At 34.6% G+C, this 57,671-nt stretch carries 46 protein-coding genes and 1 tRNA gene; 35 read left to right on the top strand and 12 right to left on the bottom strand.

The features are described 5' to 3' along the window. Positions 1-7 precede the first annotated feature (7 nt). Entirely contained in the window at positions 8-388 is a 381-nt protein-coding gene (locus GOQ24_RS14260; RefSeq protein ID WP_155090907.1) for an SPOR domain-containing protein, read from the bottom strand. Positions 389-605: 217 nt separating this feature from the next. Between GOQ24_RS14260 and GOQ24_RS14255 the strand changes: the two genes are divergently transcribed. The 27 genes from GOQ24_RS14255 to tsaB all read left to right on the top strand — a co-directional run bounded on the left by GOQ24_RS14255 (position 606) and on the right by tsaB (position 35,009). Then, complete coding sequence (locus GOQ24_RS14255; protein ID WP_155090906.1) at positions 606-1,889, top strand: c-type cytochrome; 1,284 nt, start codon at positions 606-608, stop codon at positions 1,887-1,889. 38 nt (positions 1,890-1,927) lie between these two features. Beyond that, complete coding sequence (locus GOQ24_RS14250) at positions 1,928-4,990, top strand: TAT-variant-translocated molybdopterin oxidoreductase (RefSeq protein ID WP_155090905.1); 3,063 nt, start codon at positions 1,928-1,930, stop codon at positions 4,988-4,990. Between the two features lie 39 nt (positions 4,991-5,029). Further along, on the top strand, positions 5,030-6,439 hold the full coding sequence (gene nrfD, locus GOQ24_RS14245; protein WP_155090904.1) for an NrfD/PsrC family molybdoenzyme membrane anchor subunit: 1,410 nt from the start codon (positions 5,030-5,032) through the stop codon (positions 6,437-6,439). A gap of 6 nt (positions 6,440-6,445) precedes the next feature. Then, positions 6,446-6,967, top strand: coding sequence for a DUF3341 domain-containing protein (locus tag GOQ24_RS14240; protein WP_155090903.1), 522 nt, complete (start codon positions 6,446-6,448; stop codon positions 6,965-6,967). A gap of 7 nt (positions 6,968-6,974) precedes the next feature. Continuing rightward, complete coding sequence (locus GOQ24_RS14235; RefSeq protein WP_155090902.1) at positions 6,975-7,523, top strand: c-type cytochrome; 549 nt, start codon at positions 6,975-6,977, stop codon at positions 7,521-7,523. Between the two features lie 31 nt (positions 7,524-7,554). Next, positions 7,555-8,865, top strand: a complete 1,311-nt coding sequence (locus GOQ24_RS14230) for a quinol:cytochrome C oxidoreductase (protein ID WP_155090901.1) — start codon at positions 7,555-7,557, stop codon at positions 8,863-8,865. Positions 8,866-8,882: 17 nt separating this feature from the next. After that, complete coding sequence (locus tag GOQ24_RS14225; protein ID WP_155090900.1) at positions 8,883-10,025, top strand: cytochrome c oxidase subunit II; 1,143 nt, start codon at positions 8,883-8,885, stop codon at positions 10,023-10,025. A 33-nt stretch (positions 10,026-10,058) separates the two neighbouring features. Next, positions 10,059-11,855 (top strand): cbb3-type cytochrome c oxidase subunit I, encoded by a 1,797-nt coding sequence (locus GOQ24_RS14220; protein WP_155090899.1) that lies wholly within the window; start codon positions 10,059-10,061, stop codon positions 11,853-11,855. 132 nt (positions 11,856-11,987) lie between these two features. Further along, the gene (gene ruvB / locus GOQ24_RS14215) at positions 11,988-13,013 is read left to right on the top strand and encodes a Holliday junction branch migration DNA helicase RuvB (protein ID WP_155090898.1); all 1,026 of its coding nucleotides are present in this window, start codon (positions 11,988-11,990) and stop codon (positions 13,011-13,013) included. A gap of 5 nt (positions 13,014-13,018) precedes the next feature. Next, positions 13,019-13,945, top strand: coding sequence for a tRNA epoxyqueuosine(34) reductase QueG (gene queG, locus GOQ24_RS14210; RefSeq protein ID WP_155090897.1), 927 nt, complete (start codon positions 13,019-13,021; stop codon positions 13,943-13,945). A gap of 63 nt (positions 13,946-14,008) precedes the next feature. Beyond that, positions 14,009-16,288: an NADP-dependent malic enzyme gene (locus tag GOQ24_RS14205; protein WP_155090896.1), complete on the top strand. Its 2,280-nt coding sequence runs from the start codon at positions 14,009-14,011 to the stop codon at positions 16,286-16,288. Between the two features lie 88 nt (positions 16,289-16,376). Then, positions 16,377-16,958, top strand: a complete 582-nt coding sequence (gene ruvA, locus GOQ24_RS14200; protein ID WP_155090895.1) for a Holliday junction branch migration protein RuvA — start codon at positions 16,377-16,379, stop codon at positions 16,956-16,958. 42 nt (positions 16,959-17,000) lie between these two features. Next, positions 17,001-24,557, top strand: coding sequence for a cell surface protein SprA (gene sprA, locus GOQ24_RS14195; RefSeq protein WP_155090894.1), 7,557 nt, complete (start codon positions 17,001-17,003; stop codon positions 24,555-24,557). A gap of 275 nt (positions 24,558-24,832) precedes the next feature. Continuing rightward, positions 24,833-25,213 (top strand): glycine cleavage system protein GcvH, encoded by a 381-nt coding sequence (gene gcvH, locus GOQ24_RS14190; protein ID WP_155090893.1) that lies wholly within the window; start codon positions 24,833-24,835, stop codon positions 25,211-25,213. Then, positions 25,203-25,577, top strand: coding sequence for a VanZ family protein (locus GOQ24_RS16835; RefSeq protein WP_155090892.1), 375 nt, complete (start codon positions 25,203-25,205; stop codon positions 25,575-25,577). The genes gcvH and GOQ24_RS16835 overlap by 11 nt, the downstream gene beginning before the upstream one ends. Positions 25,578-25,631: 54 nt before the next feature. Next, positions 25,632-26,378 carry a deoxyribose-phosphate aldolase gene (gene deoC, locus GOQ24_RS14180; RefSeq protein ID WP_155090891.1) on the top strand — a complete coding sequence of 249 codons (747 nt, stop codon included), beginning with the start codon at positions 25,632-25,634 and terminating at the stop codon, positions 26,376-26,378. Between the two features lie 104 nt (positions 26,379-26,482). Further along, positions 26,483-27,385 carry a heme o synthase gene (gene cyoE, locus GOQ24_RS14175; RefSeq protein ID WP_373425580.1) on the top strand — a complete coding sequence of 301 codons (903 nt, stop codon included), beginning with the start codon at positions 26,483-26,485 and terminating at the stop codon, positions 27,383-27,385. Between the two features lie 2 nt (positions 27,386-27,387). Further along, positions 27,388-27,969 (top strand): heme-copper oxidase subunit III, encoded by a 582-nt coding sequence (locus GOQ24_RS14170; protein ID WP_155090889.1) that lies wholly within the window; start codon positions 27,388-27,390, stop codon positions 27,967-27,969. Between the two features lie 44 nt (positions 27,970-28,013). Next, a complete protein-coding gene (locus GOQ24_RS14165; protein WP_155090888.1) occupies positions 28,014-29,018 on the top strand; it encodes a cytochrome c oxidase subunit 3 in 1,005 nt (334 codons plus the stop codon). 21 nt (positions 29,019-29,039) lie between these two features. Next, positions 29,040-29,396, top strand: coding sequence for a cytochrome C oxidase subunit IV family protein (locus GOQ24_RS14160; RefSeq protein ID WP_155090887.1), 357 nt, complete (start codon positions 29,040-29,042; stop codon positions 29,394-29,396). Between the two features lie 83 nt (positions 29,397-29,479). Further along, a complete protein-coding gene (locus GOQ24_RS14155) occupies positions 29,480-30,136 on the top strand; it encodes a hypothetical protein (RefSeq protein ID WP_230381475.1) in 657 nt (218 codons plus the stop codon). A 1-nt stretch (position 30,137) separates the two neighbouring features. Continuing rightward, positions 30,138-30,761, top strand: coding sequence for an SCO family protein (locus GOQ24_RS14150; RefSeq protein WP_155090886.1), 624 nt, complete (start codon positions 30,138-30,140; stop codon positions 30,759-30,761). Beyond that, complete coding sequence (locus GOQ24_RS14145; RefSeq protein WP_155090885.1) at positions 30,761-31,312, top strand: DUF420 domain-containing protein; 552 nt, start codon at positions 30,761-30,763, stop codon at positions 31,310-31,312. Before GOQ24_RS14150 ends, GOQ24_RS14145 begins: the two co-directional genes overlap by 1 nt. 19 nt (positions 31,313-31,331) lie before the next feature. After that, positions 31,332-31,556: a hypothetical protein gene (locus tag GOQ24_RS14140; protein ID WP_155090884.1), complete on the top strand. Its 225-nt coding sequence runs from the start codon at positions 31,332-31,334 to the stop codon at positions 31,554-31,556. Between the two features lie 86 nt (positions 31,557-31,642). Beyond that, positions 31,643-33,079 carry a TolC family protein gene (locus tag GOQ24_RS14135; protein WP_208103231.1) on the top strand — a complete coding sequence of 479 codons (1,437 nt, stop codon included), beginning with the start codon at positions 31,643-31,645 and terminating at the stop codon, positions 33,077-33,079. A 6-nt stretch (positions 33,080-33,085) separates the two neighbouring features. Then, positions 33,086-34,330 (top strand): efflux RND transporter periplasmic adaptor subunit, encoded by a 1,245-nt coding sequence (locus tag GOQ24_RS14130; RefSeq protein ID WP_160339990.1) that lies wholly within the window; start codon positions 33,086-33,088, stop codon positions 34,328-34,330. 1 nt (position 34,331) lies between these two features. Next, on the top strand, positions 34,332-35,009 hold the full coding sequence (gene tsaB / locus GOQ24_RS14125; protein WP_155090882.1) for a tRNA (adenosine(37)-N6)-threonylcarbamoyltransferase complex dimerization subunit type 1 TsaB: 678 nt from the start codon (positions 34,332-34,334) through the stop codon (positions 35,007-35,009). Positions 35,010-35,012: 3 nt separating this feature from the next. Here the strand turns inward: tsaB and GOQ24_RS14120 are convergent, their stop codons facing one another. Together GOQ24_RS14120 and GOQ24_RS14115 are read right to left on the bottom strand one after the other, a co-directional pair. Further along, complete coding sequence (locus tag GOQ24_RS14120) at positions 35,013-35,780, bottom strand: mechanosensitive ion channel family protein (RefSeq protein ID WP_155090881.1); 768 nt, start codon at positions 35,778-35,780, stop codon at positions 35,013-35,015. A 2-nt stretch (positions 35,781-35,782) separates the two neighbouring features. Further along, positions 35,783-37,789: a thioredoxin domain-containing protein gene (locus tag GOQ24_RS14115; protein WP_155090880.1), complete on the bottom strand. Its 2,007-nt coding sequence runs from the start codon at positions 37,787-37,789 to the stop codon at positions 35,783-35,785. 282 nt (positions 37,790-38,071) lie between these two features. Here GOQ24_RS14115 and GOQ24_RS14110 point away from each other — a divergent pair, with 282 nt between their 5' ends. Next, entirely contained in the window at positions 38,072-40,351 is a 2,280-nt protein-coding gene (locus tag GOQ24_RS14110; protein ID WP_160339989.1) for an inorganic phosphate transporter, read from the top strand. A gap of 282 nt (positions 40,352-40,633) precedes the next feature. On the opposite strand, the gene GOQ24_RS14105 is transcribed toward GOQ24_RS14110, so the two are convergent. After that, positions 40,634-41,533: a NifU family protein gene (locus GOQ24_RS14105; RefSeq protein WP_155090878.1), complete on the bottom strand. Its 900-nt coding sequence runs from the start codon at positions 41,531-41,533 to the stop codon at positions 40,634-40,636. 116 nt (positions 41,534-41,649) lie between these two features. On the opposite strand from GOQ24_RS14105, the gene GOQ24_RS14100 reads away from it, so the two are divergent. The 3 genes from GOQ24_RS14100 to GOQ24_RS14090 are packed head-to-tail and all read left to right on the top strand — an operon-like array spanning position 41,650 to position 45,834. Next, positions 41,650-44,256, top strand: coding sequence for a T9SS type B sorting domain-containing protein (locus tag GOQ24_RS14100; RefSeq protein ID WP_160339988.1), 2,607 nt, complete (start codon positions 41,650-41,652; stop codon positions 44,254-44,256). A 6-nt stretch (positions 44,257-44,262) separates the two neighbouring features. Next, positions 44,263-45,270: a type IX secretion system membrane protein PorP/SprF gene (locus GOQ24_RS14095; protein ID WP_155090876.1), complete on the top strand. Its 1,008-nt coding sequence runs from the start codon at positions 44,263-44,265 to the stop codon at positions 45,268-45,270. 45 nt (positions 45,271-45,315) lie between these two features. Continuing rightward, positions 45,316-45,834, top strand: coding sequence for a gamma carbonic anhydrase family protein (locus GOQ24_RS14090; protein WP_155090875.1), 519 nt, complete (start codon positions 45,316-45,318; stop codon positions 45,832-45,834). A 205-nt stretch (positions 45,835-46,039) separates the two neighbouring features. Here GOQ24_RS14090 and murI read toward each other — a convergent pair whose 3' ends face one another. The 8 genes from murI to GOQ24_RS14050 all read right to left on the bottom strand — a co-directional run bounded on the left by murI (position 46,040) and on the right by GOQ24_RS14050 (position 54,536). Further along, positions 46,040-46,819 carry a glutamate racemase gene (murI, locus tag GOQ24_RS14085; RefSeq protein WP_155090874.1) on the bottom strand — a complete coding sequence of 260 codons (780 nt, stop codon included), beginning with the start codon at positions 46,817-46,819 and terminating at the stop codon, positions 46,040-46,042. A gap of 64 nt (positions 46,820-46,883) precedes the next feature. Beyond that, positions 46,884-47,399, bottom strand: a complete 516-nt coding sequence (locus GOQ24_RS14080) for an OmpH family outer membrane protein (RefSeq protein WP_155090873.1) — start codon at positions 47,397-47,399, stop codon at positions 46,884-46,886. 41 nt (positions 47,400-47,440) lie between these two features. Then, positions 47,441-48,688: an OmpH family outer membrane protein gene (locus tag GOQ24_RS14075; RefSeq protein WP_155090872.1), complete on the bottom strand. Its 1,248-nt coding sequence runs from the start codon at positions 48,686-48,688 to the stop codon at positions 47,441-47,443. Between the two features lie 27 nt (positions 48,689-48,715). Further along, positions 48,716-51,382 (bottom strand): outer membrane protein assembly factor BamA, encoded by a 2,667-nt coding sequence (bamA, locus tag GOQ24_RS14070; protein ID WP_155090871.1) that lies wholly within the window; start codon positions 51,380-51,382, stop codon positions 48,716-48,718. A 12-nt stretch (positions 51,383-51,394) separates the two neighbouring features. After that, positions 51,395-52,135, bottom strand: coding sequence for an isoprenyl transferase (locus GOQ24_RS14065; RefSeq protein ID WP_155090870.1), 741 nt, complete (start codon positions 52,133-52,135; stop codon positions 51,395-51,397). Between the two features lie 4 nt (positions 52,136-52,139). Next, positions 52,140-52,859, bottom strand: a complete 720-nt coding sequence (locus tag GOQ24_RS14060) for a DUF6089 family protein (RefSeq protein WP_155090869.1) — start codon at positions 52,857-52,859, stop codon at positions 52,140-52,142. Positions 52,860-52,983: 124 nt separating this feature from the next. After that, positions 52,984-53,868, bottom strand: coding sequence for an NAD kinase (locus GOQ24_RS14055; RefSeq protein ID WP_155090868.1), 885 nt, complete (start codon positions 53,866-53,868; stop codon positions 52,984-52,986). Next, positions 53,868-54,536 carry a CBS domain-containing protein gene (locus GOQ24_RS14050; protein ID WP_155090867.1) on the bottom strand — a complete coding sequence of 223 codons (669 nt, stop codon included), beginning with the start codon at positions 54,534-54,536 and terminating at the stop codon, positions 53,868-53,870. Before GOQ24_RS14050 ends, GOQ24_RS14055 begins: the two co-directional genes overlap by 1 nt. Positions 54,537-54,629: 93 nt before the next feature. Between GOQ24_RS14050 and GOQ24_RS14045 the strand changes: the two genes are divergently transcribed. From GOQ24_RS14045 to GOQ24_RS14030, 4 genes are all read left to right on the top strand, one after another. Continuing rightward, positions 54,630-55,343, top strand: coding sequence for a pyridoxine 5'-phosphate synthase (locus tag GOQ24_RS14045; RefSeq protein WP_160339987.1), 714 nt, complete (start codon positions 54,630-54,632; stop codon positions 55,341-55,343). Beyond that, positions 55,343-56,116, top strand: coding sequence for an alpha/beta fold hydrolase (locus GOQ24_RS14040; protein ID WP_160339986.1), 774 nt, complete (start codon positions 55,343-55,345; stop codon positions 56,114-56,116). The genes GOQ24_RS14045 and GOQ24_RS14040 overlap by 1 nt, the downstream gene beginning before the upstream one ends. Positions 56,117-56,264: 148 nt before the next feature. Next, positions 56,265-56,335, top strand: a tRNA-OTHER gene (locus GOQ24_RS14035). Between the two features lie 173 nt (positions 56,336-56,508). After that, entirely contained in the window at positions 56,509-57,171 is a 663-nt protein-coding gene (locus GOQ24_RS14030) for a phosphatidylserine decarboxylase family protein (protein WP_160339985.1), read from the top strand. Positions 57,172-57,671: the final 500 nt, after the last annotated feature.

Genomic DNA, 57,671 nt, shown 5'->3' with positions numbered 1-57,671 from the left:
TTTTTTTTTATCTTCCTGGTCTAATAAGCAAAGTGTTTGGAAAACTTTTCTTGACAATTTTTAGATTTCTTTCAGCTTCAATTCTCGTTTTAAAATTACCTGCCATTACTTTATAAGAAGGAGTGCTATAAGTGATAGTAGCATCGATCTCTGGATGCAAACTTCTAAAGGAAGCAAGTGCTTGTTTAGCCTCAGAACCTTTGCCATAAAATATTTGCAATCTGAACTTGTCATTGGTAGAAATGTTATTGTTGTGTTTTTTCTTGTATTCCACTAACTCTGTGACTTTAGTGGGTTCGTTTACTACAACATTTTTGTTTTGAGCACCAATTTCAGAAATGCTTAAAACTGTAATACCAATTGCAAAAAAAACTCTTAAAATTCTCATAATGAAATGTATTTGGTACAAAAATACAATTAATCTGCAAAAGTTGTTTGATATACTCTATTTAGAACGCGTATAAATTATGTTTAAAGGGCTGTAAAGGTTTTTAGAGTAATTCATAAATTGTATTTTTGTCGGAGTTTGTAAATAAGGTGTATAAGATAGCGGTCTAATTGGCTGTTAAAAAAGACCAAATTTAGTTGAAAATCATTTTATAACTATGAAAAAAGTGGGTAACCATAATTCGTTTTCAAAGATTTTATTCTTTTGTTTAGCGTTAATGCTATCGTTTACGACAATTTCATTTGCTCAGGATGCAGCAAAAGGTAAGGAATTGTTCAATTCTAAGTGTGCTGCATGTCACAAGTTAGATGCAAAATCTACTGGACCAGCTCTTCGTGGAGTAGTGGAACGTCACGACGGAGATGTAGAGTGGCTACATAAATGGATTAAAAGTAGTTCGTCTTTGATTAAATCAGGGGACGCTACAGCTGTTAAATTATTTGAGGAGTGGAATAGCGTGCCTATGAATGACTTCCCTGAGTTATCAGATGAAGACATTGATAATATTCTTGCCTATACTTCAGAGGAAAAGGCAGCGGCTCCAGTAGTAACAGATAGCGGAGCTTCATCACAAGGTGGGGCGAGTAAAGCTGATGCTGTTTCTAATATTGTAGTATTAGGAGCGCTTGTTGTTGTTTTATTGATGTTAGTAACAATGCTTTTCTCTGTACGTAAGGTACTTAAGAAAGTAATTGAAACTAATGGATTTGAGCATGAAATTATACAACGCACTTCTATATGGAAAGCATTTGTAAAAAATCAATTTTTAGTAATCGTTTCAGTTATTGTAATGGTTTTAGTTGGTTCTTATTTTGCTTTTGGATATATGATGCAAATTGGTGTTGATAAAGGGTATGAACCTGTTCAGCCAATTCACTTCTCTCACAAAATACACGCAGGAGATAATGGTATTGATTGTAAATACTGTCACTCAGCTGCGCGTTCAAGTAAGACTTCAGGTATTCCTTCATTGAATGTTTGTATGAACTGTCATAAGAATATTTCTGAGTTTACAGGTGAAGCTGGAAAAGACTATGGAAAATACACTCCAGAGTTTTATACAGGAGAGATTCAAAAATTATATGACGCTGTAGGATGGGATGCTGATGCTCAAAAATACACTGGAAAAGAGAAGCCAGTTAAATGGGTACGTATTCACAACCTTCCTGACTTTGCTTATTACAATCACTCTCAACACGTAAATGTTGCTGGATTAGAGTGTCAAACTTGTCACGGTCCAGTTGAAGAAATGGAAATCATGAGACAACACTCTCCATTAACTATGGGATGGTGTATTGATTGTCATAGAAAAACAGATGTTAAGTTAGAGAATAATGAGTATTACGCTAAAATTCACAAAGAGTTAGCAGGTAAGTACAACAAAGAGAAGTTGACTGTTGCTGATATGGGTGGATTAGAATGTGGTAAATGTCACTATTAATTATTAATAAAGAATAAAGAAGCTAATATATATATACAATGGCATCAAACAAAAAATACTGGAAAAGTGTTGAAGAGCTGAACGAAAATAGTTCTATTGTTGAGACGCTAAGAGATAATGAGTTTGTTGAGGAGATTCCTACAGATGAATTCCTTGGTGATAAAGACAAATTGTCTTCGTCTTCTACAACTCGTCGAGACTTTTTGAAATATGTAGGTTTCTCTACTGCGGCTGCTACTTTAGCTGCTTGTGAAGGGCCTGTAGTAAAATCTATTCCGTACGTTGTACAGCCGGATGAGATTGTTCCTGGTGTGGCTGATTACTATGCTACTACGGTTGCTGATGGATTTGATTTCGTGAACGTTTTAGTTAAAACTCGTGAAGGTCGTCCAATCAAGATTGATAACAATAAATTAGCTGGTGCATATTCAGGAGCTAATGCTCGTGTGAATGCATCTGTATTAACGATGTATGATAGTTTACGTCTTAAACAACCTAAAGTGTCTGGAAAAGATACTACTTGGGATGATGTAGATGTAAAAGTTAAAGCTAGTTTAGAAGATGCTAAATCAAAAGGAGGGAATATTGTGTTGTTGACTAATACAATGGCAAGTCCTTCTACTGATAAATTAATAGGAGAGTTTGTTGCGGCTTATCCAACTGCTAAGCATGTTGTATACGATGCAGTATCTTCATCTTCTGCTTTAGACGCTTACGAGAAAGCTTATGGAACGAGAGGGTTAGCTGATTATGACTTTAGTCAAGCTGATGTGATTGTTTCGGTAGATGCTGATTTCTTAGGTGACTGGCAAGGTGGAGGGTATGATTCTGCTTATGCGCAAAAACGTATTCCAAAGAGAAATACAGATGAGAGAAAAGTAATGTCTAAGCACATTCAACTTGAATCTAATATGTCTTTAAGTGGAGCTAACGCTGACGTTAGACTTCCTTTAAACTCTGCAGACTTAAAGGCTGCTTTGGTTAAAATTTACAATATAGTAGTAGGTGCTAATGTAAGTACTAACGGTACTGCTTATGATGAAGCTATTAAGAAAGCTGCTCAACAATTGAAAGCTGCTGGAAGTAATGGTGTTCTTGTAAGTGGAATCGACGATGTAAATGCACAACTACTTGTGTTTGCTATTAATGAAGCTTTAGGATCTAAGGCTTTCTTACCAGAGCAAACTAAATTTGTTAGACAAGGTAATGACGCAGCAGTAGCTCAGTTGATAAAAGACATGACTGCTGGTAAAGTTCATACTTTAATTATGTCTAACGTTAACCCTGTTTATTCTTTAGCTAATGGAGAGGCATTTGCTGAGGCTTTGAAAAATGTTGATTTGTCTGTAGATTTCTCTATGAAAGAAGACGAAACTGCATTAGTTTCAACTATTGCTGCAGCTGCTCCACATTACTTAGAGTCTTGGGGTGATGTTGTGATCAAAAAAGGTCACTACTCAGTTACTCAGCCAACTATCCGTCCTTTATTCGATACTCGTCAATTCCAAGACGCATTATTGTTGTGGACAAATAATAATACTCCTTATTACGATTACGTAAAATCTGTTGGACAAGCTACTATTTCAAACAAAACTTGGAATAAAATTGTTCACGATGGATTTGCTACTTTCGGAGATTTAAACAAAGTATCTGCTAACGCTGACTTTACTTCTGCTGCTAATGCAGTTGCTAAAGCTAAGAAAGAAGGTGACTTTGAATTAGTATTCTATACTAAAACAGGTATGGGAGATGGGCAACAAGCAAATAACCCTTGGTTACAAGAGTTCCCAGATCCAATTAGCCGTGCTTCTTGGGATAACTATGCAACTGTAGCTCGTGTAGATGCAGAAGCGTTAGGAATCGTGAATAAACATGTTGCTAATGGTGGTTTAGATGGTAGCTATATTACGTTAACTGTAAATGGTGTTACATTAGAAAACGTACCTGCATTAATTCAACCTGGTCAAGCTCCTGGAACTATTGGTCTTGCTTTCGGATATGGAAGAAAAGAGGCTCTTAAGAAAGATATGCAAGTTGGGGTGAATGCATACAAATTGTATTTCAATGCTAATAAAGTACAGACAGTAAGCGTAGCTAAAGGTAATGGAATGCATGAATTTGCTTGTGTTCAGTTACACAATACTTTAATGAGTAGAAATGACATCATTAAAGAAACTACTGCTGATGTTTTCAATGCAAATACAGAAGAGTGGAATGTATTCCCAATGGTAAGCTACGATCACCAAAATGTGAAAGCGCGTACTATTGATATTTGGGAATCGTTTGACCGTACAGTAGGACATCATTTTAATTTATCTATTGACTTAAACGCTTGTACAGGATGTGGGGCTTGTGTTATTGCATGTCACGCAGAGAATAACGTACCAGTAGTAGGTAAATCTGAAGTTAGAAGAAGTAGAGATATGCACTGGTTGCGTATTGATAGATACTATTCATCAGAAGATACATTTGATGGAGATGTTCAAAAGAAAAAAGATGCTAAAGGATTAAGTGAGTATCGCAGTGCTTTCTATGATTTAGAAAATCCAGCAGATAACCCACAAGTAGCATTCCAACCTGTGATGTGTCAACACTGTAATCACGCTCCATGTGAGACTGTGTGTCCAGTAGCAGCAACATCTCATGGTCGTCAAGGACAAAACCACATGGCTTATAACCGTTGTGTAGGTACAAGATATTGTGCAAACAACTGTCCTTATAAAGTAAGACGTTTCAACTGGTTCTTATATTCTCAGAATAATGAGTTTGATTTCAATATGAATGACGATTTAGGTCGTATGGTATTGAATCCAGACGTAGTAGTTCGTTCAAGAGGGGTAATGGAGAAATGTTCATTGTGTATTCAAATGACTCAAGCTACAATCTTAAAAGCTAAGAACGAAGGTAGAGCAGTACGTCCAAATGAATTTGAGACTGCATGTTCGGCTGCTTGTTCAAGCGGAGCTATGGTATTTGGAGATGTCAATGATAAGGATTCTGATATTGTAGAATTAGTAGAATCAGATCGTTCATACCACTTATTAGAGCACATTGGTACGAAACCAAATGTTGTGTATCACGTGAAAGTTAGAAACGTGTAATTAACTTGAATTATTAATTAAAGAAACATATAAAGGATTATGTCGTCACATTACGAAGCACCCATTAGAAAACCTTTAGTTATTGGTGAGAAAACTTATCATGATATAACTGTGGATGTGGCTAGACCTGTAGAAGGGAGAGCTAATAAACTATGGTGGAGAGTATTCACTATCGCTTTGTTAGCGTTTCTATGGGGAGTAGGATCAATGGCTTATACAATAGGTACAGGTATTGGTACTTGGGGATTAAATAAAACAGTTGGATGGGCTTGGGATATTACCAATTTCGTTTGGTGGGTAGGTATCGGTCACGCTGGTACCCTTATTTCAGCCGTATTATTATTATTTAGACAAAAATGGAGAATGGCAATTAACCGTTCTGCAGAGGCAATGACAATTTTCTCTGTAGTTCAGGCTGGTCTTTTCCCTATTATTCACATGGGACGTCCTTGGTTAGGATACTGGGTTTTACCTTTACCAAACCAGTTCGGATCATTATGGGTTAACTTTAACTCGCCATTATTATGGGACGTATTTGCGATCTCTACGTATTTATCAGTATCATTAGTTTTCTGGTGGACTGGTTTACTACCTGACTTTGCAATGTTACGTGATAGAGCTATAACGCCATTTACAAAAAGAGTATATTCAATTTTATCATTTGGTTGGTCAGGTCGTGCAAAAGACTGGCAGCGTTTTGAGGAAGTATCATTAGTTTTAGCTGGTTTAGCTACTCCTCTTGTACTTTCTGTACACACGATTGTATCTTTTGACTTTGCTACTTCAGTTATTCCTGGATGGCATACGACTATTCTACCTCCATACTTCGTTGCTGGTGCAATTTTCTCTGGATTCGCGATGGTTACTACCTTGTTGATCATTATGAGAAAAGTATCTAACTTAGAAGCGTATATTACAATTCAACATATAGAGTTGATGAACATTATTGTAATGATCACAGGATCTATTGTAGGGGTTGCTTATATCACTGAGTTATGGGTAGCATGGTATTCTGGAGTAGAATATGAGCAATACGCATTCTTAAACCGTGCAACAGGACCTTACTGGTGGTCATATTTCTTAATGATGACTTGTAACGTTGTTTCACCACAGGTAATGTGGTTTAAGAAAATTAGAACTAACATTATGGCTTCGTTTATTATCTCTTTAGTTGTAAACGTTGGGATGTGGTTTGAGCGTTTCGTAATTATCGTTACTTCATTACACAGAGATTATTTACCTTCATCTTGGACAATGTTCCAGCCAACTTTTGTTGATGCAGGTATTTATATTGGAACTATTGGTTTCTTCTTTGTATTGTTCTTGTTGTATTCAAGAAGTTTCCCTGTAATTGCACAGGCAGAGGTGAAGACTATCTTGAAATCTTCAGGAGAGTACTACAAAAAGGAGAGAGACAGCAAAGAAAATCATCAATCTTTAAATCATTAATTCGCTATGAGTAATAAAGTAATTTACGCAATATACAATGATGATGATGTATTGTTAGATGCAGTAAAAGAAACAAAAGCAGCTGAACATCATATCGAAGAAATATACACTCCTTTCCCAGTGCATGGTCTTGACAAAGCAATGGGGTTAAAGCCAACGAGAATTGCTATTTGTGCTTTCTTGTACGGATTAGTTGGTTTAGCTTTCGGTACATTTATGATGTATTACATTATGATTATTGATTGGCCACAAGATATTGGAGGAAAACCGAGTATGAGTTTTATTCAAAATATGCCAGCTTTCGTTCCAATTATGTTTGAGATGACTGTATTATTTTCAGCTCACTTAATGGTACTTACTTTCTTTATGAGAAGTAAATTATGGCCTTTTAAAGAGGCTGAAAATCCAGATGTAAGAACAACGGATGATCACTTTTTAATGGAAGTTGCTTTAAAAGGAGATGAAGATTCTGCTATTGAGTTCTTCAAAAAAACTGGAGCAGTTGAAGTTAAAGTAATTGAAAAGTAATTGTAGAATGAATACGATATATAAAATAGTAGCTTTAGTAGGAGTATCAGTATTGACTACTTCTTGTTTTAATAAAGAGCGTCCTAATTATCAGTTTATGCCAAATATGTACGAATCAGTAGCATATGAGACATATTCAGAGGTACCTACTACGGTATTCAAAAATGGTAAAGAAGGACAATTACCTGCTGAAGGTTCAATCCCAAGAGGATATGAACCGGAAGCTTACCCAGATACACCAGAAGGGTTGAGTTTGGCAAAAGTTAATTTGAAGTCTCCTTTAGCGGAGGCTGATAAGAACTTAGAGAAAGGTAAAGAATTATATACAATTTACTGCTCTGTTTGTCATGGTGCAAAAGGAGATGGAAATGGTAATTTGGTGAAAAAGGAAAAATTCTTAGGAGTTCCGAACTACAAAGATCGTGAGCTTACAGAAGGAGGAATTTATCACGTAATTACTTATGGTTTGAATTCTATGGGATCTCACTCTAATCAATTATCTCAACAAGAGCGTTGGTTAGTTACAGATTACGTTTTAAAATTGAAATCAGAATAATAAATTGTAAAACTTATTTGAAAGTTTAGATATGTACACATTTTCAAAAAAATTGAAGACTTTTGCATTCGTGCTAATGCTTATTGGAGTAGCAGGGATTATATATGGCTTCATTAAAGCACCAAAAGATCTTGCTGAAGTAAAAGCGAATCTAATTGAGCAAGCTCACGACGGTCATGGTGAGCACCATGTATCTGCTGCTGATCACGCTGTGTCTGATGCACATTTTGATCATCATGCTGAGCACGTTTATGGTCAGCTTAAAAACAAACCTTGGACTGCATTATATGTAGGATGTATTTTCGTAATGCTTGTTTCTGTGGGTATCTTGGTTTTCCATGGAATTAATTACGCTGCATCTGCAGGATGGTCGCCAGTACTTTTTAGAGTGATGGAAGGACTGTCAGCTTATATTTTGCCTGGATCAATTATCTTTTTCATACTATTGTTACTTTCGGTTTACGGAATAGGTGGTAATCACTTATTTATTTGGGCTGATAAAGATGTAGTAGAAGCGGATGCTATTATCAAAGGTAAAGAAGGTTATTTAAATGCACCATTTTTTATTATTAGAGCGATAATCTTTTTAGGAGGTTGGAACTTATACCGCATTTATATGCGTAAGCAGTCTTTAGCTTTAGATGCATCAGGAGACTTAGTTTACCACAAAAAGATGTTTAAAGCGTCTGCTGGTTTCTTAGCTTTCTTTATTGTAACGGAATCTATGGCTTCATGGGATTGGATTATGTCTATTGATACTCACTGGTATAGTACTTTATTTGGATGGTATGTTTTTGCAAGTTTCTTTGTAACAGCAATTACAACTATCGCTTTTGTAACTTTATACCTTAAGAGTAAAGGATATATGGATTTTGTTAATACTAGCCATATCCACGATTTAGCTAAATTTATGTTTGGATTAAGTATTTTCTGGACTTATCTTTGGTTCTCTCAATTTATGTTACAATGGTACTCAAATATTCCAGAGGAGGTAACTTACTTCATCTTTAGAATACAAGAGTTTAACTTGCCATTCTTTGGTATGTTAGTATTGAATTTTGTATTGCCATTATTATTGTTAATCAATACAGATTTCAAACGTTTAACATGGATTGTGGTAATGGCAGGAGTATGTATTATTATTGGTCACTATATTGACTTCTATTTAATGATAGCTCCTGGTACAGTTGGAGGTTCTTGGTTTATTGGTGCAGCAGAAATTGGATCACTATTATTCTTCATTGGATTGTTTATCCTTGTTGGATTTAGTGAGATTGCTAAAGCTCCTTTATTAGCTAAGAATAATCCATTAATTGAAGAAAGTAAACATTTCCATTATTAATATTTAAAAATAAACAAATGACAAGTTTATTAATAATAGCTGTAATTGTATTGTTAGGGATTGCTATTTGGCAATTGACTAAGATATTCGATTTAACGCAAGTTGGATCTAAACCTAACGATATAAGTTCAGAAATCGCAAATGACAAGGATAATAACGTTAATGGTTATTTGACTTTCGCTTTCTTAGGATTTATTTACGTTTTTACTATCTTTTGCTTAGTAGAATATGGTAGTTTTCCTTTGATGAGCGATGCTGCATCAGAGCATGGAGAGAAGGTGGATTTCTTGATGTGGATTTCTATGGGACTTATTTTTGTCGTACAGATTTTTACTCAATTTTTACTTCACTACTTTGCATTTAAAGGTAGAGGTGTAAAAGGAAGAAAAGCACTTTACTTTTCAGATAATGATAAGTTAGAAGCAATATGGACTATCATCCCAGTAATTACTTTATCAGGGTTGATTTTGTACGGATTATTTGCTTGGAACGACATCATGTTCGTGGATGAAAAAGAAGACGTTTTAGTCGTAGAAGTTTACGCTAAGCAATTTGGTTGGGATGTTCGTTACTCTGGAACAGACAATACTTTAGGTAAAGCCAATGTTCGCTTTATTGAAGGTATCAACGTTGTTGGAGTAGATATGTCAGATCCAAATGCTGCAGATGATAAAATGGCAAAAGAATTACACTTGCCATTAGGAAAGAAAGTAGTTATGAAATTCCGTTCACAAGACGTTTTACACTCTGCTTATTTCCCTCACTTTAGAGCACAAATGAACTGTGTGCCAGGTATGGTTACTCAGTTTGCATTTACTCCTACTATCACTACAGAAGATATGAGATCGCGTGATGCTATGATAAAGAAAGTTAACAACATCAATAATATCAGAGCGGATAGAAGTCAAGAATTAATTGCAAACGGTCATGAGGCTTTGGATCCTTATACATTCGACTATTTGTTATTATGTAACAAAATCTGTGGAGCATCTCACTATAACATGCAAATGAAAGTTGTAGTTGAAACTCCTGAAGAATTTGAATCTTGGTTAAGTGAACTTCCTACTTTAAAAGAGCAAGTTGCCGCTGAAAAGGGGACTAATGTGCCAGTAGTAGAAGAGAAGGTTGAAGAAGCATCTGAAGCTGTTGCTCAGTTGTAAGGTAAAACTCACGTATTAAAACTAATTTATACTATGTCAGCAGTAGGACACGAAATAAATCTTGATCACTCACACGATCATCACGATAAAGGAAACTTCTTTACTAAATATGTATTTAGTTTAGATCACAAGATGATTGCCAAACAATACCTGATTACAGGTATTGTTATGGGAATCATTGGTATTGCGATGTCACTTTTATTTAGAATGCAGATTGCATGGCCAGAAGAATCTTTTACATTATTCAAATGGTTATTAGGTGACAAAATGGCTCCTGATGGAGTTATGAAAAACGATGCATACTTAGCGCTTGTTACAATGCACGGTACTATTATGGTATTCTTCGTTTTAACTGCAGGTTTAAGTGGTACATTCTCAAACTTACTTATTCCATTGCAGATTGGAGCTAGAGATATGGCTTCAGGATTTTTAAATATGTTATCTTATTGGTTATTCTTCATTTCTGCAGTATTGATGGTTATATCTTTATTTGTAGAAGGAGGACCAGCATCTTCAGGATGGACAGTTTATCCTCCTTTAAGTGCTTTACCACAAGCTATTCCAGGTTCTGGAATGGGGATGACATTATGGTTAGTTTCTATGGCTATTTTTATTGCTTCTTCTTTAATGGGATCTTTAAATTATGTAGCTACAGTAATTAACTTAAGAACAAAAGGTATGAGTATGACAAGATTACCTTTGACTGTATGGGCATTATTTGTTACTGCAATTATTGGTATTGTATCTTTCCCTGTGTTATTATCAGCAGCATTATTGTTGTTATTCGATAGAAGTTTTGGTACTTCTTTCTTCTTATCAGACATTTATTTAGCTGGTGAGGTATTACATTACCAAGGTGGGTCTCCTGTATTATACGAACACTTGTTCTGGTTCTTAGGACACCCTGAAGTTTACATCGTTATTTTACCTGCAATGGGTATTACTTCTGAAGTAATTGCTTGTAATGCTCGTAAACCTATCTTCGGATACCGTGCGATGATTGCTTCTATTTTAGGTATTGCGTTTCTTTCTACGATTGTATGGGGACACCATATGTTCGTGTCGGGAATGAATCCTTTCTTAGGTTCTGTATTTACTTTTACAACCTTATTAATTGCAATTCCTTCTGCTGTAAAAGCATTTAACTATATTACGACAATTTGGAGTGGTAACATTCAAATGAACCCTTCTATGTTGTTCTGTATTGGTTTCGTTTCTACATTTATTACAGGAGGTTTAACAGGAATTATCTTAGGAGACTCTACATTAGATATCAACGTTCACGATACTTATTTCGTAATTGCTCACTTCCACTTAGTAATGGGTATTTCTGCTCTTTACGGAATGTTTGCAGGTATCTACCACTGGTTCCCTAAAATGTTCGGTAGAATGATGAATAAAAACCTTGGTTATATTCACTTCTGGGTTACAGCAGTATGTGCTTACGGAGTATTCTTCCCAATGCACTTTATCGGTTTAGCTGGTTTACCACGTCGTTATTATTCTAACACTGCGTTCCCATTGTTTGATGAGTTCTATGATGTTAACGTTTTAATTACGGTATTTGCATTAGTAGGTTCAGCTTTCCAATTGGTGTTTTTATGGAACTTCTTCGTTAGTATTTTCTACGGTAAGAAAGCAACTCAAAACCCATGGAGAGGTAATACACTTGAATGGACTACTCCAGTTGAACATATTCACGGAAACTGGCCAGGTGAGTTACCAGTAGTTTACAGATGGCCTTATGACTATAGTAAACCTGGATTACCAGAAGATTACGCTCCTCAAAACATGCCTTATATGGAAGGTGAGGAACAATTAAATCACTAATAGAATTTTTCTATATATGAAGAAAGGGTACCTGAATAGGTGCCCTTTCTTTTTTTATTGGGTAATCTACGTTGTTTCTCTTTTTGTAATTGTTATTTTTTTGAATGATTTTTTTTAAATTATCTTTGCTTTATGAATGCAAATTTAGATCCTACAAATAGGAATTATTCTTCTGATGAAAATGATATCGAAAGAAAGTTACGTCCACTTTCTTTTGATGATTTTGCTGGTCAAGAACAGGTTTTGGAGAATTTAAAGATCTTCGTGAAGGCAGCAAATCTTCGCGATGAGGCTTTAGATCACACTCTCTTTCATGGTCCTCCAGGATTGGGAAAAACTACATTAGCTAATATTTTGGCTAATGAACTTGATGTGGGTATTAAGATTACGTCTGGACCCGTTTTGGATAAACCTGGAGATTTAGCTGGGCTTCTAACTAATTTGGAAGAACGCGATGTACTATTTATCGATGAAATTCACCGTTTAAGTCCTATTGTGGAGGAATATCTGTATTCAGCTATGGAGGATTTCAAGATTGATATTATGATTGAATCTGGGCCAAATGCCCGTACGGTTCAAATTAATTTGAATCCTTTTACACTTGTAGGAGCTACAACTCGTTCGGGTCTGTTAACTTCTCCTATGCGTGCTCGATTTGGGATACAATGTAGGCTTCAGTATTATAACAAGGAATTGCTTTCCACTATTATTGTACGCAGTGCTGAAATTTTAGGAGTACCTATAGATTTAGAAGCAGCTATAGAAATTGCTGGACGCAGTCGAGGAACACCTCGTATCGCTAATGCCTTACTTCGCAGAGTTCGTGATTTTGCACAGATCAAGGGAAATGGTAGTATAGATTTAGCTATCGCTCAGTATGCCTTGAATGCTTTGAATGTAGATTCTTTTGGTTTAGATGAGATGGATAATAAAATCCTACTGACGATTATCGATAAATTCAAAGGAGGGCCTGTGGGCTTATCTACACTTGCAACTGCTGTATCAGAGAATGGAGAAACGATAGAGGAGGTTTATGAACCTTATTTGATTCAAGAAGGGTTTATAATTAGAACTCCTCGTGGTCGTGAAGCTACAGATAAAGCTTACGAACACTTGAATCGCACACGTCAATTTAAACAAGGTGGTTTATTTGAATAGGTACTATGATTGATAATAAGGCTAAGTATGCCAATTTGATTAAAACTGAAGCGTTAAGATTGGGTTTTTCTTCTTGTGGTATATCAAAAGCTGATTTTTTAGAGGAGGAGGCTCCACGACTTGAAAATTGGTTGAATCAGCAAATGCATGGTAGCATGTATTACATGGAGAATAACTTTGACAAGCGACTTGATCCAAGGTTGTTAGTTGAAGGTGCTAAGAGTGTAGTCTCTTTAACTCTTAATTACTATCCTGAAGAAAGACAAGCATCATCTACTTTTAAGATTTCAAAATATGCTTACGGAGAAGACTACCATTATGTAATAAAAGATAAGCTCAAAGAACTTCTATATTTCATTCAAACTGAGATTGGTGATGTAGGTGGTAGAGTTTTTGTCGATTCTGCGCCTGTGTTAGATAAAGCCTGGGCAGCCAAAAGTGGCTTAGGTTGGGTTGGTAAGAATAATAATTTGATTACTAAAAAGTCTGGTTCTTTTTTCTTTATTGCAGAATTGATTATTGATTTAGATTTAGAAGTAGACGGTATCACAACCGATCATTGTGGCCATTGTACTAAGTGTATAGACGCTTGTCCTACAGGGGCTATAGAAAGCGCTCATATTGTTAATGGAAGTAAGTGTATTTCGTATTTAACGATAGAGTTAAAAGATAGTATACCGGATGAATTTAGTGGTAAACTTGATAATTGGATGTTTGGATGTGATGTTTGTCAAGACGTTTGTCCTTGGAATCGGTTTGCTATACCTCATAAAGAGGAGCGTTTCATTGCTAATAGAAAGTTAATTAGCTATTCAAAACAAGAATGGAAAGAATTGACTGAGGAAACATTTAATGAAATATTTAAGAAATCTGCAATAAAAAGAACTAAATATGCTGGTTTGTTGCGAAATATTGATTTTTTAGGGGATTGATTTCCTTATATTTTAATTATACTACAAAAAGACTACCTTTGCTCAGAACCTAAAACGAAATTTATGAACAAAGATAGTTTACGTAGGGAAGCATTGAAGTATCACGCTGAGCCAGTGCCAGGAAAGATACAAGTTGTTCCTACCAAAAAATACTCTTCTCAAAGAGATTTATCTTTAGCTTACTCTCCTGGAGTAGCAGAACCATGTTTAGAAATTGCAAAAGATGTAAACAATGTTTACAAATATACAGCCAAAGGTAATTTGGTTGCTGTTATCTCAAACGGGACAGCAGTATTAGGCTTAGGTGACATTGGTCCAGAAGCATCTAAACCTGTAATGGAAGGTAAAGGTCTGTTATTCAAGATTTTTTCAGATATTGACGTGTTTGACATTGAAGTTGATACAACGGATGTTGAGAAATTTATCGAAACAGTAAAAAATATTGCACCAACTTTTGGAGGGATTAACCTTGAAGATATTAAGGCTCCTGAATCATTCGAAATTGAGAGACGATTGAAAGAGGAGTTGAATATTCCTGTTATGCACGATGATCAGCATGGTACAGCAATTATTTCAGCTGCTGCATTACTAAATGCTGTTGAGTTAGCAGGTAAAAAGATGGAAGATGTTACAATGGTTGTTTCGGGTGCTGGATCTGCAGCTATAGCTTGTGCAAAATTATATGTAGCATTTGGTGTTAAACAGGAGAATATCAAGATGTTTAACAGTAAAGGAGTATTGAAGAAAGACGATACACGAATTTCTGATTTACAGAGAGAGTTTGCTGTTGATACAGATATTTCTTTAGCAGATGCAATGAAGGGAACTGATGTATTCATCGGTTTATCAACAGCAGATGTTCTTAAGCCAGAGATGTTGTTGTCAATGTCTGAGAACCCTATTGTTTTTGCAATGGCTAATCCAAAACCAGAAATTGATTACAATTTAGCGGTTGATACACGCAAAGATGTCATCATGGCTACAGGAAGATCTGATTATCCTAATCAAGTTAATAACGTTTTAGGGTTCCCTTATATTTTTAGAGGAGCATTAGACGTTAGAGCCACTAAGATTAATGAGGAGATGAAGATGGCTGCTGTAGTAGCTTTAGCTAAACTTGCAAAAGAACCTGTTCCAGAGCAAGTAAATATAGCTTATGGAGAAACTAAACTAAGCTTTGGTCGTGAGTATATTATTCCTAAGCCTTTTGATCCACGTTTGATTTCAGTTGTGCCACCAGCAGTAGCTAAGGCAGCAATAGAAAGTGGCGTAGCTCCACAACAAGAAGTGGATTGGGAGAAGTATTGTCAAGAACTTCAAATGCGTATGGGGAACGATAATAAGTTAGTTCGAATGCTTATTAATCGTGCAAAAACGGAACCGAAAAGTGTTGTTTATGCTGAAGCTGATCACTTGGACGTGTTGAAGGCAGCTCAAATCGCTTATGAAGAAGGGATGACTAATCCAATTTTATTAGGAGATAAGGAAATCATTTTGGAGCTGAAGAAGGAGATAGAATTTCATGCTGACGTTGAGATTATTGATCCAAAATCGGATGATCAAAAAGACAGAAGATTACAGTTTGCTGAAGCTTATTGGGCGACAAGAAAAAGAAAGGGAATTACTCTTTATGACGCAGAGAAATTAATGCGTGAGAGAAATTACTTTGCTTCTATGATGGTTAATGAGGGAGAGGCTGATGCTATGTTAACTGGATATTCTCGAAGTTATCCATCTGTAGTGAAACCTATTCTAGAGTTAATCCCTAAAGCACAAGGCGTATCTAAAGTTGCAACAACAAATCTGATGTTGACTAAGAGAGGCCCTATGTTCTTGGCTGATACTGCTATTAATCCAAATCCTTCTGCAGCAGATATTGCAAAAATTGCTGTGATGACTGAAAAGACAGTGAGAATGTTTGGAATGGATCCTGTTATTGCAATGTTATCTTATGCTAACTTTGGTTCTGCAGAACAAGAATCTCCGAGTAAAATGAAGGAGGCTGTTGCCATGTTACATGAGCAATATCCAGATATGGTAGTAGATGGTGAAATACAGATTGACTTTGCTTTGAATGACGAGATGTTGAAAAAGAAGTTTCCTTTTTCAAAACTTGTTGATAAGAAAGTAAATACACTAATATTCCCTAATTTGGATTCAGCGAATATCACGTATAAAATGTTGAAAGAATTGAACAAAGCTACATCAATAGGACCAATAATTTTGGGATTAGATAAAGCTGTTCACGTTTTCCAACTTGGTGCAAGCGTTGATGAAATGGTGAACATGACTGCTGTGGCAGTTGTGGATGCGCAAGTAAGAGAAAATAGAAAAAAGAAATAATAAATTAATCTTCTGAATTTCTATCATTTTTTCTATTAGTAATTAGCTTATTTAATTACTATTTTTGAAGTTAAAATAACTAAGAAAAATGATAGCACATATTGAAGGAAGATTGGTTGAAAAAACACCTACAGAGGTAGTAATAGATTGCGGGGGAGTAGGATATTTAATCCATATTTCCCTGCAAACTTTTTCTCAGATAGGATCATCTGAAAAACTTCGTTTATATACCTTTCTACAAATTAAGGAAGATGCCCATACTTTATTCGGTTTTATCGATAAAATTGAACGCGAATTATTTAAGCTTTTGATTTCGGTATCTGGTATTGGTGGGAATACTGCAAGAAATATCTTATCTTCAATTTCTCCTAAAGAATTACTACAAGCGATAGCTTCAGGAGATTCTAAAACTATACAATCAGTAAAAGGTATTGGTACTAAAACAGCACAAAGAGTTATTTTAGATTTACAAGAGAAAGTTGTAAAACTATATAATATTGATGAAGTTTTGCCTATAATTAACAATACAAATGCAGATGAAGCGTTATCTGCTTTAGAGGTATTAGGCTTTGTTCGCAAATCAGCAGAAAAAGTAGTAGACAAGATTGTAAAAGCCAATCCTGATGCTACAGTTGAAGTGATAATAAAACAAGCTTTAAAAAATTTATAGGTCTTGAGGGGGAATAGTCTTTTAGTAAAACATATTATTTTAATGTTTTTAATATTTGTATCTGGAACTGTTACAGGTTTTGGACAAGAAGAACTATTGCCTGAAGAAACTGAAGATCTAAGTTGGTTGGAACAAGAGGTAGACTCTTTGCAACCTAAGTATGATTTTGGTAATTTTATTATTCCTGATCCCAATATTATAAGAGAATCGTATTCTTATAATCCAAGTAACGACCGCTACTATTTTACGCGAACTGTTGGGGAATTTAATGTTAATCTACCTCTTATATTGACTCGAAAAGAGTATGAAGACCTTGTGTTGAAAAGTGAAATTAGAAAGTATTTTCAGCAGAAGTTTAACGCTATGCACGGACGATTAGAGAATGAAGAAGAACAGCGTGATATGTTGCCGCGTTATTATGTGAATTCAAAACTGTTTGTCGGTATTTTCGGTTCCAATACTATAGATGTTAGACCTTCAGGTTCTGTTGAGTTTGATATGGGGGTGAGGTTTACTAAGCAAGACAACCCCGTGATGTCTGCTCGCAATCGAAAAAACATGATGTTTGATTTTGATCAACGTATTAGTATGGGATTGCAAGGTAAAGTAGGTACAAGATTAAGTGTTAATGCCAATTACGATACACAAGCTACTTTTGACTTTCAGAATTTAATGAAATTGTCATTTGAACCTGATGAAGATGATATTGTTCGAAAAGTAGAAGTAGGTAATGTTAGTATGCCAATCACAGGTTCTCTTATCAGGGGAGCTCAAAGTCTTTTTGGTGTTAAAACTGAATTGCAATTCGGTCGCACGACAATTACTGGAGTTTTTTCTGAGCAAAAGTCGCAGACAACTTCTGTCCGTGCTGATGGAGGAGGAACGTTAGAAGATTTTGAGTTGTTTGCAATTGATTATGATGAGGATAGACACTTCTTTTTATCTCAATACTTTAGAGATAATTACGACCAAGCTTTGAGTAAGTATCCTTATATCAACAGTAGAATACGCATTACTCGTGTAGAGGTTTGGGTAACGAATCGTTATAGTAGATTAGGACAAACTAATAACAATGCAAGAAATCTTGTCGCAATTCAGGATTTGGGAGAAGGTAAGAGTAAGTTTGGCGATAATCGATATGTGTCTTCTCAAGATGCTAATTTCTTTGTTAATTCAGCAGCAAATGCTTATCCAGATAATGCAAACAACTTATATGACCCTAAGAAAATTGGTCAATCCAATTATTATTTAGATAGTAGTATTCGCTTTGGATCATCAGGTAGTTCGGGTATTAATACACAAGTGCAAGAAGGACGTGATTTTGTCAAAGTGGAAAGTGCAAGGAAATTAAACAGCTCTGAGTATACATATCACCCACAACTTGGATATATTTCTTTGAATCAGCGTTTGTCAAATGATGAAGTATTAGCTGTTGCTTTTCAGTATACAGTTGGGGACAAAGTGTACCAGGTGGGTGAGTTTGGAACGGATTCAGGAAACCAAAGTAATTCAAATAACATTAATCAACCTAATACACCTAATACTGGTGAGGAAACAGACAATGTACCTCTTTCTCAGAATTTAGTCGTTAAGATGTTGAAGAGTAGTATTACTCTGACTAATGTTCCACTTTGGCGTTTGATGATGAAGAATATCTATCAAATACCTAATGCTTCATATATTACCCAAGATAGATTTAGATTTAATATTTTATATACAGACCCAAGTCCATTAAATTATATTAGTTCTGTCGATGGAAAACCTTTACCAGAAGGAGTTGAAAAAACACCTTTACTGAAGGTTTTTAATCTTGATAGATTGAATTATACGAATGACCCACAAGCAGGAGGAGATGGATTCTTTGACTTTCTTGCTAATGGAAGTATGCAAAATGTCTATGACCCCAATAATCCCAATGCTAATATGGGAAATAATAGTTACAATAACCAAGGAAACGGTGGTTATGGTAATAACAATGGTTTTGGTAATAATGGAGGCTTTGGTAATAACGGTGGCTTTGGTAATAACGGTGGTTTCGGCAATAATGGAGGTTATGGAAATAGCGGTGGCTATGGCAATAGTAATTACAATCAGTATGGTCGAAATACATTTGATGGTATAACAATCGATGCTGTAAATGGGCGTATTATTTTTACAACAGTAGAGCCTTTTGGAGAACATTTATTTAATCAACTAAAGAGTGGACCTCTTGATAATTCGGATTATGATGTCAAGACTTCTTATAATAAGAATCAAGAGAAGTATGTCTTTAGAGAATTATATACAGGGACAAAAGCCTCAGCTATCCGCAGTCAAAGTCAGAAGAATAAGTTTCAATTAAAAGGTAAGTATTCAAGTACAATGGGAGAGGGAATTCCTATTGGAGCATTTAACGTTGCACCAGGATCCGTTGTAGTGAAAGCAGGTGGACGAGTTTTAATTGAAGGTGCTGATTATACTGTTGATTACAATAGAGGACGAGTGATGATTTTAGATCAAGCTCTATTAGCCTCTAATACTCCTATTGATGTTTCTGTTGAAAATAACACTATGTTTGGTCAACAGACAAAGCGATTTTTCGGATTTAACGTTGAACACAAATTTAGTAAAGACTTCATCGTAGGAGGTACTTATTTGCGTCTGTCTGAACGACCTATGACTCATAAATCAAGTTATGGAGAAGAAGCTGTGAATAATACAATATGGGGTTTTAACGCTCAATATTCTACTGAAGTACCTTTCTTTACTCGTTTAGTCAATAAACTTCCCAATATAGATACAGACGCAGAATCTCGAATTTCATTTAGAGGTGAATTTGCTTATTTGCAACCAGGTTCTTCTAAATTGGATCAAATGAATGGTGAAGCTACTTCTTATGTTGATGATTTTGAGGGAACTCAATCTACAATTGACGTCAAAAGTCCTCATGCGTGGAAGTTAGCAAGTGTACCAAAAGGTTTTTATTTTAAAGATAGCGATGACAATAGGATACCAAGCTATTTAGAAGGCAATAATAGCAAGGGAAGAGTAGGACGTTTAGAAGATGGTTATAGAAGAGCAAAATTATCATGGTATACGATTGATCCAGCTTTTTATGTTGGATCAAGACCCAATGGTGTGACTGAGTATGATTTGTCTTCAAATGTTACACGTCGTGTATACAGTGAGGAGTTGTTTCCCAACAAAGATATTGCTTATGGAGAAAGTAGGGTTATCACTACACTAGATTTAACTTATTATCCAAAAGAGAGAGGGATATATAACTTCAATCCAGACTTTAAAGCTTCTCGTTTGTCAAATACACCAGAGAAGAATTGGGCGGGGATTATGAGAAGTTTAAGTACTTCGAATTTTGAGCAGGCTAATATTGAAGCATTGGAATTTTGGTTAATGGATCCTTATGTAGGAGGAGCAAATGGCGTAGCAAATCAAGGAAATATTGGTGAATTGAAGTTAAACTTTGGATTGATTTCAGAAGATATTCTTAGAGATGGATATAAGCAATATGAAAATGGATTGCCAACTTCAAGTCTGAGTGAAAATAGTATAATCAATACTGCATGGGGGAAAGTACCAGCAGCACCTTCTTTGATTTATGCATTTGATACGAATGCTGATAATAGAAGGATGCAAGACGTTGGTTTGGATGGATTAAGTGATGAGGAGGAAAAAATATGGTTCCCTGATTTTGCCCATTTAGCTGATCCAGCAGCAGATAATTTTGTTCACTATTTAGATGCAGAAGGTGGAATCTTGGAAAGGTATAGAGATTATAATGGAGTGGAAGGAAATAGTCCAGCAGGTGGAAGTCGTGCGGGAAATAATCAACCAGATGCAGAGGATGTTGATGGGGATAATACAATGAATACTATTGATGCTTACTTTCAATATGGAATTGAGATTAAGCCTAATATGACAGTTAAAGATAAATATGTTGTAGATGTTAGGGAAACTACTACGCAGTTGGCAGATGGGTCAGTAGCACCAGTGCGCTGGATTCAATTTAAGGTGCCAATTGATAACAATGGTGAGAATATAGATGGTATCAATAAGAAAAGTAAAGGACAAAAGAATAAGGATTCAGAGCAAAGTACACCTTTCGAAATAGATATGCGTTCAATACGCTTTATGCGTATGTTCGTTACTGGCTTCAGAGATCAGATAACTTTGCGTTTTGGAAGTTTAGATTTAATTCGTTCTGATTGGAGAAAATCGGATAGAGATTATTCTGACTTTAATAAAGAAGGAAGTGAATATGAAGAAGAAAAGGAAAGTACAAAGGCTGCTTTTGATGTAACTTCAGTAAATATTCAAGACAATTATTCACGTAAGCCAATTCCTTACGTTATTCCTCCTGGGGTTCGCCAAGAGCAGATGTATATGAACAATACATTGATTAATCAAAATGAGCAGTCTTTAGCAATGAAAATCTACTCGAAAGACTTGCAAAGTAATACTGCTGGTTTGGCACCTGGTGATGCAAGGGCTGTGTATAAAAACTTCAATGTTGACATGCGTCAGTACAAGCGATTAAAAATGTTTATACACGCAGAGGGAATTGAAAATGGAGGAACTGCTGTTTTGAAAGATGATGAGGCTGTTGCATTCGTGCGAATTGGTAATGATTTAGTTGACAACTATTACCAAATTGAAATCCCACTAAAGGTGACTAATTTTGGAGAAACACTACCTGATCAAATATGGCCAAAAGAGAATGAATTGGATTTAGCACTTGATTTATTGACAAAAATTAAAGTGCTAAAGATGACTGATTCACGTCAAAACAATCAGTTAAATTCTGCTTTCGTATATAAAACTGAAGCTGAATTAGGGGGTGAAAGAGATGATGTTTTGATTGGTATTAAAGGAAATCCCAATTTTGCTAAGGTACGTATGATGATGATAGGGGTAAGAAATAAAGGAGCACATAGTTCTATTCAAGGTGAATTTTGGTTTGATGAGCTTCGTTTATCAGATATGGACAATAAAGGTGGATGGGCGGCAACTGCAACTGTAGATGCTAATTTTGCAGATTTTGCAACCGTATCAGCTACTGGTATGAGATCAACTATTGGTTTTGGAGGTATCGAACAAGGTCCACAACAGAGAAGTAAGGAAGATTACAAGTCATATAGTATTGTGACAAATGTTAATCTCGGACATTTGTTTCCAAAAAAATGGGGGATTGTTTTGCCTTTTAACTATGCTATTAGTGAGGAATTTATAACTCCAGAGTACGATCCTAATAACTTAGACTTAAAGCTTAGTTTGGTTAAGTCAAATGCAAAATCTTCTGCCGAAGCTGAAGAAATTGAAAAAAGGGCAATGGATTATACGAAGAGAAAGAGTATAAACTTTATTGGGGTTAGTAAGATGCGAAATCCTGAGAAAAAATCCCGTATATACGATGTAGAAAACCTTACGTTCTCACACTCATATAATGAGGTTAAGCATCACGATTATGAAATTGAATCAAGTTTAGAACAACAAGTTAGAACTTCTGTAGATTATGCTTATTCATTTCAACCTAAATCGATAGAACCTTTTAAGAATGTTGGTTTCTTAAACAATACTTACTTGCAGATTATTAAAGATTTCAATTTTAACTTGATACCTTCTAATATCTCTTTTAGTACAAATGTACTTCGTCAGTATAATCGTCAGCAGTTTAGATTGTTGGATGTTGAAGGGATAGGACTTGATCCATTGTATAGAAGAAATTATTTCTTTAATTATAATTATGGATTTAATTTTGATTTAACTCGCTCTTTAAGGTTGACTTATATAGGAGGAAGTAATAATGTGGTTCGCAATTACTATGATAGTACTACAGGAATAGTTGACAATAGCAACACAATTTGGGATGATTACTTTAATGTTGGCGAGCCAAATCAATTTACACAACAGATCAATTTAACTTACGAATTGCCTTTAAATAAGATTCCATTCTTGTCGTTTATTAGATCAAGTTATACTTATACTGGTAGTTATAACTGGCAACGTGCTTCAGAAGCTTTTTCAGAAGTGGAGCTTGAAGGAGTAACATATAGTCTTGGTAATACAATACAGAATGCGCGTACGCAGGCTTTGAATACTACTCTTAGCATGGAAACGCTTTATAGTTATTTGGGTATAGGAGGTAAATCAGGTAAGAGTAAGAATGCAACTAAAGCTAAGAAAGCAGCTATCGTACCTGGCCAAAAAGTGGTACAACAAGTCAATAAGGAAGAAAAGGGTGCTGGGGTATTTGGTAAAACAGTTAGTGTGTTTACTGATATTTTGACATCAGTTAAGAATATACAAGTTAACTATGCAGAGAACAGTGGAACAACTTTACCTGGATTTATGCCAGGAGTTGGATTCTTTGGTTCTTCTAAACCAACTTTAGGATTTGTTTTTGGAAGTCAAGCAGATGTTCGTTATGAGGCTGCAAAGAATGGTTATTTGAGTGAATTTCCAAATATGAATCAACCTTTTAGTCAGGTAAGTAATAAGACATTAAATATAACAGCTTCACTTCGACCTATTTCAGATTTAGTTATTGATATAACTGCCAATAGAATGAAATCTGATAATTACACAGAGCAATTTGCAGTCGAAGATGGAAATTATATGCAGCAAGCACCTTATAGTTATGGGAATTTTACAATTTCCACGATGATGATTGGTACGGCATTTTCAAATGCTGATAGTTTTGAGCAAATGAGAAACAATCGAATTATAGTTGCTAATAAGTTAGCTGTTGCGAATGGTATTGATATTAGTAATATAGCGAATTTGGATGAAAAAGGTTTTCCAAAGGGATATAGCTCAAACAGCCAAGCTGTGTTAATTCCATCATTTTATGCAGCCTATACAGGTAAGAGTGCAAGTAGTTCATCAACGAGTATTTTTAAGGATATTCCATTGCCGAACTGGACACTGCGCTATACTGGGTTTATGAAGTTAGGTTTTATAAAGAATCACTTCAGGAAGTTCTCTGTTCATCACGGGTATCGAGCAGCATATACATTGGGGTCATATACATCTAATTTTGACTATTACAAATATCAAAATAATCCAAGTGAATTTGAAGGAGCGAATATACCTTCTAAGTACGTTGTAAGTAATGCAACTTTGTATGAACAATTCAATCCACTGGTGAGATTTGATATGGAGACAAAATCATATATACGCATTCTTGCAGAAGTGCGAAAAGACCGAATGCTTTCACTGAGTTTAGATAATAATTCGTTGACTGAAACCAATGGAAATGACTTTGTATTAGGTCTTGGTTATCGCATAAAAGATGTCGGCTTTAATTCGATGTATGCCAACAATGGTATGGGAGGAAGAATTTCAAGTGACATCAATATTAAGGCAGATCTAACGTTGAGTAAGCGTGAAACCTTGGTTCGTTATTTAGATTTTGACAGTGAACAAGTGGGAGGAGGACAGGATATGTGGTCATTGAGAATTACTGCGGATTATATGTTGAGTAAAAACTTAACTGCTATTTTCTTTTATGATCATTCTTTCTCTAAAGCGATCATGTCTACTATGTATCCAATTACTAATATTAGAGCAGGTTTTACAATGCGATACAATTTTGGAAATTAAGCGCTTATGATAAGTTCTTATTCGCTTTAGGGTAGCTAAAAATTATATTTGAGAGATAGCGTATTCTTTGCAGTGAAATTGGTGTGAAAACACAATGGAGTAAATAGAGAAAGTGCAATGAATAAGAATGAAGGTTTTATTGTGATTTGCTGTATTAACAAAAAAGGTTATATTCGTGCATATATAGTAACAACAAGGAAAGAAGATTGAAAATTTCTTGTGTGAGGATGGCTTTATAGTAATAATATTATACATTTGCTAAAAACTAAATTAAAATGAACATACCAGCTAATTTAAAGTACACAAAAGATCACGAGTGGGTAGCTATCGAAGGAAACGTTGCTACAATTGGAATTACTGATTTCGCACAAAAGGAATTAGGAGATATCGTTTACGTTGAAGTAGAAACAGTTGACCAAACCTTAGATAGAGAAGAAGTGTTTGGAACTGTAGAAGCAGTAAAAACGGTTTCAGATTTGTTTTTGCCATTGACAGGTGAGATTATTGAATTTAATGAAGGTTTAGAAACAGAACCTGAGTTAGTAAATACTGATCCTTATGGAGCAGGATGGATGATAAAAGTTCAATTCACGAATGAGTCTGAATTAGCTGATTTACTTTCAGCAGAAGCATACAAAGAATTAATTGGGGCGTAAATTTTTTTTCTGGTTAGGAGTTATTTGGACAGTATTAGTTTTAATAGCTTGCCTAAGTGAAGGAAGTTCAATTCCCAAAGTATCAGTATTAGATATACCCTTTAAGGACAAAATTGCACATTTTGTATTTTATTTGGTATTTTCAGTATTATGGTATAATTATTTTGCAAAAAGTTGGTTAAAGATCTCGCGAATTTCTTTAACATTTGTTATCTTTACATTAGTTATTGTGATAGGAGGAACAGTAGAATTATTACAATTGTATTGTACTAAAAGTCGCAGTGCTGAATGGGCTGATTTTTTTGCAAATTGTTTAGGAAGTATTACTGGTTTGATACTTTGCAACACAACAATTAAGAAATAGTAAAATATTGAAAGCCCCTTTATAGGGGCTTTTTTAATTTTAAATAATTATATTATGAGAGATTTAAGAGAATTCATGGATTCTACTTATTTGAAAACAGCTGCTCAAGCTGGAGTAAGTGAAGCCGAAAATAACAAAATCGTAGTGGATTTGATCCAAGAGGCTATTGATGAAAAGTTCAAGTTAGCTATGATACGTCCAGAGCAAGTGAAAGTTGGTCGTAAAATGGTTGATGATGCTAAATCAAAAGTTTTGATTGGAACAGTAATTGACTTTCCTGAAGGAAACAGAGGTTTGGAAGCTAAATTGAAAGAGGCTAAACAAGCTGTTGCTGATGGAGTTGATGAGTTGGATTATGTTGTTGATTATACTGCTTTCCAAAAAGGAAATGTAGAGCAAGTAAAGAAAGAAGTTGAAGAGTGTACTGCTTATGGGCTAAAAGCAGCTAGAACTGTAAAATGGATTCTTGAAACTGCAGCATTAAAAGATTCAGAAATTGTGCAACTTACTACATTGATTAAAAATGTTGTAATGAGCAAATTTGACGAGAAAGATTACGGAAGAGTATTTGTAAAATCTTCTACAGGGTTCTATAAAACTGAAGGAGGTAAACCAAATGGAGCTACTATGCCAGCACTTGTGTTAATGGTTGAAAATGCCGGACCACTTGCAGTAAAAGCTTCAGGAGGAATCCGCGATAGAGAATCTGCAATTGAAATGATAAATTTAGGAATTACGCGTCTGGGAACTTCAGCAGCAAAAACAATTGTTGATGGAAGTGGAAAAGTAGATAGCTACTAATTTCTTAAAGAATGGTTATATTCAAAGCTGAAATGGTTGTTTTTAGGGTTTGTTATAAAAATTGATTTATATTTGCAACTCATTAAAAACAAATGAAAACAGCTTTGAATATAACTTCTGAAAAGAGTACATCAATTTCAGTACTTAAGGAATTTAAAGAAATGACAAAAATGGGACTTGCTTTAAGTGTAGTGTTTTCTACATTAGCAGGTTATTTGATAGCAGTTCCGAATTTAAAAAGTATTGATCTTTGGGTGCTTTTAGCTTTAGCCATTGGTGGCTATTGTATGGTAGGTGCATCTAATGTTTACAATCAAATTATTGAGCGTGAATTAGATGCCAAAATGAAACGCACTATGAATCGTCCAATTGCTTCAGGACGAGTAAAACCAACAGCAGCATTTATCTTAGCAAGTGTCTTAACACTTTTGGGAATTGGTATTTTATATGCAATTAACCCTAAAACTGCTATGTTTGGTGCAATCTCAATTTTTTTATATACAAGTGTATATACCCCTTTAAAAACTATTACTCCTTTATCTGTATTTGTAGGAGCTTTTCCAGGTGCAATACCTTTTATGCTTGGATGGGTTGCTGCAACCAATAACTTTGGCATTGAAGCTGGAACATTATTTATGATTCAGTTTTTTTGGCAATTTCCTCATTTTTGGGCTATCGGTTGGTTTTTGTATGATGATTATCAAAAGGGTGGATTCTCTATGCTACCTACAGGTAAAAGGGACTCTAAGACAGCAATGCAGACAATCTTGTATACTGTATGGTTGATAATTGCATCTATTTTCCCTGTAACAGGAATGACAGGTAGATTGTATTTGTCTCCAATATCAGCGGGGCTTGTTTTAATAGCGGGATTATGGATGTTAAGTGCAGCCATTAGATTGTATAGACAAAAAACGGATAAGGCTGCAAGATCATTGATGTTAGTAAGTGTGACTTACATATCATTGATTCAAATTATTTATGTACTAGATAAAATTTTAAGATAACAATGGAAATGACTTCTCAAGAACACTACGAAAGAAAAGGTAAAGCATTAAAGGTTATGATGCTGTTTGGGTTAGGAAGTATTGCAATGGTTTTTGCAGGACTAACAAGTGCTTATGTGGTAAGTGAAACAAGACCAGACTGGTTAACAGATTTTGTTTTGCCAGATTCATTTCTATATAGTACAATAGTTATATTGATTAGTAGTATAACATTTCACTTAGCATATAGAGCTGTAAAATCAGAACAAAGAAGTAAAGCAACAAGTTATTTGCTTATTACTTTGATATTAGGTTTGTTATTCGTTTTTTTGCAGTTCAAAGGGTTTGGGCAGGTTATAGATAATGGTTATTTCTTTACAGGAAGTGAGAGTACAATTACAACGTCGTTTTTATATGTGATCGTAATTGTGCACATTGTCCATTTGATAGGAGGTATTTTATCCTTATTGGTGGTAATTTATAATCATTTTAAACAAAAGTATAATGCACAGCAACACATAGGAATAGAGTTGTGTGCGTGGTTCTGGCACTTTTTAGATGTGCTATGGATTTATTTGTTTTTGTTTTTTACATTCTATAAATAAAAAAATTAAATTAAATTTGAGAACTTTATAACTAACAACTTTTTATGGGAGCGACAGTTACTACAGCAGCTACTAAAGAAAACACATGGGGCGGAGGAAATGAGCCTCTAAAAGTAAGCTACGGTAAAATGATGATGTGGTATTTCATATTATCAGATTCATTAACATTTTGTGGATTCCTTGTAGGATATGGATTTACTCGCTACAAGTTCATGGATACTTGGCCAATTGCTGACGAGGTATTTAATCACTTTCCTTTTTTACATGGAGTTCATGCGCCAATGTACTATGTTGCATTGATGACATTTATTTTAATTTTCTCTTCAGTTACTATGGTGTTAGCAGTAGATGCAGGACATCAAATGAAGAAAGGGAAAGTTGCAACGTATATGTTTTTAACTATTCTAGGAGGATTGGTTTTCTTAGGATCTCAAGCTTGGGAGTGGAAAAACTTCATTACAGGGACTTATGGAGCTGTTGAAACAAGAGGAGGTTCTATTCTTCACTTTGTAAAAGGAGAAGGAGAGGAAGCTAAACAAATCGCTCTATCTGATTTTGCTATTGTTGATGCAAATAGAGATGAAGCTACTTTGACTAGAGGTAAAGGAACGTGGTTTTTAAAAGGACCAAGTGCGCCAACTTACTCAATCGAGGAGATTAAAGCAGGTTTATTAGCGAATCCTGACATTAAGATCAGAACTCAAAAAACACTTGAGAATGCTGAGACAGGTCGTAGATACAAAGAGGTTCTTACAAGAGAGCAGTCTGTTGAAAGAATTAACGATGCTACTATTGTGGTGGAAGGTGCAAACCTAATTCGCAATGAGTATGGTCATAAGACATTCGGAGATTTCTTTTTCTTTATTACTGGTTTCCACGGATTCCACGTTTTTACAGGGATTTTAATTAACGTTGTTATCTTCTTTAATGTTTTATTAGGAACATATCAAAGAAGAGGTTCTTACGAGATGGTAGAAAAAGGTGGTCTATACTGGCACTTTGTTGACTTAGTATGGGTATTCGTATTTACATTCTTCTACTTAGTTTAATTTTTTTAAAAACATTTCATTATGGCAGCAGAAGGAGCACATCAATCAAATACAAAAAAGATCTGGAAAGTATTTTTTATCTTATCACTAATTACAATTGTAGAGGTAGTTTTAGGTATTTTTAAACCAGATTCATTACACCACGTACACATCTTTGGATTAAGCTTGTTAAATTATATCTTTATTATTTTAACAATTTGGAAAGCTTACTATATTATGTGGTCATTTATGCACTTAGAACAAGAGAAATCATCATTTAGATGGTCAGTAGCAGGAGTTCTAGGATTTTTATGTGTATATTTAATTACTTTGGTATTAATTGAAGGAAACTATGTATATGACGTTTTTCATAACTCACAATACAAGTGGATTTTTTAATAACATATTATATTTTGAAAAGGCGGTTTATTAACCGCCTTTTTCTATTTTTGTACGTTACATAGTGTAATTAACCTATAGAGATGAAAAAATACATAATACTTGTTTTACTGTTTGTTATGCCAATTTGTGCATATTTATTTTTTGCTACAGGTGTAAATCAATTTGAGCGCTTACCTGTAATAAGTGAAGGCGTAAATGAATTTCCAAAAGGTGAAAGCTTTTTAGGGGGCCAACCTACATTGGAAGGGAAAATTACTGTGTTAGGGTTTCCTGGTGCGCACCTTTTTAAGGATAGAGGCGATGCTTTTAATTTGAATCAAAAGATATACAATAAATATCGTGAGTTTGACGATTTTCAATTGGTGATGGTATTGCCTATTGGAAGTGAGGAACAAGCACAACAAGTCGTTGACGAATTGAGTCCCATTTCAGATATGTCTAACTGGAACTATTTGTTTGTAGAACCAGAGGACTTGAAAACTTTTTTTAATTCTTTAGGAACAGTGGGGAAACTGGATGATGATTTAGCAAGTACAAATGTTTACCTAATTGATAAAGATAGGAATTTACGTGGTCGTAAAGGAAAGAGTAAGGGAGGGAAGTTTGAGTATAAAGAAGGATATTCTACAATTAGTGCTGCAGAACTGCACAATGATATGATGGATGATGTAAAAGTTCTTTTAGCTGAATATCGCTTAGCATTAAAACAATATAAACGTATAAATAAAGCCGACTAACATGAGAGATAAATCTTATATCTGGATTTCTTTTATTGTCTTAATTTTTGGTATCTGGGTAGTGCCAAAAGTAATTAAGAAGTTTGAGAAAGCAGACTTAATGTATATGGGTACTGCGCCCCATTTTGAATTGACTAACCAAGATGGTAAGACTATCACGAGTGACAATTATAAAGGGAAAGTTTATGTCGTGGAGTTTTTCTTTGCTAATTGTCCGACTATTTGTCCTATTATGAATATGAATATGGTCAAATTGCAGAATGCTTTTTATGGGAATATGAATTTTGGTATTGCCTCAATAAGCATTGATCCTGTAAATGATACTCCAGAAGCTCTAAAACGTCATGCAACGGAGTTAGGTGTAAAGAACCCTTACTGGTACATGATGACTGGAGATGGTAAGTATATTTACGATTTAGCTAAGAAGTTCAATTTATATACTGGAGTTAATCCAGAGGCAGCTGGTGGTTTTGAACATTCTGGTTTGTTTGCATTAATTGATAAAGAGGGCAATATCCGTTGTCGTAAAGATGAGCATGGTAATCCTATTTTATATTATGATGGAACAGACGATGAAGCTGTAGAATGGTTAAAAGAAGATATTAAGTTATTATTAGATGAGTAATGGAAGGAAGTAAAAATAGTATAGAGCAAAAGTACAATAAGTGGATATGGATTTTATCAATTGCAATTCCTGTTGTTGTCGCTATTTTATTTGGTGTTAACTTACAAAAGTTAGGTTATGATGTAAAGCCTTTGAGCTTTTTGCCACCTATATATGCTACGATAAATGGTATAACAGCAGTTTTATTAGTAATAGCAGTATATGCTATTAAGAAAAAGAAGAATGTCAAATTACACGAGCGCTTAATTAAGTTGTGTATTTGTTGTAGTGTTGCTTTTTTAGCAATGTATGTAGCTTATCACATGACTTCGATTGAAACTAGTTATGGAGGAGAAGGTTTTATACGCTATGTATACTTCTTTATTTTGATCACGCATATTTTATTATCTATTATTATTATCCCATTTGTATTGGTAACTTTTGTTCGTGGAATTGCTGGTGCTTATGAAAGACATAAAAAATTGGCGCGTATAACATATCCTATGTGGTTATATGTAGCAGTAACAGGTGTAATTGTTTACTTAATGATTTCTCCGTATTATGTTAATTAGTAAAGCAAAAGTGGTTTATATGAAAAGATTAGTTTTATTTTTTTTGTTTTTTATACTAAGTATTCATGACTCGGTAGCTCAATGTGCAATGTGTCGTGCTGTATTAGAAACAGAAGATGGAGGAGTAAAAGCTGAGGCTGTTAATGATGGTATTGTGTATCTTATGATATTCCCATACTTATTAGTTCCATTAGCTCTTTATTTAAGTTATCGCGTATATAAAAGTAAAAAATCTACAAAATAAGTTTAGAAAGCCGCTGTTATTAGCGGTTTTTTTTATTTCTTTATGTTAACAATATAACAAAGCATTAATTTTATTATATATCGCGAATGAAGAATTATTATTGTAATTTTCTGGTCTTCGTTACTTTTTTTATGAGTTCTTTATTGGTGTATAGTCAGGAAAAGACTTGGACGCTTGAGGAATGTATAGATTATGCTATAAAGAATAATATACAAGTGAAGCAGTATGAATTAGAGAAGGAAGCTGCTTACTTGAGAAGGCAATTGGCTTTGGGGGATTTTTTACCCGCATTAGATGTTTCCGGACAACATCGATGGACAATTGCAGATCAACCTGATTTAATCACCAATAACCTTAGCTCTCAGACACTTCAATCAACTTCATTGGGGCTGAATGTAAACGTGGATATTTACAAGGGGTTAGCTAATCATCATAAAATGGTTAAGGCTAGGATAGATTTTTTAGCTTCTGAGTATAAATCTCAACAGATGAAAGAGAATATAGCCTTACAAGTTATTAATTCTTATTTGCAAATTATTTTCAATAAAGAATTGGTCAAGACAAATTCAAATCAACTTGAATACGATTTTAGTCAAGAGGAGCGTACAAAAGATTTGGTAGATGCTGGTGTTGTGCCTGCTGGAGATCTATTAGAAGCAAAGGCGACAGTAGCAACTTCAACACAGAGGTTAATTTTGTCAGAGAATGAATTGGTGATGGCTAAGCTTAGTTTAGCACAGCTTTTGCAATTGGAATCTTATTCAACTTTTGAGGTAAGTGATAGTAATTACGAAGTTGAGAACGATGAGATATTAGCTTATACTCCAGATGAAATAATTGAAAGGGCGTTTGATGCTTTAATGAATATAAAAATTGCAGAAGCCAATTTGGATATTGCTGATAGAAATGTGAAAATTGCAAGATCCGCCTATCATCCTACAATTGCTGGTTTTTATAATTTTAATTCAAGTGCGACTTATGCTGATAGAGTAATAGGACAAAGAGCAACAGGAGAATCAACACCTATAGGATTTGTAAATCAAACAAATCAGGCCGTTTCAAGTCCCAAATATCAATCTGTGATTGGCGGACCTGAAGCTTTTTTTGATCAACTGTCTAATAATAAAAATTCTGTATTCGGTGTTTCTATCAGTATACCTGTTTTTAATGGATTTAAAGTCAGAAATAACCTTCGATTAAGTAGATTAGCAAAAGAGCAAGTAGAAAATGAAAAAGAGGTGGCTATTTTGGAATTAGAACAACAAGTTTTTCGAGCTTATACTGATACTAAGAATGCATTAAAGAATTATGAGGCGAGTGTATTGACACTTGAATCACGTGAGAAGTCACTTGAGTATGCCAAAGAAAGATATTCAGTAGGTCTAATTAATATTTTTGAATTAAATCAAAATCAAACTTTGTTTGTTACGGCTCAGTCCAATATGTTAAAGTCAAAGTATGACTATATTTTTAAAACCAGAATATTAGAGTATTATTTTGGCATTCCACTATTTTCAAATTAAGAGTTTATGAAAAAGAAGTACTTATTAATTATTATCGCAGTAGTAGCCTTAGTTATAATTGGCTTCGCTTCAGGAGTATTTGGACAGAAGGAAAGTGAAAGTATTGTAACCACTATAGAGCTTGATAAAACAGATATTGTAGAAACAGTTTCTGGTACAGGAAAGATCCAGCCAGAAATTGAGATTAAACTTTCTTCAGAAGTATCGGGAGAAATCATAAATTTGCCCGTTAAAGAAGGGCAAGTTGTCAAGAAAGGTGATTTACTTGTTGAGATTAACCCTGATTTATATGAATCTATTGTAGATAGAAATAAGGCTATATTGGCTACCAGCGTGGCGGGTTTATCACAAGCTGAAGCTCAGTTAACTGAAGCTCAAGCAAGTTATAATCGCTATAAAACACTTTATAAGAAAGGGGTGATTTCAGGTTCTGAATGGGATAAGGTTGTGTCAACTTATGAAGTAGCTAAAGCAACACAAAATTCAGCTTTTTACAATGTGGAAAGTGCAAAAGCTGCTGTGACTGAAGCACAGAGAAATCTTTTGCGAACAAGTATTTATTCACCTACTTATGGTACGATATCGCGCATAGATGTAGAATTAGGTGAACGAGTTTTGGGAACCCAACAAATGGCTGGTACAGAACTAATGCGTGTGGCAAATTTAAGCAGAATGGAAGTTGAAGTTAATATTAATGAAAATGATATCGTCAAGATAAAGGAGGGAGATGAAACAAGAATTAATGTTGATGCGTATTTGAAGAAAGAGTTTAGGGGAATTGTAACGAGTATCTCTAATTCTGCATCAAATCAAACTTTATCAGCAGATCAAGTCACTACTTTCAAAGTGAAGATTCAGATTTTGGAGGAGTCTTATAAGGATCTGATAGATTCGAGAATTGAAAATTATTCCCCTTTTAGACCTGGAATGACTGCTGCTGTTGATATTATTACCAATGTTAAAAACGGTATTTATGGTGTTCCTATCAGTGCTGTTATAATGCGTAGCCCAACAGATACTGTGAGGAACGCAGAAACCAGTAAAAAGGTTTATGATAAGGAATTAATGAAAGAAGCGGTATTTGTAAATCAGAAGGGAGTTGCAAAACTTAGATTTGTAAAAACAGGCATTCAAGATGATAAAAATATAGAGATTGTAGCAGGGCTTGAGAAAGGGGATGAAGTTATCACTGGACCCTATTCTTTGGTAAGCCGTACGTTACAACATGGAGATAAGATTAAAGTTGAGTAGAATGATTACAATTTTAAATATTGAAACTGCAACTAAGAATTGTTCAGTTTCTTTATCAGTTGATGGAAAAATAGAAAAGTTAGTTGAAATTGCGGAAGAAAACTTTTCACATGCAGAGAAACTTCACGTTTTTATTGAAGGAGTATTAAAGCAATGCAATAAGAGTTTGAAGGACCTTGCAGCAATTGCGATTAGTCAAGGGCCAGGTTCTTATACGGGCTTGCGAATAGGTGTTTCATCCGTAAAGGGCCTTTGTTATGGGTTGAGTATTCCGATGATTGCCATTGATACCTTAGAGGTTTTAGCGAGAAGTGTAGTAAAAGAATCGGGAGTTATTGTCCCTATGATTGATGCAAGGAGAATGGAAGTCTTTTCTTGTGTATTCGATAAAGAGTACAATCAATTAACCCCTATTGAGGCGGTAGTAGTAGATGAAAATTCTTTTGAGAGCCTGTATCAGTACGACAAAGTGTATTTTATAGGAGATGGAGCTTCGAAGTGCAAATCCGTTTTAACGAAAGATAACTTCGTGTTTTTAGATGATATAATTTACCCTTCAGCAAGAGAAATGGTAGAGGTTAGTTATCAAAAGTATGTAAATAAAGATTTTGTTGATGTAGCCTACTTTGAACCTTTCTATTTGAAAGATTTTGTAATGGCAACAAAAAAAAATAAGTGATGCTTATAAAGCATCACTTATTTTTTTTGATTCAAGTAAGATATAAGAAAATACCTGGTTGTAATTATCGTGTTCAACCCAAGCTTGTACTGTATAAGTAATCTTAGTATCTAGTAGCTCTTTAATTAGTATTCTCGGTTTAGGTTGATTGAGTATTGAGTCATTCTGCTCTAATTTTGCTTGTAGTAATGACATAAATTCAACGGTATTCTTTACTAAAGAAGTTTGCACAGGAACTTCTAATCTTCTCAAATTATTTTGAGATATATTCTTAATTTTCCCATTAGATAAAACTCCATTGGGTATGTACACAATGTTGTTTTGGTAAGTTTGGATTTGCGTAGAGAAAATATGGATTGTCAATACCTTTCCTGTTTCCCCTTGAGCTTCAATTATGTCGCCAATTCTAAAAGGCTTGAACAGAATAATGAGTACACCTCCTGCAAAGTTGCTTAAAGATCCTTGTAAGCTCAATCCAATAGCCAAACTCATAGCACCTACAATAGCTACAAAAGAACTTGTCTGTATACCAAGTTTGGAAGCTATGATTACAAACAAAAGAATGCGCAAACTCCAAATGAGAACATCAATTAAAAAACTGGCAAAGGTTGGGTCAATTCTTTTTTCGAGAAATAATTTATTTGCAATTTTTTTTAGTGATTTAATTGCAAACATACCTATTGCAAGTATAATAAGAGAGGTGACAACTTCTGGTACAAAAACAAATATTTTCTCTATATAGGTACTCAGTAAAGTATCAAGTTTATCCATGACTATAATGTGTATTTATCTAAGAAACGATTATCTTCTTCTGGAGCTAAACACGTTAACCCTGTACAAAAATAATATAAAGAATGTGCTTTTTGATTATTGCCTTTGTTTAAATAGGGAATAGTAGTGGTTGAATTAATTGGAAATATAAAGGTTTTCGCAATTGGCTTTTGATTTAATTGTTTGGTTAAGTCTAAAGCTTGTTCAGAAACAATAGTGAGTTCTTGTGGGTTTTCAATATACAAGTTAGAAAGCAACCAATGAGAATAGGCTGAAGGATAGTCAATCTGTGATAGCATTACTTGATTCATTCTCTTTGCAATTGTAGTATAGTGCATGTTTTCAAATAAAACACCAAGTTTTAGTAGGTTCATACACATGATTGCATTAGATGAAGGAATGACATTGTCTTCAGTTTCAAAAATAGGTGTAATAAATTCCTGTCTTTCATTATTCAAGAAGAAAAAGCCATTTGCTTGATCATAGAAAGTATCTAAGCAATAGTCTAAACTGTTCTTTGCTATGCGTAAATATTCTTGGTTAGCCGTATTCTCGAATAAATTAAGGCAAGCTTGAATGAAAAATGCATAATCATCTACATAGGCTTCAATTGACTTTTGACCATTAATAGAGGAATGGTATAGTCGTTCTGTTTCTTGATTAATTAAATTGCTTTGAATATAATTGAAAATGCCAATTGCTTCAGTTAAGTATGAATCCTCATTCAACGCTGTATAACAGTCTAATAACCCCACGATATACATCGCGTTCCAAGCAATAAGAATTTTGTTATCAATACGAGGTAGTTCTCTTTTGTTTCTTGCTGATAATAAGTCTGATTCCCATTTCGTTTTTAGGGCTTGTATTTCGTCAAGAGAAAGCTTGAACTCATTTGCTATATCTGATAAGTGCTGAGTTTGGATGAAGACATAATTGTTGTTTTCCCAATAGCCAAAATTATTAATATTGTAAATAGTAGAAAATACATCGAAGCGTTCAGTGATAATTGTTTGCAATTCTTCTTTAGTCCAAACATAGTACGCTCCCTCTTGTAGCTTTCCTTCTTGGTCAAGGCTATCTGCATCGTAGGCAGAATAATACCCTCCTTGGCTATCTCTCCAATTGTTTTCTATGAAAGATATCGTTTTCTGTATTGTTTCTTTGTATAATACATTATGAGTTCTCTTATAGGCATCTGCATAAACTTGTAATAATTGTGCATTGTCATAAAGCATTTTTTCAAAGTGTGGGATATGCCATTTATAATCAACAGAGTATCTCGAAAAACCACCCTCCACAACATCGAATATTCCACCCCAAGCTATTTTAGTTAAGGTTAAGTCGATATAGTCAATTAGATCCTTGTCTTGTTTTAGTATTCCATATTTTTGAAGAAAAAGTAAGTTTGTTGGCATCATGAACTTAGGAGCTCGATTATACCCTCCAAATTCTAAGTCAAAACTCTTTTTCCAATTGTGTAGTAAACCATCGAAATTAAATCTTGATTGATTATCAAAGGTGGGGGCAGAGCTCAAAAGAGAAATTCCCGTATGCAACTGTTCAGCATATTCCAATACTGTTTGAGGTTTGTCTCTGTAGAGATCATTTAATTGTAAAAGTGAATCAGACCATTTTTCTTTTGTGAAGTATGTACCTCCCCAAATAGGTCTTCCATCAGGCAAACAAACCACATTCAGTGGCCATCCTCCTTGTTGCGTCATCAATTGCACAGCTTTCATATAAAAAGCATCAATGTCAGGCAATTCTTCTCTATCAATTTTTATGGAAATATAGTGATCATTCATGATGGTAGCAACATCTTCATTCTCAAAACTCTCGTGCTCCATGACATGACACCAGTGACAGGTAGAATACCCAATACTTATTATAACGAGTTTATTTTCATCTTTAGCCTTTTGTAGGCTATCGTGATTGTAAGGTAGCCAATAAACGGGATTAGTAGCATGTTGTAGTAAGTATGGGCTTGATTCAAGGTAGAGTTTGTTCATTTTTATATTGTATTGATTAAGTAAAATTAAGGTTATTATTTAGAATTGAGCATAATGATTTTCTCACGTGACAATATCCTATATGAGAAAAGTAATCTTTTTAAGAGCATATATGAGTTGATTACCTTCTTATTCTTGTTTTTAAAGGCGTTAGTATGTTTGAAATCAATATAAAATATAAGTAATTGTTTCAATTTTACAATAAATCATAACATTGACTTAACATAGGTTTTCAGATTTATATAAACCTTTGCGACTCACTATAATTAAATATTAAGATTAATGGAACAGATTTTTATTGTAATGCTTATTGCTTTAGCAGTTTTAGCTATTATTGATATTACTGTAGGGGTTAGTAACGATGCTGTGAATTTTTTGAACTCAGCTATTGGTTCTAAAGCTGTTACTTTTAAAACGATTATGATAGTAGCTTCCTTAGGTATTTTAGTAGGAGCACTATTTTCAAGTGGGATGATGGAGATAGCCCGTAGTGGAATCTTTGTACCCAAGATGTTTTCTTTTAATGATGTCATGATCATCTTCCTCGCCGTAATGATTACGGATGTTTTGTTATTGGATGTCTTTAACTCATTAGGTCTTCCTACTTCTACAACAGTTTCGATTGTTTTTGAATTATTAGGAGCTGCGGTGTGTTTAGGTGTAATTAAGATCGTAAACAGCGGAGATGGATGGGATACACTTCCTGAGTATATTAATACGGCAAAGGCTACCGAAATTGTCGTAGGTATTCTAATGTCTGTAATACTTTCTTTTACCATAGGTACAATTGTACAGTATTTTTCTCGTTTAGTTTTTACTTTTGATATTGACAAGAAGTTAAAGACGTATGGAGGAATATTTGGTGGTATTGCAATTACTGCGATTACTTTCTTTATTTTAATTAAGGGATTAAAAGGGGCAAGTTTCTTAACAAAAGAAACAAGCACTTGGATTAACGAGAATCAGATGACAATTGTTTTAGTTAGTTTTGTCGTTTGGACTTTTATTTCTCAATTACTTGTAAGTGTATTCAAAGTACATATACTTAGAGTGATTATCGTTATTGGAACTTTTGCTTTAGCCTTAGCATTCGCGGGTAATGACTTAGTAAACTTTATCGGTGTGCCTATTGCAGCATTTCAATCATTTGGCTTTTTCCAGGCATCAGGGCAAGCTCCTGAATCATTTATGATGGGAGTTTTAGCAGAAGAAAGTGTAGTTGCTCCATTCTACTTTTTGTTAATTGCAGGTGCAATTATGGTTATAACACTTTGGACATCTAAAAAAGCTAAAGCTGTGATTGAAACAGAGATGAACTTGGCAAGACAAGATACAGGTACATCTGAAGAAAAGTTTGATTCTAATATATTGTCTAGAACAATTGTTAGAGGAACTGTTTTGATAGGAGCAGCTATTGACTATGTGCTTCCAAAATCACTTCAATTAAAGTTAGATAAGCGATTTGAAAAGCCTTCAGTTATAGTTAAGCGAGCAGCAAAGGATGAGCCTGCATTTGATATGGTTCGTGCTTCTGTGAATTTGATGGTTGCGAGTATATTGATTTCTATAGGTACTTCTATGAAGTTACCACTTTCAACAACGTATGTTACTTTTATGGTTGCGATGGGTACATCTTTTGCCGATAGAGCTTGGGATAGAGATTCGGCAGTGTATAGAGTAGCTGGAGTATTTAATGTAATTGGTGGATGGTTTGTAACGGCTATTGTAGCTTTTATTGCAGCATTTATTACAGCGTATATTTTGCGTATAGGAGAGATATATGCTTTAGTAGGAATGTTAATTTTAGTTGGTATTTTACTTTATAGAAGTAATAAAATTCACCAGAAAAAAGAGAAAGAAAAAGAGTTGCAAAACTCTCAATTGAATAGAGTAGATATCGTAAATATTCAAGGTGTTGCATCAGAGAGTTCTACTCAAATTGCAAATGTATTAACTCGTGTAAATGAACTTTATACAACTGTTATTGATTCAATCGCTCTACAAGATATTACTGAATTAAAGAAGAGTAAAAAGAAATTAAAGAAATTAGAGAAGGAAGTAGATAATCTGAGAGGTAATGTTTACTTCTTTATTAAGAACTTAGATGATACTTCGGTTGGAGCAAGTAAGTTTTACGTAGTGACTTTAGGTTATTTACAAGAAATGATAAAAGCAGTTAGCTTTATTGCACAAAATAGCTACACACACGTAGATAATAATCACAAGAAATTGAAGTTTAATCAGATTAGAGATTTAAAACTGATTGATCAAAAATTACAGGTATTATTTGACAAAATAATTGTGCTATTCACTGAAGAGAGATTTTCTGAAATTGAAGATATACTTAATGACAAAGAAGAGTTAATCTCGTCAGTAGATAAGTTAATTCAAAAACAAATCATTCGTATTCGTACAACGGAAACAAGTGCTAAAAACAGTAAATTGTATTTTTCGATTTTATTTGAATCAGATGATTTAATTAAAGCTACGATTGGATTATTAGAATTGTTTAAGAATTTTGATGTGGATGTTAAGAGGAAATCATTCATTAGAATGAGTTAATCTTTATATTAATTAAAGTGAAAGGGAGGTTGTTTAAACAACCTCTTTTTTTTATGTATAATCCTGTCTCCACAATAGTCAAATACTATAAAGCAGTTCTACTTGATCTTTCTTTCATTAGTTCTAAAACCATACTATGGTAAGTTTAATTTGCTAAATCAGATTTATTTAGTGTAATTCCTTTTTGTTTATATGTCTATTGCCTAATCAGGGTTTAATTTTGAGGATAAAAAAAGGGATTATGTTTTACATAATCCCTTTCCATATTTATTTTACTTATCATTAACCATTATAAGCTTCCACTATAATAGCTTCGTCATTAAGCATATGTCTTAGCATTCCTTCAATTCCATTTTTAAGTGTAAAAGTAGAAGAAGGACAACCACTACAAGCACCTTGTAATACAACGTGTACTGTATTGGTTTCTTGATCGTATTTTTGAAAAGCAATATTACCTCCATCAGCTTGTACTGCAGGCTTAACATTCTCCTCTAAAATATTTACAATGCGCTGTGATTTTTCATCCAATGAATCAAAGTGTTTATCAGCTTCAGCTTCGAGTGCTTTAACATCATTTAAAAGAGCTTCTTCAACAGCTAAGTTGCCGTTTTCTAAGAACTCTTTTATGAATCCTCTTGTCGGATTGATGAACTCATTCCAATCATAAGCATCGAATTTAGAGATTGAAATATAATTCTCATCGATGAATACTTCTTTTACAAAAGATTGTTTAAATAATTCTTTTGCAAGCGGTGAAGATGTTGCTTCATCTATATTTTTATATTCAACGTGTTTTTTTGTTAATAATTTATTGGCAACGAACTTAATTACTGAAGGATTTGGTGTTGATTCAGCATATATTGTAATTGGTTGCTTTTTTATTTCTTTTTTAGATTCAATTAGTATTTTCTTACCTTTAGCAAGGAATAAGTCTATTTGATCAGCCACGGTTTCTTTCACATCATCCCATTCAACTATTGAAAATTTTTCAATAGCGATAAAATTATTTGAGATATAAACCGTTTTAACAAAAGGAAGATAGAATAATTCGCGTGCAAGAGGAGAATTTGCAGTCTCATCTATGTTCTTGAATTCGAAGTTTTCGCCCTTCGTAATGAAATCTGGTAAAACAAATTTTATAATTGTAGGGTTTGACGTATTTTGAATTTGTATTTTTGACATATTATTTTAGTTTTTTCAAAATTAACAAAGAATATTACTAAGTGTCACGAATATAGATTATTTAAACATATAATTAACAAATAAGTAAGCAGTAATAATTTTAATATAGCAGTAAAATGAGCAAAAGGTTCTGGCTTTTATTTTTTGTTCTTTCCGTTTTCATCACTACAGAGAGTGTACAAGGAAGAACAAATTCTATTGATTATGTAAGTAAAGAAAGTATTGCTACCCTTGCAGATGAGCAAGAGCAACCAAATCCTGAAGTTAAGTTTGGGAAACCATTTAATATAGAACAGTGCGTGCCTGGGTTAGATGCAAACAATAAGATTGTTTCTAATAAAATGGTTATCTATTTAGGTGAGGCACTAAAAGATAAAGCCACAGGTAGCGAAGTTGATGCTACTGGAAATGCTATAGTTCCTCGTGGGTACAAATATAGCTTTCACGAAACACGTGATTCTGCTGAGAGTGGAACAGGTGCTATTGCAAATGATAAATTAGAGATAGCGAATCCTGCAGCTCATGACAAGACATTGTATTTGCGTGTTTTTCCTGTAACAGGTGAAGGAGATGCTCATGTGGAAGAATTTATTTTGTCTATCAAAGATCAAGGATGTAATTTAGAACACCGTTTAGTAAAGTTACCTGATATGTACACTTGTGCTGTTGATGGTAAAGGAACTTTTGATCTTTCAAATGCAAGTAACGATTTGTATTATGGTCAAAAAGAGGTTGAGCTTTCTGTTAATGGTTCTAAATTAGTAGGTCCATTGAATAATTATGAAGCAGCTGATAAGACTGTTGTTACTGCTCAAATTAAATTATTTGGAACAAATGACGTTGCGTCGAGAACTTTTACACTTTTTGCTGAGTCTTTTGCATTGAATCCCAATGATGCAAGTTTAACTGCGAACCAAAGTAAAGAAGATAAGGATGGGAAGCGCTTTGGTATTTTTGATTTGAACTCGGCTAAGTCTCAAATCATTCCAGAGAACGATGAGGTTGACTTCTATTCTATAAGCTTTCACCTAACAGAATCTGATGCAAAAGGTGGAGTAAATTCTATACCAAAGCCCGAAGAATTTGAAGCTGCTGATGGCAGTGTTGTTTACACTCGTGTAGAAAGTAAATTAACGAGAAAAAACTGTGTTGTATCAGGTAAGAAAGTAACGCTTAAAGTAACGGAGAAACCTTATATACCTGCATTAGATAATGTGTCTTATTGTGATAACAATGTCACTTCTTTTCGTTTATCTCTAACAGAGCAAACTATTATTATTGCTGATGGAAGAACGATAGTAACAGAGGAAGAGGCTAACGAAGAAGGTTTTGATCCAACGGATAAATTTACTATAGACTTTTTTAATTCTAAAGAAGATGCAGAGAACAATCAGAATAAGATTGTAGGTGTTGAATTGGAAGTTAAAATTAATGAAGCAAGACAGATATGGACAAGAATTACAGATTTAACAACCCAAAGTTTTAACACTGCTTCTTTCTATGCTTCTATTGGATATAGTAAATTAAAAACGGAACACAGTACAGACAGAACAGCAAGATATTATCAGATTGATACGGGAACAACAAATTCGTATACCGTAGATCTTAGAAATAACGATAGTTTCTATATCGGTAAATTAAGAACAGATCAGTTTGGTCCAAGTTTAAATCCTGAAGGAGCAAAGTTGACAGTGTACTATTATAAGACAGAAGAAGATGCTAAGAACGATATTCGCATGGATGAGAGTTTAGTTCGCAACTACCCTATAGGTATGGGAGAAAAATCTGATCTTATTTATGCTCGAGTAGCAATGCAGAAAGAATTTGACTGTCCATTGGCTGAGAATTACAGTTCTTTTTATGCTAGTTTGGGAACTACGCCTGTGGTAGAGTATTATCCAGAGGATGCAACACTACAATTATGTGCTGATTCTCAAACAGGCACTATTACGCCTATTGTATTGGGTGTTACTTCAAAAGATTTAAAAGGAAGACCTTTGTCTTTAGTATGGATGAAAAAAGTGTATGACTCAAATAATAACGCTTCTTGGAAAACGCTTCAAGTTGGTGAGAAATTAACTTACGAGGCTGTAGAAGCAGGAGAGTATACTGTTAGTGTTAGTTTCAAGAACGAGCCTTATCCAAACACTGAATCTTGTACGGTTGGTAGATCGTGGATTATTAAGGATTTGATAGAGGTATTTGTTGAGAATGCTGATGCTACTGGTATGGTAAACTCATTGGATATTGATGAGTTTGGAAATGCTGATGTCGTGATCGGATCAAAAGGAGGACTTTCTGGAAATTATGAGTATGCAATTGATAGAGGAGGATTCCAAATGAACAACAGATTTATGAATGTGCCTATTGGCAATCATACAGCTTGGGTTCGCGATGTTGCTTCTGGTTGTATGGCTTTTGTAGATTTTTCTGTTTTTGGTTATCCAAAGTATTTTACTCCTAATGGAGATGGATATAATGATGTTTGGAATATTCCTGGTTTAAAAGGACACCCTGAAGCAAGGATTGCTATTTTTGATCGTTATGGAAAATTACTAAAACAAATGAGTGCTCAAGGTGAAGGTTGGGATGGTACATTTAATGGTAAACCTATGCCTTCAACAGATTATTGGTTTACAGTTGAATTTACAAATGATACTCCAGGCAAAGATGGAGATGGTCAAAAAGTTAGTTATAAAGGGCATTTCTCTTTAAAAAGATAATTTGTTATGAAGAAGATATTTAGAAAAAGTTACCTGGTTATTATATTATTAGTATCTCAATTAGGTTCTGCACAAGAAGGTATGTCAGTTTATTCAGAATATTTGGCTGATAACTATTATCTTTTACACCCTGCAATGGCAGGAATCAAAAATAGCCTACAGGTGAGAATGTCTACAAGACAACAATGGAGTGGAGTAGACGATGCTCCTAAATTAATGACATTGAATGCAAGTACTCGTCTTAATGATCAATCTGCTATTGGAGCTGTATTTTTTAATGATAAGAATGGTTATCATTCTCAAACAGGATTCAAGGGGACTTATGCTTACCATATTACTTTTAGTGAGTCGCGTTATGATTTACACCAATTATCTTTTGGTTTAAGTGCGGGGTTTGCGAGAACATCTTTAGATGAAAGTGAGTTTGGTGGTTTTGATCCTAATATTGATGGAACCTCAAGTATTAAAGACTCTTACTTTACAATGGATGTGGGAGCAGCTTATCACTATAAGAATTTCTTCTCAATGCTGACCGTGAAAAATGCCATTACGAGCAAGTCAAATCTGTATTCAGATGCAGAGAGTAATAATTTGCGCAAGTATTTATTAGGAGCAGGCTATGCTTTTGGAAATACGAAGTATGGAGAAGGTTGGATATACGAACCTTCTACCTTGATTCAATATACGGAGGAGTTAGAAGAGATAGCGATGGACATCAATATGAAAGTGTACAGACAATTTGAGTTTGGTCGTATTTGGGCTGGAGTTTCTTACCGTACGAATTTTAATGGGGCTGATTATGAAAAACAGGGACAAATCAAAACGCAAAGACTTCAGTATTTTACTCCATTAATTGGGGGAAATTATAAGAATCTATCTTTTTCATACGCTTACTCACAACCAACAGGCGATGTTAAGTTTACAAATAGTGGGTTTCACCAGTTTACAATTGGGATTAACTTATTTCCAAAAAGAGTTAGTTTAGATTGTAACTGTCCTACAGTGAAAGATTAAATAAAAAATCCCGATATTTATCGGGATTTTTTATTTGGTATAATTATGATTATAAAAGCTGTACGCGGAAAAGCTCCTCGCATTCCAGAGGATTGTTTTGTTGCTGAGAATGCTACTATTGTGGGAGATGTTACCTTTGGCACTCAGTGTAGTGTTTGGTTTAATGCGGTGATTCGCGGAGATGTTAACTCTATTACGATAGGGAACAAGGTCAACATACAAGATGGCGCGATTGTTCACTGTACTTTTCAAAAGCACCCAACGGTTATTGGCAACAATGTCTCTGTAGGACACAATGCCATGGTGCACGGTTGTGTTATACACGATAACGTATTGGTAGGTATGGGCGCAATAGTAATGGATAATTGCGTAGTCCATAGCAATACGATTATTGCTGCAGGAGCTGTTGTAACTCAGAATACGGTTGTGGAATCTGGTGCAATATACGCTGGTGTACCAGCAAAGAAAGTAAAAGATATTAGTGCGTCAGATTTCGCTGGTGAAGTAGAGCGCATTGCTAATAACTATGTTATGTATTCAAGTTGGTATAAGGAAGAAGAATAGGTATGTATAGTTGAGTCCAAAATCCGCGTTAGCCCAAATATTGTAAAGTAACTCTACATTATAGCTCTTTTAGTAGCTCTAATATCATACTATTGTATGCTTGTATCACTTGTTCAGACCTACTTTGTATAATTATCTTTCGTTTATTGTCTATCGCGTATTTTGGGTTGAGCTAAGTAAACTACTTGACTATTGTTCTTAGCTTTTAGAAATCTTTGTATTCGGCTATGTGCGGATCCGCTAAGAAAGACTGTAATATAGTTGGCTCGATATTAGTATAGAACTTACTATATCCATCTGTTGTTTTGTCAGTTAATAGATTATGCTGTTCAAGCACCTTCTGCGTGTGTTTAGCAACTGCTTTACCAGAATCTATGATCAATATATCTTCCCCTATTATATCTTGAATAAGAGGTTTTAAATAAGGATAATGTGTACATCCCAAAACCAAGGTATCCATTCCTTGCTCCACCATTGGATATAAGTACTCTTTTAATAACATTCTCATTTCCTCCGTATTCGTTTTCCCCGACTCAATTAGGTTAACGAGATTATAGCCTATTTGCTCTATTATTTTTATATTAGGGTATAGTTTTATTTTAGAAGCAAAGAAATCGCTTGTAATCGTCCCTTTCGTTGCTAAAATACCTATTGTAGATGTTTTTGTTAAAGAAGTGGCCGGCTTTATAGCTGGTTCAATGCCTATAATTGGAATAGTAAACATTGATCTAATTTCTGCAACTGCATTAGTGGTTGCAGTATTACAAGCCACAATGATCAACTTGCAATTTTGATTGATCAAGTATTCGACATTTTTTAAGGAAAGTTGAACTATTTCATCTTTGCTCTTTATTCCATAAGGAGCATTGAGTTGATCACCTATGAATATAGTATCTTCATATGGCATAAGTTGTTTTACTTCACGCCAAATTGTTGTTCCGCCAATTCCGGAATCAAATAAGCCTATTGGGTTATTCTTTTGCATATACAAAAATAAAAAAACCACTCTAAAAAAAGAGTGGTTTAATATAAGTTTTGAAAGGAATAAATTATTTAACTCCTAATTCTTTTTTAACGTCATCTAATAAACTTGGTCCATCAGCTACTAATAATCCTCCACCAACAGTTGCGTCCATTACGTAGTCAAATCCTTTAGCTTTAGCTACTTTTTTGATTGCAGCTTGTGCTTTCTCCATGATAGGTTGTAATAGTTGCATTCTCTTTTGCTCTAATTGTTGAGAAGCAGAATTTTGAAATTCTTGGATTTTTTGCTCCATCTCACCAACTTCTTTAGCTCTTTTTTCATTTTCAATTTCTCCTGCAGTTGCAGCTTCAGCTTGATATTTTTGAACTTTAGTTTGGTATTCAGTAATCAATGATTTGAAATTAGCTTCAAATCCTTCTCCCATTTTTTTCAATTCAGCATCTGCACTTTTCATTGCTGGTAATTCACTCATTAAAGCTTGAACGTCGATATGAGCTACTTTAGATTGAGCCATTACAGCAGTTGAACTTACTCCAAAAAACATTGCTGCTGCAATTAATAAAGATTTCATTTTTCTCATGTTACTCGATTTTTTTGATTTATTTTCTATAATTAATGTTCTTATTTTTTGGCTTCTTGTTTTTTATTTTCAATTTCTTGTTGAATTTGAAGCCTTTTTTCTTCTTGTTCTTTTATTCTTCGTTGTCTATTTTCTTCCTGCTGTTTTTTAATTTCTTCTATTTCAGCTTGGCGTTTTTTTCTCTGTTCTTCTTTTTTCTGTCTTGCTTCTTCTATTTTGCGCTCTTGTTCTAATCGTCTTTCCTCTCGGAGTTTTTGAATATCAACAGTTTCTTTCGATTTGCTGTTTTCTTGTGCAGCTTCTCTTCGACTTTGTTGTTCCATTTTGATTAGCTCATCTCGTTCTTCTTTTTGACGTTGAAGTTCAGCTTTTTGTTCTTCAATTTGTTTTTTGCGTTCTTCGAGAGCTTTTTCTTTAGCAATTTGAGCTTCTTCGCGTTGTTTCTCCATTTCGAGTTGCTTTTGTGCGATGATTGCTTTTTGTGCTTCAATGCGTTCAAGCTTTTCTTGTTGTTTTTGTTCAAGTTTAGCTTGTCTTTCTTTCTCTCTTTCTTCTTGTTGGCGACGAATAGCTTCTTTTCTTAAGAAGTTAGGATCGTTTTGTTCTTCCTGTTTTTTCTTTTTCTCCTCTTGTCTAAGTAGTCTGTCTGCCTCCGCTTTTCTTCGTTGTTGTTCTTCGCGTCTTGTTTGACGCAAAGCCATTTCGTCTTCGAGCTTTTCTTCTTTTTCGACTTCTTTGACTTGTTTTTTAGTCATATTTTGTTTGCGCCTTGCAGTAGCCATTCGCTTTAGGACTAAATCACTAATGTCGTGTCTTTTGGTAGCAAGTACCATTGTCGATTCCGTATTTTTGTCAAGAACGTAGTCAAATTTTCTCGCTTCAGTAATATCTTCAACTATGGCAAAAACTTGATCTTGAATTGGTTTAGATAACATTACTTTCTGTGTTATCAAATCTCCTTTAGTTCCAAATCTCTTTTGTTGGTACTCGTATAATTCTTGTTCAAGAATTGAGATTTCCTCCTCTTTTTCTTCAATTAATTCCCTTGTTAAAAGTATGCGTTCTGTCGCAAGATTATCTTTTAGCGTTTGTATTTCTGCCTGTTTTTTATCGGCTTCACTTTTCCACTGTGCTGCTCTTTCATCCAAGGCAGAAGTAGCATCTATATATTCTGGTGTTTGTCCCAAGATATACTCCATATCTATGTAAGCTATACGGGCACTTCCTCCCTGAGCAAAAATAGATATAGATGTAAATATACAAATTATAGAAGCTAATACAAGTCTCATGTCAATTCAATTTTATTTTGAACTACATTAAAATGATTGTCCAAGGATAAAGTGTGTTTGCCATCCACTTTTTTGTGTTTGTCCAGGTACTGGATCAAATCCATATCCGAAGTCGATTCCCAATAGACCAAACATCGGCATGAAAACGCGAACACCTAATCCAGCTGAACGTTTTAACTCAAATGGCTTATAATTTTTGAATGTATCATAAGAGTTACCTGCTTCAGCAAATGACAATACATATACCGATGCACTCGGTTTTAATGTAATTGGGTATCTTAATTCTAACGTGAATTTGTTGTAAATAGTACCTCCAATTTGTTCTCCTCTTTCATTTAATGGCGTAAGTGTTTGATTTTGGTAACCTCTTAATTGAATTACCTCTCTACCATCTAAAGAGAAGTTTGCCAATCCATCACCTCCAACGTAGAAACGCTCAAATGGAACAATTCCTCTATTGTCGTTATAAGCTCCCATATAACCAAATTCTCCTACAGTTCTCAATACTAACTTGTCGTAGACAGTTGTGTACCAATCTCCTTTGAATTTGATTTTATAATACTCTAACCAGTTAAAGCGTTTTTGGTCAACTTTACTTTGATCTGCAGCAGCATCTCTCCAGTCGTACACTGGTTGACCACTACTGTTGATATAAGTTCCTTCTGGCATAGGCATACCTGTTGAAGGGTCGATTGCTCCAGCTTTTGTTTTAAGTTTGTAGTCTTGTTGATCTTTCAACTTCGTATAGTCTACTTTATTGAATAGCGAATAAGGTGGAGTAAATTTACCACTAATGCTGAATAAAGAACCAAAAGTTGGGAAAATAGGGTCCATACCACGGTTATCACGTCTTAATTCAATTTGGTAAGACAAGTTTCGCGAAGAACCATCACCAAATGTAAATAACCCAGTGTTATAGTTATTCATATCATAGTATTGGAAACTCAAAGTATGAGATAATACAAAATAATCATCAGGTACATTTAGCTGTTTTGCAACCCCAAATGACAATGTTGTAATATTGAATCCTCTACTGCGGTCTGTACGACGGTTGTAGTAGTCATATAGGTTTTGTGTACTATAAGCTACAGTACCGAAGAAACTCACTGGTTTTCTTCCTCCAAACCAAGGCTCTGTAAAGCTCAAACTATAGGTTTGATAGTAGCTACTTCCTTGTAAACGCAAGGCAAGTGACTGACCATCTCCCATTGGGAATGGTTTATATGCTTCTTTCTTAAAGATATTTCTCAATGAGAAGTTATTAAACGAAAGACCTAAGGTTCCGATGAAACCTCCACCACCATATCCTCCTTGAAGCTCAACTTGACTTGATCCTTTTTCTGCAACAACCCAGTTTACATCAACTGTTCCTGCATTAGGATCTGCATTTTGAATATCTGGTACGATTGCTTGCGGGTCAAATATTTGTAATGAAGCCAGCTTACGGATCGTTTCCATCACTAAAGCTTTGCTCCAAGTTTCTCCTGGGCGAGTACGCAAATCACGTTGGATTACGTGATCATGAGTATTGTGGTTTCCTGACATTGTTATGTTGTTGAACTTAGCAATCGGACCTTCCATAATTCTCAATTCAAAATCAATAGTATCATTCGCTGTTTTTACTTCTACTGGAGTAATTTGAGAGAATAAATAACCGGTATTTTGATATAAGTTAGTTAAGTCATTCGCATCAGGATTTGTTTTATCAGCAACACGCTTATCTAATAAGACACCGTTGTACACATCTCCTTTATCGATACCTAATAAATTTCTTAAGTCAGAACTTTTATAAACAGTATTACCAAGGAATCGAATATCACCGAAGTAATATTTGTTCCCTTCTTCAACTTTAATGTCAATAGCAATTCTATTCGTCTTAGGGTCATAGTTTGTAGAATCCATAATCACACGTGCATCACGGTAACCACTTTCTTTATATTTATCTACTAATTTACCTAAGTCATCTTCATATTTAGCAGCGATGAATTTTGAAGGCTTAAATATTCGCAATGGGTTAAAAGGACTACGTTGTTTTGTGTCCTTCATTGCTTTTTTAAGCTTTTTGTCTGTTAATTTCTCATTCCCTTCAAAGTTGATAGCTGAGATACGAACTTTCTTTCCTTTATCTACACCAATAACAAGATCAACTCTTCTATTAGTAGAGTCTGTTGGTATTGTATTAAGGGTAACTTTCGTGTTGTAAAAACCATCCTTCTTGTATTTATTCAATAAGAAGTATTTTGTTGTAGACAAAAAGTTTTCATTAACAATTTTACCTTTCGTTAGTTTGGCTTCTTTAATAAGGGCTTCAGATTTCGACTTTTTATAGCCTTTAATCTTTACGCTATTCAAACGAGGTAACTCGTTTAAACTTAATTCCAAATTAATAGTATCATTTACGACAGATGTTTCATAAATGTTGATATCTGTAAAGAAACCTAAGTTCCATAGCTTTTTTAAAGCGTCAGATATTTCTTCTCCAGGTACTGTTATTTTTTGTCCTTTACTCAGTCCAGTAAAAGTTATAACTGTTTGTGGGTTATAATTGTATTTTCCAGTAACTTTTATATCTCCTAAAGTGTAATTTTTGGGAGCGTCGTAAGTAGGAATGTTTATACCGTCTTGTGCTTGTGCGTTTGCATATAGAAGTCCAGCAATAAACAGTGCAAAAAGAGAGGTTCCTTTTTGAAACATTATATTCGTTTTTTATTTAATTTGTTCACTAGTTTTTCCAAATCTTCTTTCTCTTTTTTGAAAAGTCAGAAGGGCTTTTGATAATTCTTCTTCAGAGAAGTCAGGCCATAGTACATCAGTAAAATACAATTCAGCATAAGCTATTTGCCAAAGTAAAAAATTACTGATTCTCTGCTCGCCACTCGTCCTAATTAGAAGGTCTACATCAGGTAAATCGTTCGTGTAAAGATGCTCATTTATAATTGTTTCATCTATATCAGCCTCCGAAATTAAGTTATTTTTAACTTTAAAAGAAATTTTTTTAATAGCCTCAACTAATTCTGCTCTTGAACCGTAACTCAAGGCTAAGGTCAAGGTCATTTTGTTATTTTCTCTTGTCTGGTCGATTACCTCTTTTAAATTTTTTTGTACTTTATCTGGAAGTAATTCCAAGTTGCCAATAGCATTTAGTGCTATACCATTACTCATGAAGGTAGGTAGTTCTTTTTTTAGAGACTTTACCAATATTTCCATTAATTTATCAACTTCAAATTTAGGTCTATTCCAATTTTCAGTTGAAAAAGCGTATAAGGTTAGGTTTTTTATTCCAAGTTCTGCACAAGCAGTAATAGTTGTTCGCACAGACTTTATGCCATTTTCATGCCCTATTGTTCTTAAAAAACCTTTTTGCTTTGCCCAACGCCCATTTCCATCCATGATGATTGCTAAATGCTGAGGTAGCTTGTTTACGTCAATTTGTTCTTTCCAATTCATCTATTTAATCTGCGCAATAACATGGGTTCTTTCCAAATGTATAACTTATCGATATACCGCTGTAAAAAAACCAATCGTTTCCATTTTTACCAAAACTATAATACTCTCTACGATCACCTTTAGGATGACTTCCATCCAGATTATCTGTATTTGTGTAATTAGCCAGTACTTCAGCTGTAATATTTAGCTGAGGTGTAGCTCTTATTTTAATACCTCCACCAAAAGGAATTGCAAACGAGTTTTTCTTCTTGCCTCTTACTAAATCTACCTTATCTAATCTAATGTCTTCTTCTATAGGTTGTTCAAAAGCCTTGTAATACAAGTCGTCATATCGAATACCTGAAACTCCTAAATAAAGAAAAGGGGTAAGAGCAAATTTTTCCTCGTGTAAATCAAATTCAAAAAAGTTGAATTCGATTCCTACTGATAGTTGCTGTATGTCATTTTTAAAACTATAACCCCTTTGCTTTCTATTTCCCATGTCCGACTTGGCATCGTTACCGCTGATCTTCGTCTGTAAAAAACTTACTCTATACGAATGTCTTGGGCTGCGATTCCATCTGTAATAGGCATGAAACGAAAAGTCTGTGGGATTTATAATTTGAGTAGAACCTACATCTCCTACATAATTGGCTCCTCCAATACCTACACCGACTTCGTGTATCTGTGCACTGGCAATGTTCGCAGTCAATAGCAATAATAAGGAAATTAAAAGTCTATTCATTTTGTTAAAATAAGCTACAAATATAGTAATATAGAGTTTTAATTAAACCTTTTTTGTGATATTATGCTTTAATTAAAACTGAACTATTCATTTGTAAACGTTCAATGTTGTAAAAAATTATACTCTAATTCCTTTTATCTTCTCCCCAAAGTAATTTATTGCGGAGTGTTTTAATAAAACTCTGTGAAGGGAATTCTACTAAATCCATTGTAAAAGGCGCTTTTGAGATGATTACTTCTGTTTCGTTGGTCACTGTTTTTGTCGTAGTATCAAGCGAAAGTAAAAACTTCTTCTCACGACTGCTTACTTTTAGCTTTATCTCTAAATTGTCTCTAATAACTAATGGTCTTACGTTTAGGTTGTGTGGCGCAAGAGGGGTAATAACAAAACAATTTGTTTCGGGTTCAATGATTGGCCCTCCACAGCTAAGTGAGTAACCTGTCGAGCCTGAAGGTGTCGCAATAATCAAACCGTCAGCCCAATAAGAGGCTAAAAACTCATCGTCTAAGTAGGTATCTACTGTAATCATCGAAGTGGTATTCTTTCTCGATACCGTAATTTCGTTTAAAGCATACTGGATTTCAAAATCGTTATTCTTTGGTGGGTTGCATCTAAAACTAACCAACGATCGCTTTGAAAGTTTGAAGTTATTCGTAAAGACATTAGGCAGCAATTCTTCTATGTCATCCTGTTGCACATTGGCCAAGAAACCAAGTCTCCCCGCATTTATCCCTACAACCGGAATATTTTTGTCTTTAATAAAGTTTGCGGCTCTCAGCATTGTACCATCTCCACCGATACTAATGAAAAAATTCACGTCGGTCGACAGTTCTGCATTTTTGCCAAACACATCATACTCTTTTGACAAAATATTATTGTGTTTTAGCAAATTGTAAAATTGTTCTTCAAATATGATTTCATGCTCATAATCTTGAAAAACTTTTAATAACCTTAGTATGATGTTTTGTACTATAGGTTTACTAGTTTGTCCATAAATTGCAAACTTCATTATATATTCATGTATTTATTAAAATAGTCAGATCGATCTCTTAGCTCATTGCGATACAAATCATCATTGTGGTTACTTTCAATTTCGTATCCATGTCTTCTAAAGTCATCCAATATCGCATTTGTATTGATATTGTTAGTCTTTATTAGGATGTTAGTATTGCTGTCATTGCTGTTCAGCAAAATTACGCCAAAAAGTTTAGCATTGTTACTTTCTACGATTTGACTTACTGCTGATAAGCTAAATGTATTCGTTGCTTTAGACACAACAATATGCTCTCCGTGTTCTTGTAAGAAAATGGAATCATTCCAAACGGCAGATAAAGGTTCTTTGCAAATAATGCCAAGTAACTGACCTTCTTCTGTTAGATAGGGAATGATATTTGCATCGTTTAGACTAAGCAAATTTAGTGCCTCAAAGATAGAAGGCGTAGGTTGGTCTGTTAAATAAAAGTGTTCTAAGTCATATAGCATTTCCCTAAGAGCAGTAGCTTCATCTGTGTTTTCAAGGTCCTCTGTCAAGAGGTTGCCTAAAAAGAAGTGATTTTCATCTACAATAGGAAGATGCGAATATCCTTTGTTTTCTAAATACAATAGACATTCACTTACCGTCGACGACGAAGTGAAGTAAGGGATAGCAGTTACTATTTCTCTTTGTAGTGAAAACATATAGGGTGACTTGAATTATTCAGTGCAAAATAATCAAATTTAATCAATAGGCGTAGATTATACTTTGTATTTTTGCGTTTTAATTTTATAAGTATGACTAAATTATCTGTAAATATTAATAAAATAGCGACTTTGCGTAATTCGCGTGGAGGCGATGTACCTAATTTATTACAAGTAGCTAAAGACGTTCAAAAGTTTGGAGCGGAAGGGGTGACTATTCACCCACGTCCCGATGAGCGACATATTAGATATCAGGATGCTCGCGATTTAGTGAATGTGGTTTATACTGAATTTAATATTGAAGGTAATCCTATGGATAACTTCATGAAGTTAGTTTTCGAGTGCAAGCCTACTCAAGTAACTTTAGTTCCCGATGCAGTTGACGCCCTTACCTCTAACGCAGGTTGGGATACTGTTAAGCATAAGAGTTTTTTACAGGATGTGATAGCTGAATGTAGATTACAAGGAATCCGTACTTCTATTTTTGTCGATCCTGTATTAGAAATGATTGAAGGGGCAAAAGTAGTAGGAACAGATCGCATCGAGCTTTACACTGAAGAATTTGCTACGCAATATGGTCTGGGAAATGAAAAAGCGATTATTCCTTATACTAAAGCAGCAGAATTGGCAAGTGAATTAGGACTGGGGATAAATGCAGGTCATGACTTGAGTTTAGACAATATCGAGTTCTTTAAAAATAATATACCTAATTTGTTAGAAGTATCTATTGGACATGCCTTAATTTCTGAATCACTATATTTGGGATTGGAGAATGTAGTAAATATGTATATTAGAAAATTACAGTAATGACGGATATTTTATATTCAAATATTGAAGGAGAAGGTGGAATCCCTTTGTTAGTTATCCACGGATATTTTGGGACTTCTGATAATTGGAAGACATTTGGAAAGCAAATGGTTGAACAAGGATATGAAGTTCACCTATTGGATTTGCGCAATCACGGTAGAAGTTTTCACTCTGCGGATTGGTCTTATGACTATATGATAGAGGATATTACTCGTTATATGGATCATTATAATATGTGTGATGCAATTGTGTTAGGCCACTCAATGGGCGGTAAATTAGCGATGAAGTTTGCTATCAAGTACCCTTCCCGTGTTGAAAAATTGATTGTTGCAGATATTGCTCCCCGCGCTTATCCTCCGCATCATCAAGACATCATCGAAGCGTTGCAAGCAGTAGATTTTAGCGTTAAACCAAGTCGACAAGATGTCGATGCGATAATTTCAGAACGCATTAAAGATGTAGGTACTCGTATGTTTTTAATGAAAGGTTTGTATTGGAAAGAACCTGGGCAATTGGATTTTCGATTTAATTTGGATGTTTTCGCTGAGAAGCCTGAAGTGGTGGGTGAAGGATTAACAGGAGAAGGTGTCTATGAAGGTAAAACTCTTTTTATAAGAGGGGGAAACTCTAAGTATATTCAAGAAAGGGATTTCGAAGATATTCAGACGTATTTTCCACAAGCTGTTATCGAAACTATTCCTGGAGTGGGGCATTGGTTACATGCTGAGAATCCGGATATGTTTTACGAGATTGTAAGTAAGTTTTTACAGTAGTAAAAACTGTTCAGTATATAAGGAGGCTAATTCTATGCATAGAATTAGCCTCCTTTGCTTTTGTGAGGGTTTGTTGGACTAGCATGAAATAGAAAAACTGTACCATGATAGTCGTAGAATAAGGCTATATGTTTGCAGTGTACAAAAAGGTTCTGTGGCTGAGTGGTTAGGCCTGATTACGCAATAATCAGTAGATTGGTTCGAATCCAGTCAGAACCTCAATTCTCTGTGCGATTCATTGCGTATGGCACAAAGTGATCTTTAGGGATTTAGAAATGACTTCTGTTTTAGTTACTTCATAATTGATGTTTTTTCTAATGTGAATTAGGGGTACCAAGTATCGATTTGCCGTTTTGGCAAAGGGTTTAACATTTTTTAAAAGTTTGACAAAAATGAGAATACACAAAGAGGGAACGGGATCTATATCGCTTTCGGTATGCATATTTATAGCTGTTAATTCACTATTGTTCTTATGTCTACCCAGTAGTTGGTGGATATTGCAATACGCAATTCTTTTGATGACTTTGGTGGGCATGTCTTTAGTGGTTTACTTTTTTAGAATCCCTTCAAGGGTATTAGCAGAAGATGACAATTTGATTTTGGCTCCTTGTGATGGAAAGGTGGTCGTCATAGAAGAAGTAGAGCCAGACGAGTACTTTATGGAAAAGCGCTTGCAGATTTCTGTTTTTATGAGTGTATTGAATGTACATGTCAATAGAAATCCAATAACTGGTGAAGTTGTGTATAGTCAATATCACCCAGGAAAACACCTTGTGGCGTGGCATCCTAAATCTTCCCTTTTGAATGAAAGGCATACTGTTGTGTTAAAGCACAAGAATGGGCAGGAAGTTTTAGCCAAGCAAATTGCAGGTGCTTTAGCTAAGCGTATTGTTAACTATCTTCATGTGGGCGGAGTAGCTACACAAAGTGAAGAGTTAGGATTTATTAAGTTTGGTTCTCGAGTGGATCTCCTGTTGCCCATTGATACCGTAGTTAACGTCAAGTTAGGGGATTGTGTTCAAAGTGGCATCACCCCTTTGGCTAAGTGGAAATAATTAATCTGTTTGTTGGAATTTAAGTAGAACTGTTCTTTGGGATAGTTCTACTTTTTTTTTTGTGTGTATCGGATTCTCTTGTTATTTCTTTTTCTACTTTGGCACTTTTTGAGTCAGTGTTCAGGAAGTACAATTGCTTCGTACAAGTACTAAAGTATAAGTAATGTGTAGAAATGGCTTATAATCTTGCAATCGGATGAAGGAGAAGCAGGGGGTGATTATTGATAGGATGATAAACAATAACTGTACAGTTATATTAGGACGACAGGATCTAAATAGGGGGTGGTCGGCTTGTGGTCGGTATATGATCGCATAGTGGTCGCATACTTTCTGCAGAATAATATGCGACCACTATGCGATCAATATGTAATCATATTTGTATCAATGTATGGCACGTATGTCTCGTCCTAATATAGCTGTACAGTTATTGTTTATAATCCTGCTTTTAACTGTACATTTGGTTTTATAATCCTATTATAACTATACAGGTACTTGTTGTT

This window comes from Myroides sp. LoEW2-1, from assembly GCF_009767705.1.
Lineage (GTDB): Bacteria > Bacteroidota > Bacteroidia > Flavobacteriales > Flavobacteriaceae > Flavobacterium > Flavobacterium album_A.
The sequence above is the reverse complement of the archived record's forward strand: the minus strand, read 5'-3'. Positions and strand labels throughout refer to the sequence as shown.

Coding starts and splice junctions, on each gene's coding strand:
- GOQ24_RS14260 (WP_155090907.1), bottom strand. CDS start 388: ATGAGAATTTTAAGAGTTTTTTTTGCAATTGGTATTACAGTTTTAAGC.
- GOQ24_RS14255 (WP_155090906.1), top strand. CDS start 606: ATGAAAAAAGTGGGTAACCATAATTCGTTTTCAAAGATTTTATTCTTT.
- GOQ24_RS14250 (WP_155090905.1), top strand. CDS start 1,928: ATGGCATCAAACAAAAAATACTGGAAAAGTGTTGAAGAGCTGAACGAA.
- nrfD (WP_155090904.1), top strand. CDS start 5,030: ATGTCGTCACATTACGAAGCACCCATTAGAAAACCTTTAGTTATTGGT.
- GOQ24_RS14240 (WP_155090903.1), top strand. CDS start 6,446: ATGAGTAATAAAGTAATTTACGCAATATACAATGATGATGATGTATTG.
- GOQ24_RS14235 (WP_155090902.1), top strand. CDS start 6,975: ATGAATACGATATATAAAATAGTAGCTTTAGTAGGAGTATCAGTATTG.
- GOQ24_RS14230 (WP_155090901.1), top strand. CDS start 7,555: ATGTACACATTTTCAAAAAAATTGAAGACTTTTGCATTCGTGCTAATG.
- GOQ24_RS14225 (WP_155090900.1), top strand. CDS start 8,883: ATGACAAGTTTATTAATAATAGCTGTAATTGTATTGTTAGGGATTGCT.
- GOQ24_RS14220 (WP_155090899.1), top strand. CDS start 10,059: ATGTCAGCAGTAGGACACGAAATAAATCTTGATCACTCACACGATCAT.
- ruvB (WP_155090898.1), top strand. CDS start 11,988: ATGAATGCAAATTTAGATCCTACAAATAGGAATTATTCTTCTGATGAA.
- queG (WP_155090897.1), top strand. CDS start 13,019: ATGATTGATAATAAGGCTAAGTATGCCAATTTGATTAAAACTGAAGCG.
- GOQ24_RS14205 (WP_155090896.1), top strand. CDS start 14,009: ATGAACAAAGATAGTTTACGTAGGGAAGCATTGAAGTATCACGCTGAG.
- ruvA (WP_155090895.1), top strand. CDS start 16,377: ATGATAGCACATATTGAAGGAAGATTGGTTGAAAAAACACCTACAGAG.
- sprA (WP_155090894.1), top strand. CDS start 17,001: ATGTTTTTAATATTTGTATCTGGAACTGTTACAGGTTTTGGACAAGAA.
- gcvH (WP_155090893.1), top strand. CDS start 24,833: ATGAACATACCAGCTAATTTAAAGTACACAAAAGATCACGAGTGGGTA.
- deoC (WP_155090891.1), top strand. CDS start 25,632: ATGAGAGATTTAAGAGAATTCATGGATTCTACTTATTTGAAAACAGCT.
- GOQ24_RS14170 (WP_155090889.1), top strand. CDS start 27,388: ATGGAAATGACTTCTCAAGAACACTACGAAAGAAAAGGTAAAGCATTA.
- GOQ24_RS14165 (WP_155090888.1), top strand. CDS start 28,014: ATGGGAGCGACAGTTACTACAGCAGCTACTAAAGAAAACACATGGGGC.
- GOQ24_RS14160 (WP_155090887.1), top strand. CDS start 29,040: ATGGCAGCAGAAGGAGCACATCAATCAAATACAAAAAAGATCTGGAAA.
- GOQ24_RS14155 (WP_230381475.1), top strand. CDS start 29,480: ATGAAAAAATACATAATACTTGTTTTACTGTTTGTTATGCCAATTTGT.
- GOQ24_RS14150 (WP_155090886.1), top strand. CDS start 30,138: ATGAGAGATAAATCTTATATCTGGATTTCTTTTATTGTCTTAATTTTT.
- GOQ24_RS14145 (WP_155090885.1), top strand. CDS start 30,761: ATGGAAGGAAGTAAAAATAGTATAGAGCAAAAGTACAATAAGTGGATA.
- GOQ24_RS14140 (WP_155090884.1), top strand. CDS start 31,332: ATGAAAAGATTAGTTTTATTTTTTTTGTTTTTTATACTAAGTATTCAT.
- GOQ24_RS14135 (WP_208103231.1), top strand. CDS start 31,643: ATGAAGAATTATTATTGTAATTTTCTGGTCTTCGTTACTTTTTTTATG.
- GOQ24_RS14130 (WP_160339990.1), top strand. CDS start 33,086: ATGAAAAAGAAGTACTTATTAATTATTATCGCAGTAGTAGCCTTAGTT.
- tsaB (WP_155090882.1), top strand. CDS start 34,332: ATGATTACAATTTTAAATATTGAAACTGCAACTAAGAATTGTTCAGTT.
- GOQ24_RS14120 (WP_155090881.1), bottom strand. CDS start 35,780: ATGGATAAACTTGATACTTTACTGAGTACCTATATAGAGAAAATATTT.
- GOQ24_RS14115 (WP_155090880.1), bottom strand. CDS start 37,789: ATGAACAAACTCTACCTTGAATCAAGCCCATACTTACTACAACATGCT.
- GOQ24_RS14110 (WP_160339989.1), top strand. CDS start 38,072: ATGGAACAGATTTTTATTGTAATGCTTATTGCTTTAGCAGTTTTAGCT.
- GOQ24_RS14105 (WP_155090878.1), bottom strand. CDS start 41,533: ATGTCAAAAATACAAATTCAAAATACGTCAAACCCTACAATTATAAAA.
- GOQ24_RS14100 (WP_160339988.1), top strand. CDS start 41,650: ATGAGCAAAAGGTTCTGGCTTTTATTTTTTGTTCTTTCCGTTTTCATC.
- GOQ24_RS14095 (WP_155090876.1), top strand. CDS start 44,263: ATGAAGAAGATATTTAGAAAAAGTTACCTGGTTATTATATTATTAGTA.
- GOQ24_RS14090 (WP_155090875.1), top strand. CDS start 45,316: ATGATTATAAAAGCTGTACGCGGAAAAGCTCCTCGCATTCCAGAGGAT.
- murI (WP_155090874.1), bottom strand. CDS start 46,819: ATGCAAAAGAATAACCCAATAGGCTTATTTGATTCCGGAATTGGCGGA.
- GOQ24_RS14080 (WP_155090873.1), bottom strand. CDS start 47,399: ATGAGAAAAATGAAATCTTTATTAATTGCAGCAGCAATGTTTTTTGGA.
- GOQ24_RS14075 (WP_155090872.1), bottom strand. CDS start 48,688: ATGAGACTTGTATTAGCTTCTATAATTTGTATATTTACATCTATATCT.
- bamA (WP_155090871.1), bottom strand. CDS start 51,382: ATGTTTCAAAAAGGAACCTCTCTTTTTGCACTGTTTATTGCTGGACTT.
- GOQ24_RS14065 (WP_155090870.1), bottom strand. CDS start 52,135: ATGAATTGGAAAGAACAAATTGACGTAAACAAGCTACCTCAGCATTTA.
- GOQ24_RS14060 (WP_155090869.1), bottom strand. CDS start 52,859: ATGAATAGACTTTTAATTTCCTTATTATTGCTATTGACTGCGAACATT.
- GOQ24_RS14055 (WP_155090868.1), bottom strand. CDS start 53,868: ATGAAGTTTGCAATTTATGGACAAACTAGTAAACCTATAGTACAAAAC.
- GOQ24_RS14050 (WP_155090867.1), bottom strand. CDS start 54,536: ATGTTTTCACTACAAAGAGAAATAGTAACTGCTATCCCTTACTTCACT.
- GOQ24_RS14045 (WP_160339987.1), top strand. CDS start 54,630: ATGACTAAATTATCTGTAAATATTAATAAAATAGCGACTTTGCGTAAT.
- GOQ24_RS14040 (WP_160339986.1), top strand. CDS start 55,343: ATGACGGATATTTTATATTCAAATATTGAAGGAGAAGGTGGAATCCCT.
- GOQ24_RS14030 (WP_160339985.1), top strand. CDS start 56,509: ATGAGAATACACAAAGAGGGAACGGGATCTATATCGCTTTCGGTATGC.